The organism is Thalassospira sp. GB04J01 (genome assembly GCF_000751115.1).
Classification (GTDB): Bacteria; Pseudomonadota; Alphaproteobacteria; order Rhodospirillales; family Thalassospiraceae; genus Thalassospira; species Thalassospira lucentensis.
In genome coordinates this window covers 403,701-459,961 of sequence record NZ_CCDX020000005.1, presented here as the reverse complement: position 1 = coordinate 459,961, position 56,261 = coordinate 403,701, and the positions used below count along the sequence as shown (strand labels likewise).

Below are 56,261 nucleotides of genomic sequence, written 5' to 3'. Positions count from 1 at the left end.
CGTTTATATGGCACAGGCAACACAGCCCCAACAAACGGGCAAGACGGTGCTTTCAGTCCGCGGGGCGGGGAAATTCTTTCCCGGGGTCAAGGCCCTGCAGGACGTTGATTTTGATTTGCACGAAGGCGAAATTCACGCACTTTTGGGTGAAAACGGGGCCGGCAAATCGACCTTGATCAAGGTGATCACCGGGGTCCATCCGCGCGATGCCGGTTCCGTCACACTTAACGGCGAAGAAATCCATCCAAACCACCCGGGCGACGCACAGGCGCTGGGTATTTCCACAGTTTTTCAGGAAGTCAATCTGATCCCGACATTGTCGGTGGCCGAAAACCTGATGCTGGAACGTCAGACCCGTAAATTTGGTCTGATTGCGTGGAAAAAAACCGACGAAGACGCCAAGGCCGCGCTTGAAATCTTGGGTCTTGATATCGACATCCACCGGCCATTGGGCTCCTATTCGGTGGCCATTCAGCAACTTGTGGCGATTGCCCGTGCGGTGGCCCTTGATGCCCGTGTTCTGATCCTCGATGAGCCAACCGCAAGTCTGGATGCCGACGAAATCAAAAGCCTGTTTCGCATCATGCGCGACTTAAAGGCCAAGGGGCTTGGCATTGTTTTTGTTACCCATTTCCTTGATCAGGTCTATGCCGTCACCGACCGGATTACGGTCCTGCGCAATGGCGAGTTGGTCGGCACCTTCGTCACCAAAGAACTCGAACAGATTGATCTGATCAATCACATGCTCGGCCATGAACTGGCCGAAGTCAGCGCGCACCGTCATCAGGACGAAGGCAACTATACCGGACCCAAACGTGAAATTCAGGTCAAGAACCTTGGCAAGAAACGCGTGCTTGAACCGGTCAGTCTGGATCTTCAGGCCGGTGAAATTGTCGGTCTTGCCGGTTTGCTGGGGTCGGGGCGAACCGAGCTTTCCGAACTGATATTTGGCACACAACGGGCGGACAGCGGCCTTGTCTTTATGGACGGGGAACCGGTGATGCTGCGGTCCCCGCGCCATGCGATCCGGGCGGGCTTTGGCCTGTGTCCCGAAGACCGCAAACAGGATGGTATTGTGGCCGAACTCAGTGTGCGCGAAAACATCATGCTCGCCCTTCAGGGCCGCAAAGGATGGCTGTGTCCGATCCCGCGCGCCGAGCAACAACAGCTTGCCGATAAAATGATCAAGGCCTTGGGCATTGCCACCCCTGACAGTGAAAAACCCGTCGGGCAGCTCAGCGGTGGCAATCAGCAAAAGGTCATTCTAGCCCGCTGGCTGGTGTCCAAGCCGCTGCTGCTGATTTTGGATGAGCCGACACGCGGCATTGATGTCGGGGCGCATGCCGACATCATCAAATTGATCAAGGAACTCTGTGATGAGGGGCTGGCTTTGCTGGTGGCGTCATCCGAGCTTGATGAAATCGTTGCCTTTGCCGACCGCGTTGCGGTGATGCGTGACCGTGAAAAGGTATCTGAACTCACAGGGGCCGAGATCACGCAGGAAAACATCATCGAGGCGATCGCACGATGAGCAGTTTACACGATAAAAAGAAAGTACGGGAAAGCAGCATCATGTCTGCATCTTCGATAATAAGCCGTCCGTGGTTTGGCCCGGTTGCGGCCCTTGTCCTTATTATTCTGGGCATTGGCGTGATTTCGCCGGACTTCTTTAACGTTCGCATTGTTGACGGGCATCTTTATGGGTCGCTTGTTGATGTGGTTCATCGCGGGGCGTCAACCGCCCTTGTTGCGGTCGGGATGGCGGTTGTCATTGGCACGCGCGGCATTGATCTTTCGGTCGGCTCGGTGATTGCGATTTCCGGGGCCGTTATGGCGGTTTTGATCCGCGATACCGATCTGCATCCTGCCGTGATCATTCTGGCCGCGCTTGGGGCCGGGCTTTTGTGCGGGCTTTGGAACGGTGTTTTGGTCGCCTTCCTTGATATTCAGCCGATTATTGCCACCCTGATCCTGATGGTGGCCGGGCGTGGTATCGCGCAGATGATCACCGGCGGTCAGATCGTGACCTTCCACGGGGCGTTCTTTGAAGGCATTGGCAGCGGGTATCTTTTTGGTATTCCGTGGCGGGTGATCATTGCCGGTTTCGTTATTGGCGGGCTGTATCTGATCATGCGTAAAACCGCCCTTGGCCTGTTTGTTGAGTCCGTTGGCGGCAATGCGCGTGCGAGCCGGGTTGCCGGGATTGACGCACGCGGCATTAAGCTGATGGCTTATGCCACGGCGGGGCTGTGTTCGGCGGTGGCCGGGATCATTATTGCGGCTGACATTCGCGGGGCGGATGCCAACAATGCCGGCTTGTGGCTTGAACTTGATGCGATTTTGGCTGTGGTGATTGGCGGGGCGTCGCTTATGGGCGGTCGGTTCTTTATCGGTATGACGGTGATCGGGGTTTTGATCATTCAGTCCCTGACAACCGGCATTTTGTTGTCGGGTCTGCCGTCGCAATACACCCTGATTGTCAAGGCTGCTGTCGTGATGGCGGTATTGCTGGTGCAGGCACCAAAATCGCGTGAACTTGTCGGTTTGGCCTGGGGAAAAATCGGGGGAAAGATGACGCGGGGGAAATCCAATGAAAATTAATGAACGCTTTTACCCGCTGGTCGCGACCCTGGCTGTTTTGGCCTTGCTCTATGGCTATGGGATTTTTGAACATCGTGCGTTTTCAGACACCTACGTTCTGGGCGCACTTCTGACCGATAATGCCTTTTTGATCATTACCGCTGTTGGCATGACCTTTGTCATTCTGTCGGGCGGGATTGATTTGTCGGTCGGCTCGATGATTGCCTTTGTCGGGGTTCTGATGGCCGAACTTGTTACCGGGTTTGGCATGCATCCGGTGTTGGCCGCAGTGATTTCGATCATTGTTGGATCGGCATTTGGGGCTGTGATGGGGGTGCTGATTGCCAAGTTTGATATTCAGCCGTTTATCATCACACTGGCGGGGATGTTTTTCCTGCGCGGGATGTGCTTTTTGATCAATCTGGACTCTGTTCCGATTGACCATTCCTTTGTGTCTGAGTTCAGCGGTTTTAAAATTCCGCTGCCCGGACGGGGCTGGTTGACGGCATCGGCGGTGTTGATGATCCTGACCGTTATTGGCGGGATCATCATTGCCCATTACACCCGGTTCGGGCGCAATGTCTATGCCATTGGCGGGGACCGACAATCGGCGGAATTGCTGGGGACTCCGGTGCATGCCACCATCATTCGGGTCTATGCATTGTCGGGCTTTTTCAGTGCACTTTCCGGTGTTGTCTTTGCCTTTTACACCGCATCTGCCTATCCGTTGGCAGCGGTGGGCGTGGAGCTTGACGCGATTGCCGCAGTGGTGATTGGCGGGACACTTTTGACCGGTGGTATGGGCTTTGTGATCGGGACGTTTTTTGGCGGGATCATTATGGGTGTGATCCAGACGCTGATTGCGTTTGACGGGTCGCTTAATAGCTGGTGGACCAAGATCATGATTGGGGCCTTGCTGTTTGGTTTTATCGTTCTGCAGCGCCTGATTACCCGGTCGTTCTCGGGCATGCGGGCCGGGGCCAGTTGACGGTGTAGACCGCCGTTTGATCGACGTTTAAAAATGTAAAATCGGGCCGGAACGGGAGGCTGTTCCGGCCCGATTTTTATTCAGATATATTGTTTAATTCATCTGATTAGTCATTTTTGGTGAATAATGAGCGGCGGGCGGGGGCAATCCCGGCGACGGGGGCCGGTTTGTCGATTTTTGGCGAAATGATATTTGTATGAGGAATGGGCAGGGCGGCCGTTTGGATGGTTCGTCGGATCGGCCTTTGAACCGTTCGTCGGATCGGCCATCGGGCCGTCCACCGGATCGTTCATTGAACCGTTCATCCGGCCGCCCTGAGTTTTGGGATCTAATCAGCAGCCGGTGCAAGTTTTGCTGTCGTCGGTGCAAACCTCGGCGATGATGTCTTTCAGCGCATCGGCCGATTGCTCATCGGCTTTGGAGCAGGCACTGCCCGCCGTTCCGGTTTTGAGCGCGTCGCCGACGACAAAGTTATAGTGTTTGCCGGAACTGGCACTGTAGGTCAGGAAGGTCTTGCCGCAATGAAGGTGCGGGTACTTGCTGCCGTCATTGGCACCGGCATTGGTGTAGTATTCTTGATTGCTGCAATAATCCTTTTTGAGGTTTGCCTGCGCACTTTGGATGCCCAGTGCAAAAACAAACAGCGCGCCAAGCGCGATCATGAGGTGCTTCATCACATTCTCCGTTAAAATGAAGAAAACCGGCCAAAGGGCCGGTTGTGCGACGTTTCACGTCAGGGGATGTGATGGCTGCTGTCGGCATCCTGTCAAAAAGGAGAGGAACAGTTCAGAGCTTTCGACCATCTAGGTATGCGCTAGCTTTTGGCAATTCCGGACGCTGACGCAATAATATTGTTACTTCTTTTCTCAAAAGGTCTAGCTTCTCTTGTCCTAGGTTCTCATATCGGTTTGCAATCATCGTAATAACGACAATCACGTCGTCATCTGATAGCGCGCTGTTCATCACCAGTTCCAGCACGTTGTCGCTAATCAACCTCGACACTAACGATGTTGGTCGTTTAAACACGGCCCCAATGTCAATCGTAGCGTTTTGCAAGTGTCTGAAGCGACGCCGTTCATATACGTATTTATCGTAGGCTGATTTCTCTGCGCGAAGGCGCTTTTTTGCTAGTTTATGATGCAGCTCTATAAGTCGAGCGACGTCTTTCACAACGCAGTTCACCGTTGCGAGAATATCAATCCTCTCTGCCCGTTGAATGAACTCGCGAGCTGGTCCTTTCCACCAAGTCGAACCACGACGCAATAATTGAGAAGAGTCCAGTACTAGATTTGAGCTTCTTCCCTGTTCAAAATCGTAGTGGATGTTACATTCTGGTTCGACTATCTCATTGTGTAAAATGTAATTGCGTAAGTCCTTAACGAATTTGTGCTCACCTGAATTTTTGCCAATTATGCGAACAAGTGATCGATCATATGATGTCACTTCATTTAACTTCGTATACTTTCTAATTCTGCGGCAGACATCTATATAAGAAGCGTACAAGGCAGAAAAGTTAAGAAGGTTAGAGGTCGCGATTGTTTGTTCGTGCGCGTAAAACTCTGTCTTAAAGCCACCGAAATCTTTTGCAGAGGTCATTCCGGCGAGGGCTGCATTGAGTCTTGTTGCTGACTCCACCATCGCTTTGTAAACGGTGTCAAGATTGTTCAATGCCACGTGGACTTTGTGGTAGGACGAGTAGTCGAGGGCAAATTTCCACTCATCGTCGCTCAATTTAGAGACGACGAGTGCAAAGCCCTCAGCTTGATCTGTTGAATTGCTGGCCATGTGTTCTGCGAGCAAAAAGGCACATTTAAGCTTTATGTACGAACCAAATCTGGTGAACCACCAGAGTTTTTCTGTTTCTGAAAAGTATTTTACAATTGAAAAGTCTTCAGAAGTAAATTGCCCATTTCGAGAAGTTATTACGTCGCGCAGGCAAAACCTGTGCCGTAAAAGAAAAGTCTCAAAACAATCTTTGGGCATACGGCACACTGTTGTTGCCTCGCAATGTTTTAGCTCTTTCTTCTATCAAGAGCGTAGCCCAACAACCTTACAACCCGATGACGTCCCAGTCATGTTCGGCTTCCATGCCGAGTTCCTGACGGAGCTGACGCATGGTGCGGCGGAGCAGGCCGTGCATTTTGGCGCGTGCTTCTTCCGGGTCGCGCTGGCTGATGGCGGCATAGACCGCGTGATGATCAGGCAGCGATTTAACGTGCGCCTTGGGCCCGCCAGACGACAGGCGGAACGAGCCGATAAGTGCGGTTTCAATCAGCATGCCAAACGATTTCATGAAATCATTGCCCGACGCATCCAAAATCCCCTGATGGAACACAAGGTCGGTCATATAGACAGCCTCGGTCCCCGGTTCGGCCTTTTCCATTTCGAAATAGGCGGTTTCCAGATGCTTGATCTGTTCTGGCGTCGCCCGGATGGCGGCCATGGCGGCGGTGTTTGGCTCGATAATCAGGCGGGTTTCCAGAAGGCTATAGAGAAACGCCGGATCGGGATCGGGGAAGTGCCATGACAGCACATCGGGATCAAGCAGGTTCCAGCTGGTGCGCGGTTTAACCCGCGTGCCGGTTTTGGGGCGTGATTCAATCAGTCCCTTGGCCGAGAGGATTTTAATGGCTTCGCGAAGGGCCGTGCGCGAGACGTCGAGGGATTCACTTAAGGCCGCCTCGGTCGGCAGGACATCCCCCGGGACCAGTTTGCCAGAAACGATGCGCATTCCAAGATCATGCGCAACAATGCTGTGCAGGCTGCGTTTGGCATAGGTTCTCGACATAGTAGACGACATTAAATTCCCTCCGGCACGGCCTTGTTAAATACGAAAACGGCGAAAAGCCCGCGCTGATATTATTCATATAATATGAATTAATTTTTAGAGCAACTTATCTGGCAGGTGCAATCCCTTGTGCTGCAAAGCATATAATTATTTCAGGGGACTTGTGCGGTGCGATGTAAACCTGCGTGCAAAGGTGATGTGTTATAAACCACAGTTGCCAAGATCGAAAGGCATGACTTCACCTGTTTGACGCTTGACAGGGCCGGATATCCTGATCATTAATGTTATTGTATGAAGAATAAGGGTCAGGGTCTATTAATTTGATTGGAAGGGCAGCCGCACCCATTCGGGGCGTCCTTTGGGTCAAATTAATAGACCCTGACCCCAAAACAAGATTGTCAGGAGGAAGCATCATGTGGACACAAGGGATTGAAATCCCGGGCACCTGAAAAGGGCGGTGATCCCCCGGTGTGACAGGGCATATTCATGCTTGAGGAAAAATTTCCCCGCTGCGCTGCGCCATCGGCTTTTTGATGCAGATTCTGCCAATTTTGGTGTGAGAATACGGATGTCTGACATACGGAGTCCCTGTATGTTTGACCGACGCATAGAGAACAATAGACCAGAATATGGGAGACGGAACGATCATGGCTGATCGCAAACCGACACACTACACAAGCCTTGAAGACAAATCAGTATTCATCACCGGGGGTGCTTCGGGCATTGGCGAGGCGATTGTCACCGCCTTTGTCGAGCAGGGGGCCAAGGTCGCCTTTGTCGACATCATCGAAGATGCTGGCAATGAACTGGTCGAGAAACTTGGCAAGACGGCGCGCAACAAGCCGGTTTTCATCAAATGCGATTTGACCGACATTGCCGCGTTGCAGGCAGCCATCGCCAAGGCCGCAGAGCTTAATGGCCCGATCACAGCACTGCTCAATAATGCCGCCAATGATACCCGCCATAAATGGCAGGACGTCACCCCGCAATATTGGGATGAACGCCAGGCGATCAACATTCGCCCATCGTTCTTTGCCATTCAGGCGGTCGCCCCCATGATGCAAAAGGCCGGTGGCGGCGCGATTGTTAATTTTGGGTCGGTCAGCTGGATGATGGGGCAGGGCGGCATGCCCGGCTACACCACGGCCAAGGCGGCAACGCACGGGCTAACACGCGGCATGGCACGCGACCTTGGCAAGGATCACATCCGGGTCAATACGCTTGTGCCCGGCTGGGTCATGACGCAGCGCCAGCTTGACCTTTGGGTCGATGAAGCCGCCGAGCGCGAGATTGACGAGCGCCAGTGCCTTAAAAACAAGGTGATGCCGCAAGACATCGCGCGCATGGCGCTTTTCCTGACCTCCGATGAAAGCCGGATGGTCACCGCCCAGAACTTTATCGTCGATGGTGGCTGGGTCTGATCCCGCGCACTTACACAACGATAATTCCCGCATAAGACAGACTTATATCAGGATATCAGGACGCACTTCATGAGACTGGTTCAATTTAAAGAGACCTCCGGCGCGCAGCATGTTGCCGTTGTTGAAGATGCCGAGACCCTTTTGGTGCTCACCGGGGTTTCTTCCACCCGGAAGCTGGCCGAAATCGCGATCAAGGAAGGCACGACCATGATTGCGGCGGCCAAGTCGCGCATGGGCGAAGACCGCATCAGTTATGACGAGGTCGCCAAGGAAGGCCGTTTGTTGCCGCCGATCACCCATGCCGATCCGGCGCATTTTCTGGTCACCGGCACCGGCCTGACCCATTTGGGCTCGGCCTCGGCCCGGGCCAACATGCACACATCGGGCAATAAGGCGGCCGATGAAACCGATTCCATGAAGATGTTTCGCATGGGGGTTGAGGGCGGCAAACCGAAAGCCGGTGAAACCGGGGTGCAGCCCGAATGGTTTTATAAGGGCGATGGTTCGATCGTCGCCAGCCCCGGCGCGGATATGCCAAGCCCGTCGTTCGCGCTGGATGGCAGTGAAGAGCCGGAAATTGCCGCGATCTATGTGATTGATCCGGATGGCAATCCGGTGCGGATCGGCTTTGCCATTGGCAATGAGTTTTCCGACCATGTGACCGAACGCCAGAATTACCTGTATCTTGCACATTCCAAACTGCGTGCGTGCTCCATGGGCCCGGAATTGTTGCTCGGCGATTTGCCAAGCCATGTTGAGGGCACCTCACGGCTGTACCGCGATGGCAAGGTGATCTGGGAAAAACCGTTTTTGAGCGGCGAAGACAATATGTCCCATACGCTGGCCAACCTTGAATACCATCATTTCAAATATGATCTGTTCTGCCGCCCCGGCGATGTGCATGCGCATTTCTTTGGCACGGCAACACTCAGCTTTGCCGATGGTGTGACGACACAGGATGGCGATGAGTTTGAAATTGAATCATCGCTGTTTGGCAGGGCCCTTCGCAACCGGTTGACAACGCAGGCTGCGCGCAAGGTGGTTGTTAAAACCATCTAACCTGATGCGTGTTTTCGGGGTTTTTGAAATCCCAAGGGGTGTCAAAACCCCGCCTTCCTCCGAACGACACAAACTTCCCCGACTCAAGCGATTGGGCCGGGGTTTTCTTTTTTAACTTTAGGTTGTGGTTGTTCGTGGAGGCGGTACTATGGCTGGCCCACTCTGGTGCACATTGGCGTGTTCTGCCCAAGGGGTTTGGGAGAACCTTTTCAAGGCGTTAAGTGATGATGCCGACTTTTGAGTACATCCTCATCGACAGCACCATTGTGCACGCTCACCAGTAAAGCGCAGGTTCCCCATAAAAACGATTAATCCGAAGGTCGGTTTGAAGCTCACGCACTGGGACGGCCCAAAGGAGGACTGAGCACCAAAGTCCATGCAGCTACCGATGCCTTGGGCAATCCAGTACGCTTCATCCTGACGGGAGGCGAGCGCAACGACAACACCCAGACCGAAGGTCTTCTCTAGGGTTTCAAGGCAAACTATGTACTGGCCGACAAAGGCTATGATGATCAACGCGCCATGAACGCTATCGCTGCAACCGGTACCAGACCGGTCGTGCCCCGTCGAACTACAACCGCAAAATGGAGGCCTTTCGATCGGGAACTCTGCAAAGAGCGCAATATGATTGAACGCTTTTTCAGCAAGCTCAAAAACTTCAGGCGTATCGCAACTCGCTAAGACAAACTCGCCAGAAACTATCAGGGCTTCCTAAACCTTGTCGCTACACTCAAATGTTGCCAATGAATGTAAAAACCACCTAGTGCTCACATTGAGCAAGCTAAAGCATTGGCGGCGTTTTTCAACGCAATACGACTGGAAAGCATCTTATTTTAAATCCTTTGTCTATCTCGTGGCGGCTCCTCTATGGTTCTAGATATCGGTTCGTTCTAGGTTTTGTGTGAATAAAATGGGGACTAAGAAAACAGCACTAAACTTCTCTAAAATTTCGCGGTGGCAAGTATTGCAGACTTACTTCGAAGAACTGGTATATTCTCTAACACAGGGAATAATAACCCTGTATCTTCAGATGCAAGAAAACCTCCACTATCTTTTAATGTAAAGTTAGTTCCTGGTACACAGAAAACAGGTTTATTAAGAGCGATATTAGAGAAAGTTGAAGGTGGTTCAATGACGTAACAAGCAGTCGGATTAAGCGGATTGCCAGCATTAACTATTGGGTTTATCTCCGTCACTCTTCCCCCTAATTTAGTAACTTCCTCTTCAACGCCTTTTATGTAACCAAGACTATCCATTCTCTCTTTCCCTTCATTCGAGTTTAACTCATACGAAGGCTCAAAGAGAACCAACTTCCGTTTTGTGATACGAAACAACTCTTTAAGTAGGGTGGATAGATTTTTCCCGTTTGGCTCCAATGCATGACTCGATGTAACAATGTCTATACATTTTTCGTGTAGCGGAATTTCTTTAGCATCAGCAATAAATGTATCAACATTGATGTTTAATTTTTTGTTGTTATTAAGGTGAAAATTCATCCCCTTCTTCAATCGCGACCAACTAATATCAAACGCAAGTACGCTGGATAACTCAACATCAACCTGGTTTAGAGCCAGAGTAAGTGTTGTTAGCTCGCCAGTGCCAACATCCAGAAGTGTCTCTCCATTTCTAATATGTTTACTTAAGATTCCCCCTAACTCATTGGCGTATAGATGTGCTTGTTCTCGATTACTCTCCACTCCTCTGATATAACTTCCAGCCTGCAAATCATATGCAATTTCTATTATTTCAGATGTATTTTCAGGCTCATTGAACTTATTTCTGAGATACTGAGTGATGTTCTCACCTCTTTTGTAAGCTTCTTTAGCTTCAGCAATATCTAAGTAAATCATTTCTTTTTCGCTCATTATTAATGACTACCTTTCTGTGTGCCAAAATGGAAAATAATAATAAATTTTTCATTTTATTTCTAAACTATATATTGTCTATATTTAATAGATTTTACCTGAATTTATGCCGTTAAATACTTCAAGTCACCGTGATATTCCACCTTAAATATTCGCCAGTATTTGATATTGTAATGTCTATTATATAGGCTTGACGGTTACATTTTTTCTACGTTTCGTGGCCAATCTTAGAAGGGTGCCACCAGTATCTGCTCAGTTCCCCACTATGACAAATTCTGAGCCCGTCAATCACACATAAAAATTCTAAAAACTGTGAAGCTATTCGATATTTGATCTGATTGGGGGGATTCCCAAGCTTTGTAAATTTTGATTCACTGTTATGGCTTGATCAGTCCAGTGGAGATTTCATGAAGCGGTATGGGCACAGCGCCGATCAATAACGTAAGATAGAGCATGTTATTCTAGGCAAAGTAGGAGATAGCGGGCGAGGCGGCAAGGATAACCTTCTGTTCTCTCTATTCTGCTGCTTTGAAAGTATCTTGCACCAATCACCTTCGGATACGCATTCCCTTAAAGATGAAATAGGAAAGAATGATTCCGAAATTCCCCCAGAAAACACCATTCACATCTTCAGAAAAAATCCCCAGCACGAATAACGATGAGAAAGAAACCAAATTTACCCAAAGCATGATGTGTCTTTTTGTATAAAGACTGAACCGGGTAGAGGTATCGAGAAATCCAAGTCGATAAGCCAATGCAATATATAAATTAAACAGCGAAAAAGAAGTGAAAAAGCTCCACGATAATAAGCCGTTATGGCTGTATGATATGAAATACAGTGCCGGGAGTATTGGTAGAAGAAGGCACATGAGTATCGTGATAATGTGCCTCGTCATATTGTCTTTCTCCCTCAAAATTTCATCCCGATGGCTCAACGTCAGTTTGAGAGCCATATTCTAGCAAGTGATGATCATTTTTACGAATGTTTGCCGCGCTTTGACACATGGATTCCCGCCTGCGCGGGAATGACGGGATTTGTGGCGGGGTTTGTGGCCGGGGTGTGTGACGGGGTTTTTGGCGGGGTGTGTGGTTGGGGGCGCGTGCGGTGGCGCATCCGGTGGGATTTGAAACGGGAAACGGACGAAGGGATATCCCTCCGTCCGTTTTGGTTTTGTGTCAGGTTTGGTGGGGTTAGGCAGCGCGGCTGTGGTGGGTGCCTTCGCTGACTTCCTCGACGATTTTGCTGACGAAGGCGTCAAGGTCATTGGGGGTGCGCGATGTGACGATCCCTTGCTCGCAGACGACCGCTTCGTCCTGCCAGAGCGCGCCGGCATTGAGAAGGTCGGTTTTGATCGAGCTATAGGACGTGGCGCGGCGACCGCGTAGTGCGCCAGCCTCGACCAGAAGCCACGGGCCATGACAGATCGCGGCGACCGGTTTGCCCGAGGCGACGAATTCGCGCACCAGACTAACCGATGCCTCGTCATTGCGCAGAAGGTCCGGGTTGATCTGCCCGCCGGGGATGACCAGCGCGTCATAGTCGGCGATATCGACATTTTTGACTTCGACATCGACATCGACCGTGTCGCCCCAGTTTTTATCGTCCCAGCTTTTGATCGGGTCCGATTTGGGCGATGCGATTTTAACATCGGCCCCCTGGGTCGAGAGCTTTTCAAGCGGAACGCGCAGTTCCGAGCGTTCATAGCCATCGGTGGCGAGGATCAGAATCTTTGCGGTATCAATCGCAGGCATAATGTCGCTCCTTTCATTGATGTCGAGCATTACACCCCACCAACGGCTGCGGTTTGATAACGTTCCAAATTTTCCTGTGGTGATTTTGTGGCACGGGTAAAATAAACGATTAAAGGGGACAGTCCCCTTTTAGGGGGCCTGGCCTTGCGGTGCGATGACGGGTTTTGAGGTGATCCATGTCCTTTGGGGATGGATCACGGCCCGTCATGCGCACCGATGAATGTTGCCGTGGTTTGATGCTCAAGCCAAAGTGCGGCAAGGCTTTATTGTTTGATGCGGGTAATCTTTGTGCCTTCGATGCTGACACTGACCATCAGGCCTTCTTGGTCGAAGATGAAGGCATAGGCATCATCCTTGAGCGTGGATGAGGACAGGTTCTTGGCGGCACCTTCGTCCATCACGACCACGGTTGGCCCAACGCCGATTTCCCAACCTTTGGATTCGTTGAGATAGTTGATGGCCTTGTCGGTCATGAGAAACACAGCATAGCCAAAGGATTGTGCGCCAACCTGAAGGCCCCAGGAGGCGGAAACGGAGTTGTAATACTTATCGATCTTACCGTCCTCAAGAAGGACGCCTTCGCCATAAGCTCCGCCAAAGACAAGGCCTGCCTTGATAATGCTCGGGAACACCAGGATGGCTTTCGCATCCTCAGAAAGCTGCTTGGCGAGTGGGTTGGTGTCGTAAAGCTTTTGCAGTGACTGGTTTGACTCAGTGTTGAGTTCTTCGACCGATGCCGCCTGTGCAACAGGGGCCGTGGCGATCGAGAGTGGCAGGGCGGTCGTGCCTGTGAGGACGAGCGCAATCAGTATTTTTCGGATGTTTGTCATGGTGGCAGTCCTTCTGAATGATATGAAGTCTTATGGTGCACACCAGCGTTTCGCCGCTGTGAGAGACAATTCAGTTCAGGTCGCCCAAGTGCCAAGTGCCAAGTGCCAAGTGCCAAGTGCCGTTCGTAGGTCAGCGGGCTTTGCTGTTTGACTTGGTGACGGCTTTAATCGCGAAGGGGGATGGTCACAAGGCGCGGCCCCGGAAGGCGCGGACAGCCCAGAGCACGATGAGGATCAGCAGAACCAAACCGAGAACACCGCCCAGTCCGGCACCGCCATATGCGCCGTAGCCGAAATATCCACCGCCACCGCCGAGAAGCAGCAGCACCACAACGACAAGTAAGATTGTATTCATTGCCTGAAATTCCCTTTGCAATTGATCGCATCGCGCCATCAAGGCGTTCCGGACTGAGATGTCCGTTGTCTGAAATCATGGTGAGAGTGGGGCATGTTTTAAATCGCGATCACATTCTGCTGGCCCAGCCGGTTACCGTGCCAATGATCGGCGCTTGTTGAATAATGTTATGATTTCTAAATCAATTTAGTCGAAATGTAGCTGCTTCAAGTTAACCTCCGCGTGCATTTTTTGAGCAAGTGAAGGCAGCGTGATGGTACCTGACCAACCGCACGGTGGTGTTGGCGGGCTGGTGCAGTGCGATATGGGGGTGAGCGATGGATTTCCGCCTGGCGCGGGAATGACGGGGTTTTTAGGGGTGGTTGGACATTAGCAGAATCAGAAAGGGCAGCGGGTTGGTTCCGCTGCCCTTTGGTTTGTCGTGGTGTGTTTGCGTTGGTGGACGCGAGGGGGGCTAGGCTTGTTCGGTCGCCGGGGTGACGGCCGGGGAGCGGAGCACGACAGTGGCGAAGATCGCCGCACCGACAAGGATAATGCCGCCGATGCTAAACACGCCAAGCGATCCAACATAATCAAAGATCACCCCGCCAATCACGGCCCCGCTGGCGATTGCGGTCTGGAAACCGGCGACAAACAATCCGCCGCCGCTTTCGGCTTCGTCAGGGACGGTGCGCGTGATCCAGGTCGACCATGCGACCGGAACACCGCCAAACGCCATGCCCCAGATTGCGACCAGAACGATGGTCGGGTTCAGCGCGCCGTCAATGCCAACCATGCCAAGTGCGCACAGCCCCATGATCATCGGCATCAGCGCAATGGTCATGCGCAGCGACCGTGAAATCAGCGATCCGGCCAGATAGGTGCCAACAAAATTGGCAAGGCCAAAGCCGAGCAACACGCCCGAAACACCCGCCGTTGCAACGCCGGTGACGTTTTCAAGGAACGGGCGGACATAGGTAAACAGGGCAAAATGGCCGGTGATGATCAGGACCAGTGAAAACAGGCCAAGCTTCATGCCCGGACGCTGAACCAGATCGACCAGAACGCGAAGTGTTGCGCGACCGCGCGGGGGCAGGGACGGCAGGGTGGCGAACTGGGCAATAAAGGTCAGCGCGCCAATACCGGCGGTGAGCAAAAAGACGCTGCGCCAGCTCATGATATCGCCAAGGTAGCTTCCGACCGGGGCGGCAAACACGGTGGCGGCTGAAACGCCGCTGAACATGATGGCCAGCGCTCGCGGGATGTCTGTTGCCGGGACAAGACGCATGACGGTGGCCGCCGACATCGCCCAGAACCCGCCAAGGGCAACGCCCAGAAGGATGCGCCCGACCAGCAGGAAGGCAAAGTTTTCGGCCATGGAGACAATGATGCTTGAGAGGATCAGCAAGACCGAGAAGCTGAGCAAAACATGGCGGCGGTCAAAGCGCCGGGTGACGGTGGCGATCAGGAGGCTTGTGATCAGGGCGAAAATGGCGGTGGTTGAAATCGCCTGTCCGGCCAGTCCTTCGGAAACCTGAAGGTCACGGGCAATCGGGGTCAGCAGGCTGACGGGCAGGAATTCAGCCGTGACAAGGCCGAACACGCCAAGCGTCATGGAGAAAACGGCCCCCCAGGCCGCAGACGCGGGCTGGGGAAGGGGTTGTGGTTCACTCATGGGGGATCCTTTGAGCTTGAGGACCGGGAAGACCACGGCCCTTATGTTTGTGCATTGCACCCAAGATAGACTGGACGGGTCGGACGTTCTATGGCAGTTTGTCCGAAGTTATTGATCAATCGTCCGAGAGTGCCATGTCCCCCATTGCCAATGCCGCGTTTAACAGCCCGTCCACGCACATCGAAGGCCAGTATGATGGCGGCTTTGATGCGAACGGGCACGATATGGTCAGCGAGCTTTTGTCGGGCGTGCGCCTGCGCGGGCTTGATTACCGCCGGATCGAGATTTCAGCCCCCTATGGGCTGCGGTTTGGGGAGGATCAGGAAGATTGCCGGGCGTGGCTGCATTTCATCGGGCAGGGGACGGTGCATTTGCGGACCAAAAGCGGGGCGGTACATACGCTTGGCTGTGGGGATGCGGTGTTGCTGCCCTGTGCGGGCATTCATGATTTATACAGCAAGGACGGGGTTGCGCTGCGCAGTGTGGAGGCATTTGAAAAGGTGCATCTGTGTGATGTGGCGTCTGAAATCCGGGCCTGTGAAAAGGATGTGTGCCGGACAAAGGACAACCTGATTTTCAGCTGTGCGATGGAATTTGATCTGGGGTGGTTGCATCCGCTGGCACATCTTAAGCCCGAGGTCATGCATATTGAAACCGTGCCCGATCATGACCCGCAAATCCCGGCCATTCTTGATGTCATGACCGCCGAACTTAAATCCAAGCGGCCGGGATATGGGGTTATCCTGACCCGGCTGGCCGATGTGGTGGCCGCGGCCATCCTGCGCCGCTGGGTCGAGGCCGGATGTGATGTGTGTGGCTGGGTCGAGGCAGTGCGTGATCCGAAGCTCGCGCGTGTTTTGGCGGCCCTTCATAAGGAGCCGGGGCGCGATTGGTCGGTGGCCGATATGGCGTCCGAAATGGGCATGTCGCGGTCGGTTTTTGCCGAGCGGTTTGTCGCACTGACGCAATCAACGCCGCAGCAATATTTGACGAACTTGCGCATGCGGCTGGCCAGCCAGTGGATCGGGCGCGAAAAACTGCCGATGGATGAAGTGGCCGACCGGCTGGGCTATGCCTCAGTCGCAGCATTCAGCCGGGCGTTCAAGCGCACGACGGGCATGTCGCCCGGGGCGGTGCGCCGGGTGGATCATGCGGACTCAACATCGGTGGCTTAATCCGCGCCATCGGCACCGTAAAGGGACTTAGGCGCTGCGCACGACCGCGACGAGATAGCGGCAGTTTTCAGCGGTTTTATTTTCAAACATGCAATCTTGCGGGGGCCCGAGTTCCAGACAATCGCCGGTATCAAGGTGATGGACCCGGTCGCCTTCGTGAAACAGCAGTGATCCGTCAAGAACCCAGATGGTTTGACGGATAAAGGTGAAGGCCGAGGCGGGCATTGCGACCTGTTGTCTGGCGGGCAGGTCAACTTCGACAAGTTCCAGCGGCATGTTGTGACCCGAGAGGACCTGACGCCGGCCATAGCCGGTTGCCGGATCGGACCAGACGGGTTGGTCGGCATGACGGCGCACACCGTGATGGACGGGATCGCTGCGCGACAGCAATGCCGATACCGTCAGGGAAAGTGCCCCGGAAAGACGCCCCAGCACGGTGGCGGTTGGGCTGGCTTCGCCGCGTTCGATTTTGCTGATCATGGCTTTGGAGACACCGGATTTCTCGGCAAACTGGCCAAGCGACCAGCCTTTGGCCTCGCGTTCACGGCGGATGCGGGCCGAAAGCCATGTGGTAGATTCGTCTTCTATGATCGTCATGTATTGCCACATTCCATTTAAAATCAACATTGACTGTCTACTATAATGGACGTAATCCTGCAACATGTTCCTTATGACCTATGCAGGAGGCGAAAATGCATATTCGCACAGCGACCAAGGGGGATCTTCCGGCGATCCTTGAAATCTATAATCAGGTGCTTTTGACCAGCACGGCGATTTACGATGATCAGCCCTCCAGCCTTGAAGAGCGTCTTGACTGGTTTGAGGGGCGCGTGCAGCAGGGGTTTCCGGTTCTTGTGGCCGAAGAGGGCGGTGCTGTTGTGGGGTTTGCCTCCTATGGCCCGTGGCGGGGGCGGTGGGGATATCGCTTTACGGTGGAGCATTCGGTGCATGTGGATGCCAGTCATCGCGGTGCCGGGGTCGGCGGGGCGTTGCTTGCTGCGCTGATTGAGTTGGCAAAAGAGGCGGGGCTGCATGTCATGGTGGGCGGTATCGATGCGGAAAACCTGAATTCGATCCGGTTCCATGCGCGCTTTGGTTTTGAGCAGGTCGGGCACGCAAAAGAAGTCGCACGCAAGTTTGACCGGTGGCTTGATCTGGTGACCATGCAGCTGTTTTTAGACGATGGCGATCAAACCTGCGCGGCTTAGCCGTGCGGATTGTGCCGTGTGATACAGGTCAGCGATGGCAATTATGGCAAAGACAACAATGCCGTGCTGACCGATGCAATCAGCATCAGGGCAAAGATGATGTTGATTGCTCGCCCGGCGCGCGGATCAGACAGCAGGCGGGAAAACCCAGCGCCAAAGATCAGCCATGTTGTGTTGACCAGCACGATCACCAGCGTCAAAGCCGCGATTTTAAACGTGTTATTCAGCCAGACAGAGTTTTGCACGATGTGATGGCTGGCATAGACCGCGCCGATGGCGGCAAAGGCCTTGGGATTGGCGATGGCCAACAGCAGTCCGCCCCGAAAGTCGGGCGCGGCGGTTTCGCGGGGGTGTTGGGTTTTGTCCGCAGATCGTGCAGGGTTTACCGGGGCGGTGGCAATTTTCCATGCCAGATACAGAATATAGATCGTTGCCAGTGCGGTCAGGATATGACCGGCAATGGGATGAGCGATCAGGGCGGTGGCGACCCCGGTCGCGACAAGCAGCAAAACGCACGTCGTGCCAATGATGATGCCCGACAAATAGCCAAGGCCCGGCCGTATCCCAAAGGCAGAGCCGGTTGCGGCCAGGCTGATGGTGGCGGGGCCGGGGCTGCCCATCAGGGGCAAGGCCGCCAGCCAGAGAAGAAGAAGATTTTCCGTCATCGTCGATGCGCCCGATCTGTTACGCCCCGTTTTGAATAAGCGGTTTTGGTCAGCAGTTTGGATCAACTTTTGGGACCAAGAGTGCCATGGAGTGGGCGGGCGCGTCTTGAACGATATTGGCAATTTTTATGCGGCTTAATCTTTTCCGTGCAGCGCGCGCTGGGCGTTTTCGGTGGCCTGCGTCAATGCGTTTAACAACGTGTCGCGTTTTTGATCGAGCAAGGCGGGCGACGCGCCAAACACCGAAAAGGCCGAAACCATTGTGCCATGAAGCGTGGTGATGGGGACGGCGATGGCGTAAATATCGTGTTCGCGTTCGCCATTGTTGGTGGCAAAGCCCGCCTTGCGGATTTGGGCAAGTTCGGATTTGAGTGCGGTAAGGTCGGTGAGGGTGTGATCTGTCATGCGGGTAAGATCGGCCTTGGCGAAATAGCGATCCTGATCGGCGGGGATCATATGGGCCAGCCACAGTTTGCCATGGGCGGTGCAAAAGGCATCGAGTTTCGATCCGATGCGGATATCGACATAGAGCGGTCGGTCGGGCAGGGCCTTGGCAATGCAGACGGCCATATCGCGATCAAACTCGGTCGCCATGCAGGCCTCCCCCGTATCACGCGCTAGTTGATCAAGGATCGGTTGCAACAGACCCGCCAGATTGCCATCGCGCATCACCCGATGGCCCAAATCAGCAAACATGTATCCCAACCGAAACACCCCGCGTGACGTGACGCGCAAAGCCCCGGCATGGACCAGCGTGTGCAAAAACCGGTGGGCGGTGATCATGTTAATGCCAAGCGCATCGGCGGTTTCCTGCGCGGTCAGTTCGATTTTTCCCGCCGCAAACAGATCGAGGATTTTAAACGCCTTCAGCACAGAGCCGTTGAGTTGACTGGTCATGATGTTCCGTTCACGTAGCAGGGTCGATAACAGGGGGGCGATAACGGGGTGCCGGTCGCCGCACTTGACGCCAGCCGGATTTCAATAATAAACTATATTATAAATCATATTTCAAATATAGCAATATTGCAAGAAGGCGTCTGATGAAAAACGACATGGAAAAAACCGCGGGCATTACCCTGACCGCCGGTGGAGCGGTTTTGGCGCGGATGAAGGCGATTGGCATTGATTATATCTTTGCCAATTCGGGCACGGATTTCCCGCCGATCATCGAAGGGCTGGCCGAGGCGGCAGCCAAGGACATTGACCTTCCCCATGCGTTGGTGATGCCGCACGAAAATGCCGCGATGGGCATGGCGCATGGCTATTACCTGGCGACCGGCAAGGCGCAGGCGGTGATGGCGCATACCAATGTGGGTCTTGCCAACTGTGCGATTGGCGCGATCAATGCCGCGACCGAACATGTGCCGATTGTCCTGATGTCGGGCCGAACCCCGGTGATGGAAAAGGGCCGCCTTGGTGCGCGCACCGTGCCGATTGGCTGGGGGCAGGAAATGCGCGATCAGGGGGCGCTGGTCCGGGAATCAACCAAGTGGGAGTACGAGCTTAAATTCCCCGAACAGGTGCCCGATGTGGTCGATCGGGCCTATGCGATTGCGTCTTCGGTGCCCAAGGGGCCGGTTTATGTCAGCCTGCCGCGTGAAGTTTTGTGTGAACCCTGCCCAAGTGATCAGATTGACAGCCCGCTTCGCATGCAGCCGGTTAAGGTCGCCCCGCCGCAAGCCAGTGTTGAGGCGGCGGCTGATGTTTTAGCACAGGCCAAGAACCCGGTGATCATTGCCCAGCGCGGCACGGGCACCGCCGAGGCGTTTGGCCGGTTTGGCGCGCTGGTCGATCAGTGGGGCATTCCCGTCGTGCAATATTGGGCGATCCAGCTTGCAATCGGCACCGAACATCCGATGTTTGCGGGCATGGACCCAGCACCATGGTTAAAGGATGCCGATGCGGTGGTGGTGATTGATTGTCTGGCCCCGTGGTCGCCCGATATCCATGCGTTGCGGGATGATTGCAAGGTGGTGCAGGTCGGGCAAAATCCGCTGTATTCCCGGTTCCCGGGGCGGAATTTTGCCGCCGATATTTCATTGGCCGGGGAAACCGGCGATGTGATCATGATGCTGGCCGAGGCACTGGATCGTCGGCAGGGTGAGTGCCGTGATGCCTGTGCCACTCGTCGGACCAAGGTTGCGGCGATCAATGCCGACACCCGGAAGAAGGCTTTGGCCATGGCCGATGCCGGGGCGGTGGACCCGATGAGCAAGGGGTATGTGTCGCGTTGCTTGTCCGAAGCGATTGCCAGCCGTCCGGCAACGGTGTTTTCCGAGCTTGGCTGCCCGTTGGAGCCATTGTCGTTGTCCGCACACAGCAGTTGGTTTCAGGAACCGCATTCGGGCGGGCTTGGCTGGTCGTTCCCGGCATCGCTGGGCTATCAGTTGGCTGATAAGGACAAACTTGTGGTCGCGACCATGGGCGATGGATCATATATGTTTGCCAACCCGACGGCGTGCCATCAGATTGCCGAGGCGCTTGAGCTGCCGGTCCTGATTTTGGTGCTTAATAACAATGAATGGGGGGCGGTACGCCATTCGGTCACCGGGATTTATCCCGATGGTTATGCGTCCAAAACCAATGAAATGCCGTTGACAGCGCTTAAACCCAGCCCGGATTTCACCAAGGTCGCCGAGGCCAGCCGCGCATGGGTCGCCAAGGCCGAGCGTGCCGAAGATTTGCCGGGAATTTTGCGCGACGCGATCAAACACATCGATACCCACCACACCCATGCGCTGGTGGAAGTGACGATTGCGCCGTAAGGCCGGACGTCTGGAATGATGAAAGCGGGCAGCGGATCGTCGGTGCCCGCTTTTTTTATGTATTTGGATTGTCTTGGCTTTATGATCGCAGAAGGTATGACAGGTCGTCAAAAAAACACAGGATTCTGGGCGTTATGACAAAAGCAAAAGACAGCGGTTCAGGGCGAGCAGAAGCTGGTCATCTGACCCCGGCATCCAAGCCCGCGATTGATGTGCATGACGGGGTGCCGTTGCTCGATAGCGGGGTGAACTTTGTTGGTGAGCAGGTGAGCTATCCCAAGGGCAAGGCCCGGATCAAGTCGATGTTAGCCACCATGGCGCCGGGGCAGAAAACCGGCTGGCACAAACATGGTGTTCCGACATATGGATACATCCTTGAAGGGCAGATCACGGTTGATTACGGCGACGCCGGTAAGACGACGTATCATGCCGGAGAAGGGGTGCTGGAAGCCATGGATTACTGGCATGAAGGGATCAATGACGGCGATATACCGGCACGGGTTGTTGTGGTTTTCATGGGGGCCGAAGGGGCGGAAAACGTGATTTACAAGCCCGACAGCGTGCCATCAAATTGCGGAGGCGTTGGAGCTGCCGATCCTGATTTTGGTGCTCAATAACAATGAATGGTGGGGCGGTGCGCCAGTCGGTCAACGGGATTTGCCCCGATGGCTACGCCTCGAAAACCAATGAAATGCCGTTGACCGCCCTGAAACCCAACCCGGATTTCACCAAGGTCGCCGAGGCCAGCCGTGCTTGGGTCGCCAAGGCAAAACGGGCCGAAGATTTGCCGGGGATTTTGAGCGAGGCGATCAAACATATCGATACCCATCGCACCCATGCGCTGGTTGAAGTGACGATTGCGCCGTAGCAAGGGGAGCCGCAAAGTATTTCTTGCAAGGGTGTCGAGATAGTCGACGCCCTTGCACTTTGAGTGATATCAATGCTCTTCTATCGGTTGGGTATGCTATGCCGATTCTAGGGGGAATTGTGAAGTACTCGGCGCTAAGAAGGTATGTTGCCTTTTATAAGTTGAAGGTCGTCAAGTATTGTGGCGTCAGTTTAGTATTATGGCCGATAATCGCTGGTTATCTTGACTATAATGATCTGCTGCCGTCGACGGATTGGCTGAATTGTAGTGTCGCCACTATCTTTAGTGTGTTTTGTCTATTCGGCCCGCGTCGTAGGCTTGGAATGCGTTACATCACCTGCAAACCGACTAAAAGCGGGTGGCAGCGGCGTTCAGATCCAAAATGGCATTTGTTTTGGATGCATTGGTTGGGGCCATTCTTTCTAATGGCCTACTTCCATACTGAGGACCCGTCCCACAGTTTTATCCTTCCAACAATTACCTTCTTTGCCTTTATCGGTTTTTTAGTACCACTACTGGTTTGGCGGCCTTTTATTCTGCGACTTCTTTTTGGTTTCGATAGGCAGACGAGGGTTTTTGGATTTCTGAAGTAGAATCGTATGGGTGGGTTTAGGCGCCTCAATTGGTATTTTATTCTCCAACTCATGCTAGGTGATGGAAAATCAAATTTTTTAATGTGTTAGTTGATTGTGTGATTAAAGTCTGCGCAGTTTTCGATCACAATAAAATGCCTGCTTGCATCGCGGGCAATTTCATTATTTCATTGGGCTAACCATTTGAATTGCCTACCCGGAAGGAGCCACCATGGATCGTGTTGTCGGAACATCAGGACGGATTGCGTTTGCCAGTGCGATGCGCAACCTGCTTGCGGATGTCTATCCCGGCCATGATCAAGCCGAATTGGTGCGCCGTGTGTTTGAGGTTTTGGGTCTTCCGATTGAGGGCGACGGGCCGGAACCGTGCGAAGAATATTTGCGTAAATGGGATCAGCGCGATGCGTTTCTGATTACCTATGGCGACAGCATTTCACAGGCGGGCAAAAACGGCATCGAAAGCCTTGGTGAATTTCATCAAAAATGGCTGAAAGACTGGTTGACCGGGGTGCATATCCTGCCGTTTCATCCGTTTACGTCCGATGATGGGTTTTCCGTTAGTGACTTTACGGTTCTGCGACCGGAGCTTGGTACGTGGGATGACGTGCATGAATTGTCGAAAAACGCGACCGTGATGGCCGATCTTGTCGCCAACCATATTTCCGCATCCCATCCGTGGTATCAGCAGTTTCTGGTCGGGGAAAAGCCGGGGGTCGATTACATCAAGACCGCCAGCCCGGACGATGATTTATCCGATGTTGTCCGCCCGCGCAGCCATGCGTTGCTCAATGATGTTGTCACCAAGGATGGTGAAAAACACGTCTGGTGCACGTTTAGCTATGATCAGGTCGATCTGGATTACGGCAACCCGGATGTTTTCTTTGAAATCCTGAAAATCGTTCTGGAGTACCTTAAGCACGGGGTGCGCGTCGTGCGGCTTGATGCCATCGGGTTTATCTGGAAAGAAGCAGGCACGACGTCGATCAATCTGGAGCAAACCCATAAGATCATCAAGGCGTTGCGACTAGCGACGACGGCGGTGCATCCCGATGCGATTTTCATCACCGAGACCAATTTGCCGTTGCTCGAAAACCTGTCGTATTTTGGCAATCAGGACGAAGCGCATCTGATTTATAATTTCTCGCTGCCCCCGGTGATCATTCATGCGTTGCTGAGCGGGCGCAGCGATTATATCCGCAAATGCATCATGGCGATGCCACCGGCCCCGGCGGGCTGTACATTCTTTAACTTTACCGCCAGCCATGATGGCATTGGCTTGCGCCCGGCCGAAAACCTGATCCCGGATGCGGATATCGACGGGCTTAAAGACCATGCGGTCAAGATGGGCGGGCAGGTCAGTTACCGTGCACTTAAGGGCGGTGGGCAGAAGCCTTATGAGTTGAATGTCACGCTGTTTAGCATGCTGGCGGAAAATTTCGCCGGTGAGGCGCGCATGGGGCTGGAACGGTTTGTGATGAGCCAGGCGATTGCCATGTCGCTTGAAGGCATTCCCGCAATTTACGTTCAGACCATTCTGGCGACCGAAAATGATCAAGGGGCGTTTGAGGACACCGGCATTCCGCGCCGCCTTAATCGCAAGATCTGGCAGCTTGAAGATGCGGAAAAAACGTTGACGGATGAAGGTCCGGCAAAATCGGCGTTTGATCAATTGCGTGCATTGATGTCGATCCGCCAAGGACAGCCGGCATTCCATCCCAATGCGACGCAATATACGCTGAACCTTGGGTCGGAATTACTCGGCGTTTGGCGTCAGTCGCATTTGAATGAGCAGAGCATTTTCTGTGTGTTCAACCTGACCGAGCGGCCACAGAACCTTGATCTGTCAAAGATCAATCTGATCATGACCGAAGGCTGGCAGGATTTGATCACCCAGCAAGTGATCGAGGATTACGATGGCATCATGACGCTCGCACCCTATCAGATCGTCTGGATTTCCAATCTGGATGGGCGTAACCGCACCGAAAGCCGATTGTTGCAGCGGTACCGCGATGCGATGCCGGTCTAGGTGTTTGATCCGGGCGTTTGGCATTTCCAGTGATGGCATTTGTTCTTTGCAATCTGAAGTCGATATGGTTTGCTTGATGTGTCTTTTTACGTAAATCAATCATTCTGTCAGGGGGCTGGAGATGCGCATTTCGAGGGGAATTGTCGCTTCGTTACTGGTTTTGGCCGGGTGCCAGACAACAGGTGGTAGCGATTCTGCAAGAATGCGTGCCCAGAATGCGCAAAAAGACTTTTTGCTCAACGCGATGAGTGACGTATGCGTTGCCAATCTGGGTGATGAAACGGCAATTGATGCCGCCGCGCGTAAAATCAGCATTAAGGACCCCAGTACCGAAGATGCTTACATCGGCATCAAACAGGTAACTGCGACCATTTATCCAATAGGTTTGAATGGCCGGTTTGCGGGGGTTATCGCACAAAGAGCGGGCGAGACTTGCGGCGTTATAACCGTGCGTTCGATCAATTTCCCTGACACCTTGGCAGCTACATATGATCTTGAGATGGAAGATATGCAGCTGTCATCCGATTTCGTGAAAATGAAGGATCTTTATTACGGGTTTAGCAACGATCTGAACCTTCCTGTTAAGCAGTTCGTGCAAATTACGGATGATGGGAAATCGCTTGATGCGGTTGAGTTTATGACACCGACAGCATTTCGAGCAGAAAGTGAGTTATCTGCCAACGTTATTGGTATGCTTAAGAAGCAAAATGCCAATCCTGATGTCGAGGAAAAGGATATTTTCTTACAGGTGCTTGATGACGTGTGTCTGCCCAACATTGGTGATTTGGCAAAAATCACGAAGGCAGCAGAGCGGCTCTCAGGTGTATCGGGTATTAAGGTCAACGACCCAAGGACCAAGCCATTTGCCGATGAATTACTGCTTTATTTTCTGTCTTTGAAACCTGACGGTGAAGTAACTTTTATTGGTATATCTGATGATGCATCTTTGTGCGGTTACTGGGCTGTTAATCTGGCGGGTAAAAGTCAAGACGTCTTCAAGCATTATGATCTTGTGCGGATAGAGTCCGGCATGGTGGAAGCAGGCTTTGTTGAACTAGGTTTTAGTGCAGAGGAAAACCTTGCTGTTTTTCAGGTTGCGACCGAGAGCGAAGAACAAACCGTCTATGCGACTGCGCTGATGAAACGTAAAGCCTATTCGGAGTTGAAGTTTCCCAATCTGCCTCAGTTGCCTTGGGATCTGTGACGATAGAGGTGTTGCGTCATCGTTTGCTTTTGGTTGGGCTGTGCAGATTGAAATCATTACATCATGATTTACCGGTATAGGTACTAATCCCGATTGCGCGGTTAGGAGGGGTTCGTGTACCCCCTTTTACTTGGTTTGAGATACTAAAGGACAGAATGCGCGATGGCGTATGCGCAGGAAACCCGTCTGAACCGTTTGCCCGAAGATGTGCCTGATCGCGTGCACAAACTGTTCGACGTGTGGCGGGCCGCGACATGCGGGAATGCACTTCCCGACCGAAAAGATCTTAGCAGCGACACCCTTTCGCTGTGGATCAATGACATTGGTATCTATGAGTATCTTCCCGATCGGCGCGACTTTGTTGTGCGGATTGATGCGCCAAACATGATTGCGGCGAGTGGCGAGAATTATCAGGGGTGTTCACCGCACCAGATTGATCTTGATTTTGGCACGCGGGTGCATGCCACGCTTCTCGATGTCATCGACAGCAGACAGCCGGCATTCCATATCATCGGTGTGGAGCGAAAAGTTTGGGAAGAATGGGTTCGGCTGTTGTTGCCGGTGCAAACACGCGACCGTGCAGGGAAGGCAGTCCTTCAGATACTTGTTGCCTATTTTTTCTATCGTGGGCGTTAAGTCTTCTTTCTTGAAAAGAAACCTATTTTGCGTGCATGCACTTGTTCTTAAGTAGCGGCTTGCCCACTTAATTTTGTGGGAGAAGTTTTAGCTTGGCGGCACGGTATGCTGGAATCAACGGACGTTGAACTGTCGGGTCTTCCGGACGATATCGACAAGTCAATTATTTGCTTTGTCGATGCGTGGCGCGATGCCTGTGCGCAGATGGAAAATGGCGCACTTCCGACACGCACGGTTTTAAGCGCGGAACGGTTGCGTCAGTGGCGCGATGATATTTGCATTTATGAGTATCAGCCAATCAGAGAAGATTTTCTGGTGCGGATTGATGCGCCGACAATTATTGAGAACAACGGCGAAAGTTTTCAAAACAGCACGCCGCGCGAAATTGATCTTAAATACGGGACCTGCTTGATGGCGGCCTTGCTTAAGACCATGCGGCAAAAAAAACCGACATTCCATTACGTCCGCATCGTCAGTGCTTCTGGTGAACCGCGGCAGTGGCTTCGGGTTTTGTTGCCGGTGCAAACCTTTGACCGGTTCGGCGATCCGATTGATCAAATCCTTGGTGTGCGGTTCGCGTATGAACCAATGCATTGCATTTGAAAGTTGAACAATGGCGAGGATGCATACGATCATGGACAAGGAGTTCCCGCTGGAAGCCTTGCCTGCTGATGCGCCGGAATCTGCCTGCGGGTTGCTTGGATTTTGGTCGGATCATGCAAGGGCGGACGCATTGCCAACCCGCGATGACTTCAACGCACAACATCTCGCCCCTTGGATCGAAGATCTGAGCATTTATGATTATCACCCCGATATAGACGATTACCAATTGATGCTGGAGGGGGAGAACCTTGTTGCCTTGACCGGCGAGGTTTGGCGCGGGGCTTTTGCCCGTGAGCTTGATAGCCATTTTTCGACCAACCTGCATGCGGCCATGTCCGTGGCACGGACAACAGAACACCCCAAACTTGATATGTTGCGGATTTTAGATGCGGACTGGCATCGCTGGGTTCGGTTGGTGCTGCCTGTCTTGCGCAAAAATAAAGGCGAGAAAGACGTGTTTCAGGTCTTTCTCGCCGTTTTTCAAATGCCGTGATTCTTTTACCGCAGATGGACTTAAGATTTGCCGATGTCCATGTCATTGAGGTCATCTTCGACCGCCGCTGAAAGATGTTCGAAAATGTCGCCCATGGCACTTTCAACCCGCTGCCAGCTTGGGATGAAGGGGCTTTCGAGCGGGTTTTCAAGATAGTGCTGACCGGCACTGATGATGACTTCGGACAATACCTCGACACATTTTTCTTCTTCGTCGCGGTTGATTTTAAGCCCGTTGAACATGGCATCGGCCCGGTATTGCTCGATCAGATCAAGGGCCATGCGGTAATAGGTTGCCTTAAGCGTTCTGAAGGTTTCGTGCGAGAAAATGGTGCCCTGTGTGGCCAGTTTACGGAAAAGCGATTTGGCGATGTCGCTTGCCATGCGTGACAGGCCGTCATCTTTTTCGGCGGGGTCAAAATCGCGGTGCTTGTGATCATAAATATCGGCGATATCGACCTGGGCCAGACGGTGGACCGTATGGTTGCGATACATTTCCGAGAGCATCGAAACTTCAAGCCCCCAGTCCGATGCAACGCGCAGGCCATAGGCAACATCGGTGCGAATGGCGATCTCGCCCGACAGCGAATAGCGAAATGAGTCCATGTAATTAAGGAAATCGGTCTTGCCGACAACCTGTTTGAGCGCGCGGATCAGCGGGGTGACAAACAGTCGGCAGACCCGACCCTTGAGCGTGCCATTGGCAACGCGGGCGTAATATCCCTTGGCGAAGGCGAAGTTAAACGCCGGGTTGGCAATCGGGTACATCAGTTTGGCCGGAAGGTCCGGGGTGTAGGTTGCGATGTCGCAATCATGAATGCCAATGACGGAACTGCGGCCCGATGCCAGTGTATAGCCCATGCAGTACCAGACATTGCGGCCTTTGCCCGGTTCATAACGCGCCAGATCAAATTCGGCCAGCCGGTCATGCACGCCGCGCAGGCGCGGGCCATCATTCCACAGAATGCGCACATGTTGCGGCAGGTCTTTGAAAAATTCGCGCGCGTGCAAATATTGCTGTGCATTGGCGCGATCAAGACCGACGACAATCTGATCAATATAGGTGGCTTGTTTAAGCCCCTCGACAATGGTGGTCATGGCCGGGGTTTCGAGTTCGGAATAGAGGCACGGCAGGATCAGGGTTTGACGCCGTTGCCGGGCAAAGGCGCTCATTTCATAGGCGAGTTCTTCGGGATTGCGGTCAAGAATGCGGTGCAGGGTCGTGATCGGGCCGCCCTGATGGAAATCAGCCATGAAGTACCTCGCTTTTCTTATTGGTATTGATGATTTGATCAAGAATGGACTGCAGTGCGGCGTTCCAGCCTTCCGGGCCGGGATAGGGCGCAATCCGAAGGTCGGAATGTGTCAAAAGCGGTTCGGAGCGGATGCCGCGCTTGGGCGGGATTTGAACGGCAATGTCTGCCGCGGCCAGCATCGGGATATCATTGGCGGAATCGCCCAGCGCAATCGTGGTGATGGCGGTATTGGTGTCGCCATCGCCATTACCATCACCATCACCCAGTCTTCCCGAGACCACAAGGCGTTCAAGCATTCGCTTCATTGCGGCCCCCTTGTTTGATGGGCCACACAGGGTATGGAACCGACCGCCTTTGACCAGCTTTAGCGAAAACTGGCTGGCGATGTCCGTCGCGATTTCAATGTCCTGTTCGCTTGGTTGCCAGATCAACGGATCGGAGCAATGGCGTTGTCCGGCGCGGATGGCATCATCAAGCGTCAGTCCGGTTTCTGTCGCAATCATTTCTGGCGGGACGGTGCGAAAACTGCCCAATGGGACATTCACGGCGGCGATGATTGCGTCGCGGGCGGAATCAATGGTTTGCGATGATGGACCGGGTTGTTCAACCTCGCCATCGAGTGAGATGACCCCGCCATTTTCGCCAATCAAGCCGTCAAACAGGCCGTAATTCATCTGAATATGGTCAAGCTCGGCAAGGGTTTTTGACGACACGGCGATCAAGGGGATCGAGAGCGATCTTATGCGTTCTATGGCCGGGCGGGCCGCATCCCAGCGATAGTCGTCATGATCAAGCAGGGTGCCGTCAAGGTCGGTAAAAATGGCGATGGTACGTGTTTGTTGCATCGTCCCGTTCTGTTGCGGTTTTTTCAAACTGTCGGGTGACCGTTAACGCGCGGCCATAACAGCAGCTTAGCACAGCGATTGTGGCAGTGCGACAGTCGGAAGGTTAAATTTTATGCAAGATGTTGTTTTGATGAAAAATAATGCGTATTGCGGTAGAGTTGATTGTGTCGGCATGGTTGGTTCTGTTAGCTTTAAAATACCGACACGATGACCCATATATTTTATAGTTTCCATCCATATGACGGGGCGCGCGACAGCGCATGGAACACGCCGTCGGGCCGGTTATAGATGCCATAACAGTTGAGGGCCGTTGATGATATTGAGACGCTGGCTTCTGGCTGTCTTGCTGTGTGCCGGGAGCCTTTGCAGTGCGACACAGGATGTTCGGGCCGAAGGTGGCAAGCCTGCGCAACCCGTGGTGTCTGAGGTTGTTTTCGCTGTGGGGGAATGGGCCCCGATGATTGGCGAAAATATCGAAAATTTCGGCATTCATTCCAAGCGTGTCATGGATGTTTTCAAGGCCATGGGATATCGAGTTCGGCTTGAATTCCTGCCGTGGCAGCGCGCGTATGAGCAGACCCGGCAGGGGATTTATGTCGGGACATTTTCGTGGCTGTCGACGGTTGATCGGGCCGCTGTGTTTTATGTTCCCGATCACCCGATTGCGCGCGCCTATCAAAAGGTGTTTTACAAAAAATCACGGTTTCCGGGCGGGTTGGATATTTCATCCCTTCGCGATATCGCGACACTTGGCCTGCGTCCGGTTGGCGTGGGGTCTTATTGGTATGAGCAAGCCTATAAACGGCTGGGACTTGATGCAGATATCGTCACCAATCCGGAATCCGCGTGGCGGTTCCTCAATGCAGGGCGGGCTGATGTCTTTGTTGAAGAAGAAGAAGTCGGCCGTTCGGATATGGTGCATTTCCTTGGGGACGAGGCCGCCACGCTTTACGGTGCGTCAGAGCCGATAAAAACAGACGACATGTTTATCCTGTTTTCACGTCAACATCCTGACGGCAAACGGCTTTGGGAAGAATTCGACCGCTATATGGCGTCCGATGCGGGGCAGGAATTGTGCCATAAATGGCATGCATGTCTTGCGTCAGTTCACGCCCCGTCAACAGGGGACAGATGACTGTTTGCGGTTTTATTGTCGCAAATCGAGACGTTGGGCCGATGCGAAAACCATTTTGTTCCTGACCGATAACTGTCACGTCATAGATGTTCGAATTGTCCAATTATTATCCCGGTTTGTCCATTCTGCCCGCAGGCCAACAGGCGTAGTATTTCCTCAATAGAATTGTTCTTGTTCCATTCAAGCAGGAACAGAAAAACAATGATCTTGTGAGGAAGACGCCATGCATGCCCCCGTCGTTATCATCGGTTCAGGCCCGGCCGGGTTGCTGTTGTCGCATCTGTTGCATGTGCAGGGCATTTCGTCGGTGATCCTTGAACGCAAAAGCCGCGACTATGTCGAAGGCCGCATTCGTGCGGGCGTTCTGGAAATGGGGACGGTTGGCCTGATGGAACGGGTTGGCGTTGATGCGCGGATGAAAAAAGAAGGCATCATCCACGGCGGCATCTATATCAGCCTGAACGGCAAGCGCACCCATGTGAACATCGAAGAACAGACCGGTGGGTCGACGGTGATGGTGTATGGCCAAACCGAAGTCACCAAGGACCTTATTGCCGCACGTCTTGCCCATGGTGGCGAGATTGTTTTTGAGGCAGAAGACGTCAGCCTGCACGATATTGAGGGCGATAAGCCGCGTGTTCGATACCTTAAAGACGGCAATATGGTCGAGATGACCTGTGATTACGTTGCGGCGTGCGACGGGTTCCATGGTGTCGGGCGCAAAACGATGCCGGGTGTGAAAGAGCTTGAAAAAGTTTATCCGTTTGGCTGGCTGGGTATTCTGGCCCATGCCAAACCGGTGGCCGATGAGCTGATCTATGCCAAGCATGACCGTGGGTTTGCGCTCTGTTCGATGCGATCAGAAACGGTGGTGCGCCATTATGTGCAGGTGCCCAGTTCTGACAAGATCGAAGATTGGTCCGATGACCGTTTCTGGGATGAGCTGCGCATCCGGCTTGGCGAAGAAGACGCCGAGCTGGTCAATGAGGGCGAGGTGTTTGAAAAAAGCATCGCGCCACTGCGCAGCTTTGTCGCCGAGCCGATGCAGCATGGTCGTTTGTTTTTGGCCGGTGATGCCGCCCATATTGTGCCGCCAACCGGGGCCAAGGGGCTTAACCTTGCGGCCAGTGACGTGCATTACCTGTCAGAAGCGCTGATTGCGAAATACAAAAACAATCGATCTGACCTGCTTGAGACCTATTCCGATACGGCTTTAGCACGTGTCTGGAAGGCAGAGCGGTTTTCGTGGTGGATGACCTCGATGCTGCATACCTTTGATGATCATAACCAGTTTGAAGGCCGCATTCGTGAGGCCGAGTTGCAGTATATCCTGTCGTCAAAAGCAGGATTGACCACCCTGTCGGAAAATTACGTCGGTTTGCCTTACTAGGGTCTGAACCAATTGACGTAACGGGGATGCCCACCCCCGAGGAGCATTCGTATGCTCCATTCCGCCCAGAATTTCCGATAGGTAGAGCGTGTTGCATTTGATTTGCAGCACGCCCTGATGAACGGCCCGCAGCCCACGCGGGTCGTTTTGTCTTTGTAGGGCGCGGTTTTGTTGGGGATTGGTGAAATGTGCAGGCCGGTTTTCATCATTGCCCGCAAAAGATCACAATTGAATGGGGAACTGATTGCCGGGCTCGCACGTTAGGTGTGTGTTGCAGTTTTCAAGACAACAGGAGAAAACCATGGTGACCAAGACCGAGACGACTGCTGAAAATGCAAAACTTCAGGCCGATGTCGATGCACTTCGCAAAGATCTGGCTGAAGTTACCAAGACCCTGAAAACGATGGGTGGCGATGCGGCACATAGCCGAACGCAGGCCGCAGCAGAACGCATCCGCGAGGTGTCCGGTCAGGCGCGTGACCAGTTTGATCATGCGCGCGACGCAGCCGTGGATCATGTCCGCGACCGTCCGCTTGCCTCTGTCGCACTGACATTTGGTGTGGGCATGCTGATTGGTCGTCTGCTTCAGAAATGATCGATCAGTTAATTGAGAAACTGACCGATCTGATAACCGATCTGGCAAAGGCCGCGGCCGCAAGGCTTGCGGTTTTTGCCGTGATCGGGCTTACCTTTCTGATCGGGATCGGCTTTTTGCTGGCAGCGGCCTTTATGGCCGTGGCGGCAAAATTTGGTGCGATTGCCGCAGCCGTTGCCTTTGGCGGCGGGTTGATCGTCATCGCACTGGTCGGGCTTGCCATTATGGCGCAACGCGATCCGGGTGAAGGCATTGCCAAACAGACAGCCGACGCACCGCAAAAAGCGGGGCGTAGCGAAGATGACGTGTTGTTTGATCTTTTGCTCCATGCGGCGACGACCGGCTTTGCGACCGGACAGGGCAACAAGCCCCACATGCAAACCGGGTTCGATCAGATGATGACGGATCTGGAGGCGCTGGGCGTGTTTGACAGGCCAATGTCCAAGCCGGCGCCCAAGCCAGAGCAAGATACCGACCCAGATGAAGATACAAAAACGGCGGGATAGCATAAGCTTCCCGCCGTTTTTTTAGTCTTTGGAAGTTCTTCCGGCTTATTCGCCGTGGAAATGCACCGTGCCGATATAGGGCAGGTTGCGGTTGTTCTGGGCATAGTCAATGCCATAGCCAACCACGAATTCATCGGGAATATCAAAGCCACAGAAGCCAATCGGAATGTCGACTTCGCGGCGCGACGGCTTATTCAAAAGCGTGCAGATTTCCAGACGGTTGGGATCGCGGGTGTTGAGCAGGCGAACAACTTCGGAAAGCGTATAGCCGGTATCAATGATGTCTTCGACCAGAAGCACATCCTTGCCCCGGATTTGACCATCAAGGTCCTTTATGATGCGCACATTGCGCGAGCTTTCGGTGCTGTCGCCATAGCTTGACGCGACCATGAAATCAACTTCGACCGGGACGGTCAGTTTGCGGGCCAGATCGGCAATGAAAACAAAAGATCCGCGCAGTAAACCAACGACAATCAGCTTTTCAGTGTCTTTGAAACTTTCATTGATCTGGGCGGCAAGTGCATCAATCTTGGTGGCAATTTCGTCCGCCGTTATCAGCGGCTTGACATCGTAATCGGCCATAAATTCCGGTCCTGAAGCGTTATGATATGGTGTGCTGCTTGCTAGCATAGGGAACGGTGCTTGACCAGCCTCTGAATGGTAACAGAAGTATAATCATCAAAAAGCGTGGGTCAGGCCGCCTTTGGGTTGTGGTTTGAGGTGAAAATGCGCGTTCGTCTGAGTGTCAAAACAGTCCACTGAAGTGTGCCGTGGCTTTTTGCACAGTTATGATGTTGGAGATAAAACAGTGTTTTCAATGGTCGAGCTGGGGGCCCGGGCGCTTAGATTACGGCTTCGGACCAGATTGAGGAAAGCCTGTGCGGCTGGTGGCAGCGTCCGACCTGATCGCCAGATCAAGCCAATTTGACGCAGCAGAACCGGGCTTTCAAGGGGCCTGAATATCAGGGGCGAACGCCCAAGGACCGGCAAGGTCAAGGAGGGCAAGGCGGTGATACAAAGGCCCTGTGAGACAAGCGCACCGGCAGTGGCGAGATGGGCGACCTCAAACCGGGGGCGAAACAGCAGGCTGTTTTGGGCACAGGCCGCATCAATCAGAGCACGGACACTTGTTTCACGCGACATTGCGACCATTGGCTGTGACAGGATTTCTTCCCAGTGGTAGGTGCGGTTTTCTTTTAGAAAGCTGTCGGGCGCGCCGACGGCAATGAACTTGTCGCTGAGAAGGCGCTGGAATGAAAGATTGTCACTGTTTTCAACCACGCCGGCGGTAAAGCCAAGGTCGGCCCGGCCCATTTCAACTTCACGCAGGACACCTTCGGACAGCATGTCATTGAGTTGGACATCGACATTGGGGTGGGCATCCATAAAGTCGGAAATCAGCGGCGGAAGGAGCCCGGCTGTTACCGATGGCAGGCCAGCTATTGTCAACTTGCCGCGTCGGGTATTGAGATAGGTGTCGAACTCTGCCAAGGCAGATTCTGTGGTGTTTAGGACACGTTCGGCGAGTCTGAGGAAGGTTCGGCCCTGATCGGTAAGGGCAACATTGCGGGTGTCGCGGTCAAACAGACGTGCCTGCGTGCGGTCTTCAAGGCGGCTGATCTGTCGGCTTAGCGTTGAGCCAGAAACACCAAGACGTTGAGCCGCCTGACGAAAACTGCCGGTTTCTGCCAAAATGCAGAAAGAGCGGAGTTCGTCTGTATCAAGATTGATGCGTTTCATGCATCAATTATCTCACTATTTGATCTTCCTGCAATAAAAAATCTGATCCACACTTTCTGTCCGCCAAGAATAACGAATGTATAAAGTCGCTGGCGGGACGTAAAACATGCCTGAACAGGCATAGGGAGGAATACACTATGAAAATTGCCAAGTTTGCTTTGGCGAGTGCGCTCGCCTTTGGTCTTTCGCTGCCGGCTTTTGCGCAGGAAAAGTTGCTGATTGGTTCAACCTCGGCGTCTTCGTCGCATTACGGGTATTTTGTTTCTGTTGCCAAACTGGTCAACGATGCAGACAACGGCATTGAAGCATCGGTTGTTGAAACGGGTGCGACGATGGATAACCTGCGCCGGATCGAGCGCAATCAGATTGATCTTGGACTGGTTACCACCAACGTTGCGCAGCATGCCCATGCAGGTGCAAAGGGTTTCGATGGTAAACCGATGGCCGGTCTGGGCCTGCTTTGGGTCTATACCGGCGCACCGCAGAACGTCATTGTGCGCGAAGATTCCGGTATTAACAGTCTTGCCGATCTTTCCGGTCAGCGGTTTAATCCGGGGATCAAGGGATCAGCCACGGAAAGTACGACCGAAGCTGTTTTTGAAGCACTTGATCTGACGTCTGACTATGTCCGTGGGTCAACCACCGACGTCGTTGACATGATCAAGGATAACCGCGTGACCGGGTACGTTAAATCGGGTGCGGGTCTTAAACTTGACAGCTCAACCCTTGATATCGCGACCTTTACGCCGATCAAGGTTCTGAGCCTGACCGATGCACAGAAACAGACCCTGATCGAGAAGATGCCCGATGTTTCGGTGGTGGATATTCCCGAAGGTGCCTCAGACGGCATTCCGGCGTATTCGACCTGGAGCTTTGGCGTTGGTGTTGGCGCGGGGGCGAACCTGTCAGAAGATGCGGCCTATAAGATCGTTGAAGCTGTCATGGCCGATACCGAGGTTCAGGGGGCTGCCATGGCAAGTGTTAAGGGTGTCAATCTGGCCGAGTTGACTTTGCAGTATGCGACCATTCCGTTGCATCCGGGTGCGGCAAAATGGTTCCGGGAAAACGGGTATGACATCCCGGCAAATCTCGACCCGAGCAAATAATAAGAAACCAAAGCATCTAGAGGAAAACCGCCATGTCTGTGCGCATCCGCGACGGGTTTGCGTTGCTTGTGGGGATATTCGTTTTTTATACAGCTGCAACAGGCCCGTTTGAAAGTTTGATTCAGAGGGCGGTTTTTCTCGCGCTTGTCACGTGTCTGGGGCTTAGTCTTTATCCATTGGCGCAGGGAACCACCTGGCGCAAGGTTGGTCTGGTCGTTGACCTCATGCTGGCGGCGATAACGGTCAGCGCGTGCAGCTATATCGTGGTGAACTACGATGAAATCATGACGACCCTGCCATGGGCGACCAAGCTTGATATGGCGTTGACGGTTGGGCTTGTCGTGACGGTTCTGGAAGTCGGTCGCCGTGCGGTCGGGGCAATTTTCCCTGCACTTGTTATTGCCGGTTTGTTGTATGCCTTGCTTGGCAACTATCTTCCCGGAAGCCTTGGCCACCGTGGCTTTGACGTCGAGTTTGTTACCGAAACCATCTTTCTTGGCGACCTTGGTATTTGGGGCATGCTGACCGGGGTTGCGGCCACGGTGATTGCCGCGTTTGTTCTTTTTGGTGCCTTGTTGCTGCATACCGGTGGCGGGCAAAGCTTTATAGACCTTGCGATGCGGCTTGGTGGCCGTCAGCGCGGTGGGGCTGCCAAAATCGCGATTATTTCCAGCGGCCTGTTTGGCATGATTTCCGGTTCAGCCGTTGCCAATGTTGCAACCACGGGCAATTTCACCATCCCAATGATGCGCAGGCTTGGTTATCCCGCCCCGCTTGCCGCCGCAGTAGAAGCGGTGGCATCGACCGGTGGGCAGATTGCCCCGCCGATCATGGGGGCGGCGGCCTTTGTCATGGCCGAGATCCTTGGCATTGCCTATGTCGATGTGATGATTGCGGCAGTTATTCCGGCTGTTTTGTTTTACCTGTCGGTGTTTGTCACCGTCCATATCGTTGCCACCCGGCGGAACCTGGCCCTTGTTCCCGAAGACGAACTTCCGGCTTGGTCGGAAATTCTGGCACTGCGTAGGGTATTGCCGATTGTTGCCGCCCTTGGCTGTCTTGGGGTTGGTATTTTCATGGGCCGTTCGGTCGCGACATCGGCCTTTTACGGGATGTGCGGGCTTTTGGTGGCGTTTGTCGCAACATCCATCGGGCAATTACCGGTGCGCGACATGTTTGGCCGAATTCTTGACGGTGTCACGGATGCAGGCAAGGGCATGGTGATCATTGGTGTCCTGCTTGCCGGGGCGCAAATACTGGTTTCGATGATCAATATGACCGGGATTGGCGTGACGCTGAGTTCGATGATTGTTGCCATTGCCGGGGATTCAACCGTTCTGGTGGCGATCATTGTCGGTCTGGTGTGCATGATCATGGGCATGGGGTTGCCGACAACTGCGGCCTATGTGCTGGTTGCTGCCGTTCTGGCACCGGCCATGATTGCGGTCGGGATCGAGCCACTGACGGCACATCTTTTTGTCTTTTACTTTGCAACCATCTCGGTGATTACACCGCCTGTTTGTGTCGCGGTGTTTGTGGCGTCGGGCATTGCGCAAACCAACTGGTTGCCAGCCGCGGTTGAGGCTGTGCGCCTTGGGGCGATGACCTATGTGGTGCCGTTCATGTTGCTTCTGTATCCCGGCATGACCGGCGGTGGGGGCACGATGGCCGTGGGCAATGCGATTTTGTCCGGACTGGTTCTGGTGGTGGCTATTCCGGCGTTGCTTGGTGGTCAGCCGCTTTTCGGGCGCCTGTGGGTTGATCGGGCCTTGTTGGTTGTTGTGATTGCCATCGCGCTTTGGCCAGCATTCCTGACACCGCTCATCGCGGCAGGTTTGCTGGGCGGGTTTCTGTTTTTCGGGCGTGATGCGCGCCGTGCGATGCTGGAGGGCGGACAATGAAGACAATCCGCATTGGAACTGGTGCCGGGTTTTCCGGCGACCGGATCGAGCCAGCTGTTGAATTGGCAAAGCATGGTGAAATTGATTATCTGATTTTCGAATGCCTTGCCGAACGAACCATTGCCCTTGCCCAGCAGGCAAAAATGCGCGATCCGCATGCCGGTTTTGATCCGTTGCTTGAACGCCGGATGCGCGCAGTTCTGTCCGTTTGTCGTGACAAGGGAATTCGGATCATTTCCAATATGGGGGCGGCGAACCCGGTTGGTGCCGCCAAACGGACGGTCGAGATTGCGCGTGAGCTGGGCTTGACGGGATTGCGTGTTGCCGCAGTTCAGGGGGATGACGTCCTTGATATCCTGTCGCCTGATACGTTTCATATCGACGAAGAAAACTGTGCCCTGCGCGATTTTAAAAAACAGGTTGTTTCGGCAAATGCCTATCTTGGGGCCGGCGGGATTGTGGACGCCCTGATTGCCGGGGCAGATGTCATCCTGACCGGGCGCGCGGCAGATCCGTCGATGTTTCTTGCGCCGCAGATTTTTGAGTTTGGCTGGGAAATGGATGACTGGACGCGGCTTGGTCGCGGTACGCTTGTTGGTCATCTTCTTGAATGTGGCGGGCAAATCACCGGCGGGTATTTTGCCGATCCGGGCATCAAGGATGTCCCCGATCTTGCGCGGTTGGGTTTTCCGATTGCCGAGATCACCGAAGACGGAAATGCAGTTATTACCAAGCTTCGTGGCACGGGCGGGTGTGTTACTGCTGCGACCTGTAAGGAGCAGCTGCTTTATGAGGTCCATGACCCCAAAAGATATATCCAGCCCGATGTCATTGCGGATTTTTCCGGGGTGGAGATTACAGAAATCGGGCCAGACCGGGTTGCGATCGCAGGTGGAAATGGTTTCCAGAAAACCGGAAGTTTGAAAGTTTCCGTCGGTTATGTGGATTCCTGTGTTGGTGAAGGGCAAATTTCCTATGCCGGGCCGGGGGCCGTGGCGCGTGGACGCCTTGCCCTTGATATCTTGCATCAGCGGATGGAACTGGCCGGGATTTGTTGTCAGGAAATCCGTGGTGAGTTGATTGGTGTGAATTCCGTGTTCCCGCAAGCCGAACCCGCAGACGACGCGCCCGGCGAAGTCCGTCTGCGCTTTGTCGTGAGGACCGATGACCTTGCGACGGCGGCACGCATCGGTGAAGAAGTCGAAAGCCTGTATCTGAATGGCCCGGCTGGTGGCGGGGGTGTCACCAAATCAACACGCGAAGTCGTTGCCATCGTATCGGGGCTGTTGCCCGAGGGGCATTTGAAGACACATTTCGAGATGATGGAGGCCTGATGTTGCAGCTACGCGATATTGCCCATTCCCGTACCGGGGACAAAGGCAACATTTCCAATGTTTCGGTGATTGCCTATCGCGCGGAAGACTGGCCAATTCTGGTGCGTCAGGTCACAGCGGAACGGGTGCGAGACCATTTCGGAACAATGGTTTGCGGCGAAGTCCTGCGCTATGAGTTGCCGCAGATTGGTGCGCTTAACTTTGTGATGCATGATGCGTTGGGGGGCGGGGTTACACGGTCACTGGCACTTGATCCGCATGGCAAGTGCCTGAGTTCCCTTCTTTTGACCCTGACGATTGAGTCAACCCACACATAGGCGGTTAACCGACACTTGGGGCCGGAAATGCAATACGCTTTAGGCCGCCTTAAACACAATCGGTGCGTCGCCTTCGTGCCACTGGTCGTATTTGGTCATGGCGCGTTCGAAGAAGCTGGAGGCCAGAAAATCAGCCAGCCAGCGTTGCACATGGACAAACGGCATGGCATCAAACGCATCGCGGTCGGCATTGGCGAACTGGCGGACAAACGGGGCAATGGCAAAATCGGCCAGAGCCGGGCGCGATCCAAACAAATAGCGGCCAACGGCCAAGCGGCCATCCAGACGGTTGAGGATTTTTTCGGCATCGCGGCGGTGTTCGGCCGGATCGGCGTGCTCATAGCGGGTATGGTATTTATACCGGTCAAGATGGTGTTTGAACGGTCCGTCATTTTGCGCGATCAGGGCCAGCATATCGTCAAGCGTACCGCTTTCGGGTGTCATCCATTCATTGGGATCGTTTTCGACCAGGGCCCAGACCATGATTTCGAGGCTTTCGTCAATCACGGTGCCGTCGGACTGGATCAGGACCGGCACGGTTGCCTTGGGGGACGCGTCGATCATGGATTGGGGTTTGTCGCGCAACACAACTTCGCGCAGTTCGACGTCAATGCCAGCCGACAGCAATGCCATACGGGCGCGCATGGCATAGGGGCAGCGCCGGAAGCTGTAAAGAACGGTCGGGTTTGTCGCCGCGTTGCGGGCTTCGTTGCTGGCTTCGTCGTTGGCTTTGGCGTCGCTTTGGGCCGGGGTGGTTTGGGCAATCTTGGTCATATCTTCGGCTTAACGGCTGTGCTGGGCGATTGCAACTGGTTTGGGCGGATTTTGCCCCAAAGCACACCGGATGGGAAACGCAGATTGGAAATAGCGCGCAAAGTTCCCTATGTTTGAGAAACGGGTCCAGCGTCGAAGATCGGACATATCCTGAAACAGCAGGCGTGAAAATTTGATCAAATCGGTCTTTTTTGCCCTCTCGGGCTTGATTTGCAGGGGTGGTTTGTGGAAGACAATGGGCACAAGATTTATACATCGCAGGATCGCTGCTGACGCCGGATGGCGCTTGCGATATTCTGCGGATTAACAGATGTAAGCCGACTGGAAAGAACAAGGGGCAAGTTCTATGACACCGACTGAAATTGCGCGCGTTACCGATTATCTGCGCCGCACCTTTGACAATAAACTTATCGCCATCGACCCGCCGAAGAAAAAAGGCTACCCGATCGAAATGCGTGTTGGCGATGAATTCGTCGGTGTCGTGCATCGTGACGAAGACGAAGGCGAAGTCAGCTACTCGCTGAATTTGGTCATTCTTGAAGAAGACCTGCCGCCAGCGCCGTAATTTTCGGACTGCGCCTGCAAAAACAAAACGCCAATACAAAAACGTCCCGGTCAAAATGGCCGGGGCGTTTTTGTTTGTCATGACAGCATAAGACGGATTTCATCGGGTGTCGGGACTTTGCCCTCGACCAGGATTTTATCATCGGCCATCAGGGCCGGTGTGCGCATGATCCCGGCATCAATGATGCTGTTGGTGTCGGTGACTTTTTCAAGGTCATATTCAAGATCAAGCGACTGGGCGGCGGCTTCGGCATTTTTGGCAAGCGTCTGGCATTTGGCGCAGCCGCTGCCGTAAATCGTTAGTTTCATTTTATCTCTCCGTTGTGGGGGGCAAAGGACGGCGTGGTCTAGACATAATTGCCATAGACAAAGCCCGAAAATGTGGCCATCACCACCACAAGAGCGCAATAGACAAGGGTTTTCTCGGTGCCAATCACGGTGCGGATGACCAGCATGTTGGGCAGGGACAAAGCTGGTCCTGCGAGTAAAAGGGCCAAGGCCGGACCCTTGCCCATACCAGCCCCCATCAGGGCGTCGACAATCGGGACTTCGGTCAGGGTCGAGAAATACATGAATGCCCCCAGCACCGACGCCAGAATGGTCGATGTTAATGTGTTGTCGCCAACAGCAGCCGTGACCCAGCGGCTTGGGATCAGGCCTTCATGATCGGGGCGACCCAGCAGCAAGCCCGCGACAAAGACGCCAATCACCAAAAGCGGCAAGATCTGTTTAGTGAAATCCCAGCTTTGCACAACCCATTCGCGGTCTTCGGGGCGCGACAGGGCAATCATCATGATGCCGCCAATGCCAACAGAAAAAGCAAGCTGCGGGGCATTTGGGGCGACGACAGTTGCCAGAACAACCGCCAGTGCCACAATCGCCAAGGGCCGGATCGACCAATTCCATTGCCAGATCAGCAAACCGCCAAAACCGGCCGCCAGAACCGCGGTGATGATCCATTTAACATGGAATACCGCCATCCATGCCGGGCTGCCGTCAACTGCGGCCCAGTTGGCAAACACCAGAACCCCGATCATCAGGGCAAAAAACATCACGGTGATCGAGACAGGTTTTTCATCGTCACCCGCCTCAAAGCCGCGTGCGGATGTTTTGGCACGGTCGCCTTCTTCGCGGCGATAAATAAGATGCATCAGAAGGCCGATGACAACCGCAAACACAATCGCCCCGACACCGCGCGCAATGCCGATTTCAGCACCGAGCACCTTGGCGGTGACGACAATTGCCATGATGTTGATCGCAGGCCCGGAATATAAAAACGCCATGGCCGGACCCAGACCGGCCCCCCGGCGATAGATGCCGCCAAACAGTGGCAATACGGTGCAGGAACATACGGCAAGCAGCGTGCCCGAGACCGATGCGACACCCAGTGCAATAGGCCGTGATGCCGTCGGTCCGAGAAAGCGCATCACTGATCCCTGACTTATATAAACCGCCATGGCACCGGCAATCACAAAGGCTGGGAGCAAGCACAAAATAACGTGTTCGCGGGCATACCAATTGGTCAGGCGCACCGCCTCAAGTACGGCATTGTCAAACCGGCTGGTTCCTGCGGGGATGAAATAGATTGCAAGAAAACCAACCAGAATAAAGGCAAGCAACCGCCCTTCGCGTGGATTGTCGCGGTAAAGGGCTCTTAGCGAATTGAACATGTTGTGCCTCGTAAGACCGGACGGGGTCATTATCTGTTTTGATCCTATCAGGTTCTTGGCAGTTCAACTTTGATGTAAGGCAAGCTCGTCGGTGTCGTATGCCGAAACAAAGACCTGCGGCCGGCACCGACATTTCGGGCCTGTGCGTGAAAGGCAAAAGGCCAAGAATCACACGACCTCTACAACCCACCTTTGGCCAGACGGACGAGGCGTTTTTTGTTCGTTTTTTCCAAATGTCGCAAATGTTCTGAACTCAAGAGGATGTTTAGGGGGCGGCGTTCAGTTCGTTTGACAAGGTATGGGGTGAGCCATACCGTTTTGAGTGTGCATGGCGACAAAATAAAAACGCTATGAGTTTGGTTGGTGGCAGATACAAAAACAAAAAGTCCCAAGCAGCCCCAGACAGCCCAGGCGATACGCACAATCCTGAAAAACAAATGTCAGGCGAGAGGAAACGAAATATGAGTAATCCATCAAATCGTGGCGTGATCTATAAAGGTGCAGGGCAAGTGGCAGTCGAGACGATTGCCTTTCCTGAACTCGCACTGGGCAACCGTAAATGCGAACACGGCGTCATTCTTAAAGTGATCACGACCAATATCTGTGGCAGTGACCAGCATATGGTGCGCGGCCGGACGACAGCAGAAGAAGGCCTTGTGCTGGGACATGAGATCACCGGTGTGATCATTGAAACCGGCCGGGATGTTGAATTCCTGAAAGTCGGCGATGTGTGTTCGGTGCCGTTTAACATTGCGTGCGGACGGTGCCGCAACTGTAAATCGGGTCTGACGGGCATTTGCCTGAATGTGAACCCGTCGCGCCCCGGTGCGGCATATGGCTATGTCGACATGGGCGGCTGGGTCGGTGGACAGGCCGAATATGTCATGGTGCCCTATGCCGACTTCAATCTTTTGAAATTCCCCGATGCCGATCAGGCGATGGAGAAAATCCGCGATTTGACGTTGCTGTCCGATATTTTCCCGACCGGGTTCCATGGTTGTGTCACCGCCGGGGTTGGTCCGGGGACAACGGTTTATATCGCCGGTGCCGGTCCGGTGGGGCTGGCGGCCGCGGCATCAGCCCACCTTTTGGGGGCGGCCTGTGTTGTGGTTGGCGACATGATTGATGATCGTCTGGCACAGGCGCGCAGTTTCGGGTGTGAGACCATCGATCTGAAACAGGAAGGGCCGATGGAAGACAAGCTTGAAGCCATTCTGGGTGACCGGGAAGTGGACTGCTTTGTCGATTGCGTCGGGTTTGAGGCGCATGGCTGTGGCTGTAACCATGGTCATGAAGCCCCGGCGACGGTGCTTAACTCTGCCATGCAAATCACCCGTGCGGGCGGTCAGATCGGCATTCCGGGTCTGTATGTGACCGAAGATCCCGGTGCGGTCGATGATGCGGCCAAGCACGGGGCGCTGAGCATGCGGTTTGGCCTTGCGTGGGCGAAATCACATTCGCTGCATACCGGCCAGTGCCCGGTGATGAAATATCACCGCAACCTGATGCAGGCGATTTTGTTTGAAAAGATCGACATCGCCAAAGCGGTCAATGTGCAGATGATCAACCTTGATCAGGCACCAAAGGGCTATGCCGATTTTGACGGCGGGGCGGCGAAGAAATTCGTCATCGATCCGCATGGTAGCGTTGCGGCCTGATCTGTTATCAAGGTCTTGCGATCTATGATCTTAACACCCCGGTCTTTGGCCGGGGTGTTTTGCGTTGCGGGCCGGACCAAAGCCAATGCCACAGCCCGCGGGCGTTAAACCGGGGGTGTGGAACCAACACCCGTGTGGGGGCGTTGAGATATAGGTTGGCAGAGCATGCCGTTGGATGAAGTCGGTAAAGGACGCACATGGGTTCGTGGATTGAACAACACGCGACATTGCTTCAGGTCGGGGTCAGTGTGGCCACGCTGTTGGTCTGGGTTTTTTATGCGCAATTGCTGTTTCAAAGCTATCGCCGGGTCCGTCGCCCGAAAATCGTGATTAATCAGATGCTGGGCAATTCCGACAAAGCCCGTTTTCTGATCAGCAACATGAGTCAGGAGGCCATCCATATCGATAAGGTGCTGGTGTGTGTGGGAAGCGGCGAGGATCGGGTTTGTGAGCAGGTGACCGATGCCGACCCGGAGCGGGATTCACACGGGAACGAGCAGAAATCCATGCTGTCGGCCCGACTGGACGAAGTGACCGTGCAAGGGCCGCTTGGCTCGGGGAAATGCATTGAACTGGGCGCGTTTGCGCATTTGCTCAACCGTATCTGGCGTCGGGCAGAGATAAACAACAGTGAGGACGGGGTTTCGCGCAGCAATGCGTTTGAAACCGGCGATGCGTGCCGTGTCGAGATCATCGTGATCGCCGTCTATAGTTCCGAAAAGGGCGTGGTCGGCGCCAGCCGGGCCTTTTGGCGCAAAGAGGACGGCGCTTTGAGCCCCGAAAACGTTAAAACCGACCAGCATACCGGCTTTTTCGCCCGCCGCCGTATGGCGCGACTGCATGCGCAGTATGTTTGACAGGAACGGATGTTTACCTCGGTAGCATTATGGCAGACCCAAAATAATCGGGCCCCAACAAGGGGCCCGATTGGTTTTTGGAATGTGCGTGCCTGTGGTGGCGGGGGTTAGGCCGCTGTTTTGGCGTCTTCGGCCTTGATGGTTTTGTGGTTGTCTTCGTTCAGGCCCTGTTTCCAGTAGCTTGAAATATAAAGATCATCCTTGCCCAGACCACGATCATCGCGGAAATAGCTGCGCAGTTCCTTCATGGCGGTAAATTCACAGGCCGCCCATGCCGAAATCTGCCCATCATGCCACGGCAGTTTTTTGACCACATCGACAAGAGCGGTGCTGTTGGTGCCCGGATGCGGGTTGATCACCCATTCGATGGTGATGTTGTCAGGTTTCACCAATTCCTGCATGTCGGCTTCGGACTGGATTTCAATCACCGCGTAGCCGCGTGCGTCAGTGGGCAGCACTTCCAGATTGACCGAAACGGCGGGAAGAGCAGTCATATCACCCACAATCAGGAACCAGTCAGCGGTGGTGTCGACCAGCTTTTTCGGGCCGGGGCCGCCGATGGTGATGGTATCACCGGGCGCACAGTTCACCGCCCAGTTCGATGCCGGGCCGCCATGGTCAGCACCATCGTCACTGTCGCCGTGCATGACAAAATCAATGTCAATTTCGCGGCCCTGATCGGTCATGCGGTCATGACGGATGGTATAGGTCCGGCGCAATACGCGGTCCTTTTCATCGCCTTCGATCGGGAAGATCAGTTTGACATAGGCACTTGCCTGATCGTCGGGGAAGCCTTCCATGCCGTCGCCGCCAAGGGTGACGCGCAGCATGTTGGGGGTGACATATTTTTTGCCGATCACGGTCAGGTCGCGTGGGGCAGGTTTACTCATTTTTGGTGCTCCTTGGTCCATTGGGATTAGTCCGGCTGGACCGTTTTCTTGCAATTGTGATGTTCCAGATTGTCGGCCATCAGATTGGCGATTTCGACAAAGGACTGGATCTGCTGTGGCGTAAGCCCGCGCGTCATTCGGGTTCTGACGTCTTGTTCGACACTGCGAAATTCGGTCATCAGTGTGTCACCGGCGGGCGTCAAATGCAGGGTCTGGCTGCGTCGATCTTCGGGGTGGGGCCGTCTTTCGATCAGGCCCTCATTTTCAATTTCCTTTAGCAGCCGGGTGATGCGGCCTTTGTCCTGACCGGATTTTTCGGCCATTTGCTGGGCGGTGATGCCCGGCAGCTTGATGATCCATTTCAGCACGCGCTTGTGCGACATCGGCATCGGCATATCGGCGGCCTGCATCGCATTCATCGTTGTGCGCTTATAGGCATGGATCAACCGATGCAGGGTTTCGCCGGGCACGTGAAGGCTGTTTTCGGTCGTTTGGGAACTGGTTTCACAGGTCGACATGATTTTGGTTTTTCCTTACACGCCAGCCGGACTGGCGATCAGCCCGGTGCGAAGCGCATGGCGGCGGCCTTCGCAGATCAGGGCAGACAGGGCGGCGGCAATTGATGCGGCAATCATGATGGTGGTCAGATCAAACTGGCCACTGGTGCCAATCAGGATGGCAGCCGTGGCCGCCCCGATGGATTGTCCGGTGAGCCGCGCGGTGGACAGCATCCCGCTGGCGCCGCCAGAACGGTCCCGCGGCGCACTGGTCAGCATCAGCCGGTTATTGGGCGCCTGAAACAGGCCAAACCCGGCACCACAGAGTGCAAGGGCGGCAATCATGCCGACATAGCTGCCATCTGCGGGGACGAATGTTGTTGAAAACAACCCGATGGCAAACAATGCCATGCCCATACCCGTCAGGTGAATGGGCGAATATTTATCGGCCAGTCGCCCGGCAAGCGGGGCAACCACAGCGGTGGTCAATGGCCACGGCGTCATCAAAAGGCCGGTTACGGTAATGCTATATCCCAACACATCATGGAAATAGAACGGCAGGGCGACGAACGCAATCATCTGGGCGCAAAAACCACAAATCGACGACCCGATGGAGCAGGCAAAGACCGGCAGTCGCAGCAAATCAATCGGCAACATTGGCCGATCCTTGGACAATTGGCGGCGTACCAGCGCAATCCCGGCCAGAATGGCAATGACAAACTGGGCGGTGATCAGGGCCGGGTGGCTTTCGGTGCCGACATTGCCAAGGGCGGAAATCAATCCGCCAAAGGCGAACACATTCAAAAGGGCGCTGATGAAATCAAACCGGGTGCGGGTCGGATCGGTAAAGGGCAGCGTGAAATAGCCAATGACAATCGCCAGAATGGAAATCGGCAGATTGATCAAAAACAGCCAGTGCCAGCTTGCAACCGCGAGAATGGCCGAGGAAATCGTCGGTCCGGCCGCCGCCGAGACCGAAACCGTCATCGCGATCCAGCCAATCGCCCGGCCCAATTTGGCCTGCGGGAAGATATGGCGCATGACGGCACCATTGATGCTCATCAGTGCCGCCCCGCCAAGACCCTGTAACACGCGGGCCGCGGTCAGAAACTCGATATTCGGGGCCATGGCACAGAGGCCCGATGCAATGCCAAAAACCGCAATTCCGCTTAGGTAAACCTTCCGAAAACCAATCGCCTCGCCAAGCGCGGCAAGGGGGAGCAGGGAGACAACAATCGCCAATTGATAGGCGGTAACGACCCAAATCGCATGTGCCGGGGATACCCCCTGATCCTGTGCGATGGTGGGCAACGCGACATTCATGATCGTGCCGTCCAGCACGGCCATGGTGATGGTCAACAACACGGCGGCGGCGGCAAGGACGTTGCGCGGGGCAGGTAGGCCATCCGGGTAGACCGTGGGGGAAACGCGGAGCAAAGCGGGTTTTGAAAAGGTCATTGGGGCAAGATCGCTTTCGTGGTGGCACCGGGCGTTGGTGGCGCGAGGGGTGCAAATGGTGCAAATGGTACAAATAGATGCATGGTCTGTGATGTGGGGCGGTTTTGGGGCAGGGCCGCAAACGTGGGGCGCTTGGACACTGGGGGATAAAACATACCGCCACAACTGGTTGACAACATCAACTACCTAAAAATGGTTGATATTGTCAACCATAAAAGTGCGAATGGATCGCATTTATGGTGTGGGGTGTTTCAGGTTGTGGGTGGGAAATGTCGGGCAGTGGATTGAAATCGCAGGGTTATTTGACGCGGTAGACATCATAGAAAACATGCGTCTTATCCCCGAAATCCTTATGGTTCGGCAGATAGGGCATCGGGTCAGAATGCGATATTTGTTCCCAGAGTCCCGCGCGCGTGGTGGCGGTCAGCACCTTAACAAAGGCATCGTCATACAGATCTGCGCGGTGGGTGAAACTGACGATGCCGCCGCGTTTGACCACGCGGCAAAACTCGGCCATCAGTTTGCGTTTTTCACGCACATAGGTCAGCGTTCCGATGCATTGCACGGCGGCAAAACCATTGTCGCCAAAGGCCAGCGGCTTGTTCATATCGCGCTTTTTAAGGTGGCGATAGACGCCCTTGGCCTCGGCGGCTTGCAGTGATTCTAGTGATAAATCAATCCCGGTGAGGTCGGTATATCCGGCACGTGCGAGTTCCTGCCCGGTCAGGCCGGTGCCACATCCGGCATCCAAAATCGGCGCATCAAACGCGATATCCTGTGCGACCATGATGGCAGCCGCGCGCATTGGTGCGTCATAGCCCATCTTGGGCAAATCAGCGTCATAGCTTTCGGCCCATTTATCGTAATAGGCCGCCAGACGTTGCGGATCGGCATCCGTCATGCGGGTCAGTTCAGATGCGCTATCGGAAATATCATGACGATTGGCAGTGCCATCACGGGCGTCGACCATGGTTTTGCCTCCATCAGTCAGAAGTAATTCAAAACTTTAGTCTAACAGAATTCACCGTATCCAGAGTGTGGATGTCAGCTTCCCCAATTACGCTTCCGTCAGTGAAAATGCTTCCGTTAATCAAATCGTCATTTTCAATGTCTCTGAATTGATCGAGTGTTTCAAGAGACGTAATGTTGTTTAAGTTGCCTCTGGTGGACAAATGAGACAGCTCCTTTAGTACTGAGAGTCGCATGCCAACGAAAATGAACCTGTCAAGTTTGGGGAATATTTTGTATCGGATATCAACTGGTGTAGCTTCTTGGCGACGAACGTCGAATGTGTTTTCGCTTTGAACAGGGATCAGCGGTATTATCGCGTATCGTTCACCGGCTATGCTAATTGCAAAAAAGGTGTGCTCCGCTCTGCTATGCTCACCGTCAGATAAAATGATGGTTGCGAGCTCGTTGTAACCCATGAGCTGTAACCAATTAGAGTAGTTTACTCGTCGAACATAGGAAGGTGGCACGTTGGCGGCGTTTGGGGCCTCTGTTTCTTCGGGGTCAACGACAGCTAACAGCGATTCCTCATTGAAGGGGTCTTCAAGTTCCCGCAATAGAACGGCGAAGGCATAAGACTTTTTAAGCGGCGGTGAAAATTTTACTCCCCATGATTTTAACTGGGAAAGCGCTTTAGCTAGTGGTGCCTTCAAATTCGATGCGGTCTCCGGCGCAACGAACGAGCCTTTAGCTTCTACCAAAATGCGATCTTTCGGCGTCTTCTCGAAAACAAAGTCAGGAGATTCACCATTCTTGGCTACTTTGTGGTCTCTCCTGAAATCATCAAAATGACTGCAAAATGGATATCCTTTACTTTCAAAGTATAGAATTGATAAACCCTGTGAAATTTCACCTGCTGATGTTGAAGATGAAAAATCTTTGTATAATTTTGAGCCGCCACGTATTAGACGTATTTTTGAGCTTTTGGAGGAAATTATTGTGTTAAACTTAAACACGTTTCCTAGTAGTATTTGTAAGAATATGGTTGTTGTAAGTCCTCGTGATAACTGAGCTTTTGTCACTCCATGAAATAATCCCCATTTCGAAAAAATGAATGGTGTTATCTTGTGTTTTTTGATTGGTTTTAAGTGTTTTTTCTTTGTTTGGATGTCAATTTTTCGACTTGTGAGGTCATACGTTTGAATCTCGTATTTCATGTTCGTAGGTGCGACCTTGTTTACGAACCCACCGAAATGCCAGTAATCAAAAAACACTATCAATGCCCCCTTTGAGAGAAAACTATCTACGTTTTGTTTCCTATTAGGAGCATACCTGTATTTTCTTGTCGTCCAAAGTGGTTTTGGTTGTAATGAAGTAGGCTGAAAACTCGATAATGATACTTCTCTCAATAGGAGTTTCTATAGCCAAGACACCCACTCAACAAATACCCCCCCGTCGGCGCTTCCCAATCTACCATTTCGCCCAAGCAATAGGTGCCGGGGCGGTTTTTGAGTTGGAAAGTCTCGTCGAGTTCTTCCCATGCCACACCGCCTGCGGTGCTGATCGCTTCATCAATCGGGCGGGGTTTGGTGATTTTTATGGGCAGCGCCTTGATCGCGGTGGCGAATTTGGTTAGGTCGTTCAGGGTTTCGCGCGGGGTAACTTCGAAAATCAGGGCGGTTTTGGTGGCATCTAAGCCCAGTGTTTTGCGCAGGTGGTTGCCGAGTGAATTTTTGCTGCGGGGTTTGGTGAGGCGGGTGGTGACGTCTTCAAGCGTGCGATCGGGGCAGAGGTCCAGCGTTACGGTGGCGGTGCCGGTTTCAAGCCATTGATCGCGGAGTGTGGCCGAGATGGCATAGACCGCGCTGCCTTCGACGCCGGTTTTGGCAATGACGAATTCGCCGCGCACGGTGTGGCTGCCGCAGGTGAGTGACACCGGTTTGACCGGTTGTCCGGCGCATTTTTCGATCAAATGATCGGTCCAGTTGACGTCAAAGCCGCAATTGGCCGGTTTGAACGGGGTGCATTTGATCCCGGTATTTTGCAGGATATCCATCCATTTGCCGTCTGATCCCAGTCGTTTCCAGCTTCCGCCGCCCAAGGCCAGAATGGTGATGTCGGCCTGTGCCGTGATCTCGCCATCTGGGGTTTTAAAAACCGCCTGATCGGCGTCATTCCAGCCGGTCCAATAGTGGCGATAGTGGATTTTGCAGCCCAAGCCGTCCAGACGTTTGAGCCACGCACGCAAAAGCGGGCTTGCCTTCATCGCGGTCGGGAACACCCGGCCCGAAGACCCGACAAAGGTTTCAATCCCAAGCCCCGTACACCAGTCGCGGATTTGAGCGGGGCCGAATTTTCTAAGGTGTGGTTCGAGGCGTTCGCGGGATGCGCCATAGCGGGTCAGGAAGGTTTCGAGGTCTTCGCTGTGGGTGATGTTCAGGCCCGATTTCCCGGCCATCAGGAATTTGCGCCCGGCACTTGGCATGCCTTCATACAGAGTTACCCCATATCCTTCGCCCGCCAACCGTTCGGCGGCCATCAGCCCGGCGGGACCGGCACCGATGATCATGGCGGTTTTGCCGTTGGGGGCGGGGGCGGGGGCGGATGTCGGGGATTGTTCTGGCATGATTGGCCTTGTGTGCGGGTGAAGGTGGTGTGCTGGTTTTAGCCTGTTTCGGGTGGGGTGGCAATTTGTGTGGGGATGTTTGGTTGGGTTGGAGCTTGTGGGGCGAGATTCCCGCCTTCGCGGGAATGACGTTTGTATTGATCTCGTGCCGGGCGTTCCACTGTCGGGTGAAATATCGTTTCATGCTGATTGCCTGTTTGGGGCAAAACCCGCCAATTTTCGTACAATAGACGCTAAACATTGGCAATTTGGCGCTTAATCGGCTACCAAAATTGCGAACACATAAATGAACAAAAAATGGTTTTGAGGAGGAAACATGCGTTCACATGATTTATGGCGGGGTGCCGCAACAGCCGCCCGTCGTTCGGTGCTGGCGGTTGCTCTTGGTGCGACTGTGTTGGGGGCCGGGGCGGCAAGTGCGGCTGAGAAAATCAATATTGCCGCGCTGACATTCGTTTCAAGCTCGCCTTTGTTTATCGCCAAGGAAAAGGGCTATTTCGCCGACGAGGGGCTTGATGCGGAAATCACGTTTTTCCGGTCGGCACAGCCGGTCGCGGTGGCGATTGCATCGGGGGATGCTGATTTTGGCGTGACCGCATTCACGGGCGGGTTCTTTAACCTTGCGGGCAAGGGCGCGCTTAAGGTGATTGGTGCGCAGCTTCATGAAGATGCCGGCTATGACGGATCGGCGATTTTGGCGTCGAACAAGGCGTTTGAGGCCGGTTTGACGTCGGTTGATAAGCTGGGCGGGCATAGCTTTGCGCTGTCACAAGTTGGGTCGTCATTCCATTACATGATTGGCAATGTGGCTGAGAAGGCCGGTGTGGACCTTGAGAGCATGGAGCTTAAGCCGCTTCAGTCCGTGCCCAACATGATTGGTGCGCTTAAAAGCGGGCAGGTCGATAGCATGATCATTGTGCCGCACATTGCAAAGCCGCTGGCCAATGCCGGGGCGGCGCACATCATTGGCTGGGTCAAGGATTATGTGCCTTATCAGGTTGGTGGTCTGTTTACATCGGCCAGCAATGTTGAAGAGCGTCGCGATGTGGTCGAGAAATTCGTGCGCGCCTATCAAAAAGGCGTGGCCGATTACCGGGCGGGGCTTTTGGCAACGGACGGCGATGGCAAGCTTGTGAAAAGTGACACGACCGACGAGATTCTTGAGATCGTGCACAAGTATGTCTATAGCGACGATCCGGCCGAGAAGGCCTATCCGAAAATCCGCAATGGCGCGATGTTCATTACCGAGGAAGGCAAACTTGATGTCGAGGACGTCAAGGCACAGGTCAAATGGTATCAGGAGCGTGGCTACGTTTCCGAAGATGCCAACCCGGATGAATTCATCGATACGAGCTTTATTGCCCCGCTTGGTCAGTAAGGCGACGTGACATGATGCCGGGCCGAAGCACCATGCCTTCGGCCCGGTTTGCATTTGTTTATTCCCTTAAAAGAGAGCGCCATGCGCCTTCATATCAAAAATGTCAGTCATAGCTATGATCAGGTCGAAGCATTGCGCGACATTGATTTTGGCATTGAACCGGGCGAGGTCGTGGCCCTGATCGGGCCGTCTGGCTGTGGTAAATCCACACTTTTGTCGATCATTGGCGGGTTGTTGAAACCGACCGGCGGGGAGGTCCTGATGTGTGATCAGGCAAAACCCGAGGGGTGCTTAAACCCGCTGACCTATGTTTTTCAGGACTTTGCGCTTTTGCCGTGGCGCACGGTTGCGGGCAATATTAGTCTGGTGCTGGAAGACCATGCATTGTCCAAATCCGAACGTGATGAGCGCATTGCGGAAGTTTTGGCGCAAACCAATCTTTCGGACTTTGCCGATGCCTACCCCAAACAGCTTTCGGGTGGCATGAAGCAGCGGGTGGGGATTGCGCGGGCCCTTTCGGTGCGCCCGGCGGTCCTGTTGATGGATGAGCCGTTATCGGCCCTTGATGCGCAGACGCGGATTTTGTTGCTCGATGAGTTTTCCGACATGTTTGCGCGCACCGGCATGACGGCGGTTTATGTGACCCATAACCTGAATGAAGCGGTGCGGCTGGCCCATAAGGTGGTGGCCCTGCGCCGACGTCCGGGCACGATCAAGGAAATCCATAGCATTGATGTTCCGATCAAGGATCGGGTTGAGGGCATGCCCGAATTAATCGCGCATGAGCAGGCGCTTTGGGCGTTGATCCGCGATGAAGCGATTGCGGCCGATAAGGAGCTTGAACATGTCGCGTGATGTTGAGCAGGGCGCACCGGCATCACTGGTGCGGTTCCGGGCGACGGGGTTTAACCCGAAATCCAATCCGGTGGCGGCATGGGCCAGCTTTGTGGTGGTGATTGCGCTTTGGCAATTGGGATCAAGCACCGGGTTTATTTCCGAACTTGCGATGCCAAGCCCGGTGGCGGTGGCCAAGGCACTTTGGCAGTTGATTGTGTCGGGGGACCTTTGGCTGCACCTTGGCGCATCGTTGCAGCGCCTTGTTGGTGGCTGGATCATGGGGACGGTGGCCGGATTGGTCGTCGGTTTTCTGGTTGGCATGTTTACATGGGCCAGATCGCCCGGTGTGGCGTTGGTGTCGGCCCTGTTTCCGATCCCGAAAATTGCATTGTTGCCGTTGTTCATCATCTGGTTTGGCATTGGCGAGCCATCGAAATTTGCCACCATTGCCTTTGGCGTGTTTTTCCCGACCGTGATCAATACGTTTGGCGGGGTGGATAACGTGCAGCGCAACCTGATCCGCATGGGGCAAAGCTTTGATTTGCCGATGACCTCGGTGGTGCGCAAGATCATATTGCCCGGTGCATTGCCCACCATTTTGTCAGGTTTTCGCATTTCATCGTCGATTGCGATTATCCTGCTGATTGCGGCCGAGATGATTGGCGCGCAATACGGGATCGGGGCGCTTATTCTGGCGGCCGGGAACCTGTATCAGACCGATCAATTGATTGCCGGTGTGGTGGTGTTGTCCTTGATGGGCTTGTGCGTTTCGTGGTTGCTGGGGCGGCTTGATCGCTGGTTGCTGGGCTGGCGGTAACGGCAATAGCAGAAGTGAGATAAAAAGGGCTGGTCGTTTGACCGGCCCTTTTTGCATCTTGGGCCACGCGATATGGAACATCATCGGGCTTGCGCGCGTTGGCGGGGTATCTGCAACAACAAATGGCAGGTTTGAAATGCCCCATAAGAACCAGTGGATCCTTGTCGCCGATGGTGGCCGCGCACATGTGATTTCCGTGCATAACGATGCCGAAGGCCGTCATTTGGAAACCGTTCATGAAATGATTGCGGATAATCGTTCAAGTTCGGACATTGCCAGTGACAAGCCCGGTCGCGGCTTTGCCAGCCCCGGCGGGAATCAGCAACGCCACGCTATGCCGCCAAGTACCGATCCCCATGAACATGCCCAGGTCGAGTTTGTTGATGACGTGATGTCGTATTTGACGGCAAAGCGTAATGACGGAAAGTTTGACAATCTGATCGTGGTGGCACCACCCAAAATCATGGGCACAGTCCGTCAGAAAATGTCAAAACCGGTTGAACAGGCGCTTGATGGTGAAATCACCAAGGATTTGACCAAACTGCCGTTAAGCGATCTTCCCGAACATCTGAGCGGCACGGGTGGCTGGTTATAGCGCCATCTTGCGATAGCCCGGAATGCGGGAATGCGTCATTCCGGGCGCAGCACAGCGCAGACCTTAGCGGTGATCACGCCGGAACTCTGCCGGTGGCATGTCGGCGTGTTTGGCGAAAAAGCGTGAAAAATATCCGGCATCGCGAAAGCCCAGTTCACCGGCGATCTGCTGAATGGCGATGTCGGTATAAATAAGGGTGCGCTTGGCTTCCAGCATCAGGCGGTTTTGCACAACCTCGCTTGCGGTCATACCATATATGTCCTTGGCAATGCGGTTGAGCTGGGTGGTGGTGATGCCGATTTCACGCGCATAGAATTCAAGTGGTTTGTGCTGTTTGTAAAAACTTTCGACCAGCGACTGGAATTTGCGGAATTTGCCGGTTTTCTGTTCCTGACGCGATAGGCGGGCGGCATCGCTGCTTGGGATGTTGCGCCCGATATCAAGCAGCAACAGACCCAGAATATGACGCAGCGCAAACAGCCGTCCGGTTTTGTGGCTGTAATATTCCAAGACCAGCTGTTTGATCAGAAAATCCATCGGGGCCTGTTGATCGGACGGGGTTCTGGTATCGACACAGACCGCCTGATCAAGCCGGGCCAGCAGTTTTGGCGCGGGAGCGAGGATTTGACCGAGATGGTAATCGGTCAGTGAAATCACCCAGCCATCAATATCATCACTGAATTTAAAGCCATGGACAGTGCCCGGCGGGACAGTGATCAATTGCCCGACATGCATGGGAAATTGCTGGTCGTCAAAACTGATATTTGCCTGCCCGTGGGTGATGTAGAGCAACTGAAACAGGTTGGTATGGCGGTGCGGTTTGATGTGCCAGTCATGCAGGCGCGATCGTTCGGGAATGCTTTCAAGGTGAAAGAATTCCGGTTCGGTGATCGGTTGTGGTTCGGCGGTGCTGTTGCCTGGATCGCGCGTGGCATCCAACCCGCCAGCCGTTCGGGCATTGGCATCACGTTCGCCATAGAGTTTATAGATCGGGATGCTGTTGCGCATGGGTTTTCTTATGATGGGGCACGGAAACGGAT

The 56,261-nt window shown here is 53.9% G+C and carries 56 protein-coding genes; 30 read left to right on the top strand and 26 right to left on the bottom strand.

Features of this window, described 5'->3' with window-relative positions:
- Positions 1-7: 7 nt before the first annotated feature.
- From AMM48_RS03700 to yjfF, 3 genes are read left to right on the top strand one after another with little or no spacing between them, the layout of a single operon-like run.
- Positions 8-1,531: a sugar ABC transporter ATP-binding protein gene (locus AMM48_RS03700; RefSeq protein WP_102782941.1), complete on the top strand. Its 1,524-nt coding sequence runs from the start codon at positions 8-10 to the stop codon at positions 1,529-1,531.
- Positions 1,528-2,601 (top strand): ABC transporter permease, encoded by a 1,074-nt coding sequence (locus AMM48_RS03695; protein WP_198413494.1) that lies wholly within the window; start codon positions 1,528-1,530, stop codon positions 2,599-2,601. The genes AMM48_RS03700 and AMM48_RS03695 overlap by 4 nt, the downstream gene beginning before the upstream one ends.
- On the top strand, positions 2,591-3,568 hold the full coding sequence (gene yjfF, locus AMM48_RS03690) for a galactofuranose ABC transporter, permease protein YjfF (protein ID WP_022732554.1): 978 nt from the start codon (positions 2,591-2,593) through the stop codon (positions 3,566-3,568). Before AMM48_RS03695 ends, yjfF begins: the two co-directional genes overlap by 11 nt.
- Before the next feature lie 110 nt (positions 3,569-3,678).
- Here yjfF and AMM48_RS03685 read toward each other — a convergent pair whose 3' ends face one another.
- From AMM48_RS03685 to AMM48_RS03670, 4 genes are all read right to left on the bottom strand, one after another.
- The gene (locus tag AMM48_RS03685; protein ID WP_158246417.1) at positions 3,679-3,873 is read right to left on the bottom strand and encodes a hypothetical protein; all 195 of its coding nucleotides are present in this window, start codon (positions 3,871-3,873) and stop codon (positions 3,679-3,681) included.
- 27 nt (positions 3,874-3,900) lie between these two features.
- Positions 3,901-4,242: a hypothetical protein gene (locus AMM48_RS03680; RefSeq protein WP_181951542.1), complete on the bottom strand. Its 342-nt coding sequence runs from the start codon at positions 4,240-4,242 to the stop codon at positions 3,901-3,903.
- A 112-nt stretch (positions 4,243-4,354) separates the two neighbouring features.
- Positions 4,355-5,353: a hypothetical protein gene (locus AMM48_RS03675; RefSeq protein WP_146030367.1), complete on the bottom strand. Its 999-nt coding sequence runs from the start codon at positions 5,351-5,353 to the stop codon at positions 4,355-4,357.
- A 265-nt stretch (positions 5,354-5,618) separates the two neighbouring features.
- Positions 5,619-6,368: a FadR/GntR family transcriptional regulator gene (locus AMM48_RS03670; protein WP_051145988.1), complete on the bottom strand. Its 750-nt coding sequence runs from the start codon at positions 6,366-6,368 to the stop codon at positions 5,619-5,621.
- A 635-nt stretch (positions 6,369-7,003) separates the two neighbouring features.
- Here AMM48_RS03670 and AMM48_RS03665 point away from each other — a divergent pair.
- Positions 7,004-7,777: an SDR family oxidoreductase gene (locus tag AMM48_RS03665; RefSeq protein WP_102782938.1), complete on the top strand. Its 774-nt coding sequence runs from the start codon at positions 7,004-7,006 to the stop codon at positions 7,775-7,777.
- A gap of 69 nt (positions 7,778-7,846) precedes the next feature.
- A complete protein-coding gene (gene araD1, locus AMM48_RS03660; RefSeq protein ID WP_102782937.1) occupies positions 7,847-8,836 on the top strand; it encodes an AraD1 family protein in 990 nt (329 codons plus the stop codon).
- A gap of 941 nt (positions 8,837-9,777) precedes the next feature.
- Here araD1 and AMM48_RS03650 read toward each other — a convergent pair.
- The 5 genes from AMM48_RS03650 to AMM48_RS03625 all read right to left on the bottom strand — a co-directional run bounded on the left by AMM48_RS03650 (position 9,778) and on the right by AMM48_RS03625 (position 15,292).
- Complete coding sequence (locus AMM48_RS03650) at positions 9,778-10,701, bottom strand: class I SAM-dependent methyltransferase (protein ID WP_102782935.1); 924 nt, start codon at positions 10,699-10,701, stop codon at positions 9,778-9,780.
- A 1,191-nt stretch (positions 10,702-11,892) separates the two neighbouring features.
- Positions 11,893-12,453 (bottom strand): type 1 glutamine amidotransferase domain-containing protein, encoded by a 561-nt coding sequence (locus AMM48_RS03640; protein ID WP_022732544.1) that lies wholly within the window; start codon positions 12,451-12,453, stop codon positions 11,893-11,895.
- A gap of 263 nt (positions 12,454-12,716) precedes the next feature.
- Positions 12,717-13,283, bottom strand: a complete 567-nt coding sequence (locus AMM48_RS03635; RefSeq protein ID WP_102782933.1) for a YSC84-related protein — start codon at positions 13,281-13,283, stop codon at positions 12,717-12,719.
- A gap of 184 nt (positions 13,284-13,467) precedes the next feature.
- On the bottom strand, positions 13,468-13,638 hold the full coding sequence (locus tag AMM48_RS03630; RefSeq protein WP_102782988.1) for a DUF3309 family protein: 171 nt from the start codon (positions 13,636-13,638) through the stop codon (positions 13,468-13,470).
- A 454-nt stretch (positions 13,639-14,092) separates the two neighbouring features.
- A complete protein-coding gene (locus tag AMM48_RS03625) occupies positions 14,093-15,292 on the bottom strand; it encodes an MFS transporter (RefSeq protein WP_102782932.1) in 1,200 nt (399 codons plus the stop codon).
- 134 nt (positions 15,293-15,426) lie between these two features.
- Here AMM48_RS03625 and AMM48_RS03620 point away from each other — a divergent pair, with 134 nt between their 5' ends.
- Positions 15,427-16,467 carry an AraC family transcriptional regulator gene (locus AMM48_RS03620; RefSeq protein WP_102782931.1) on the top strand — a complete coding sequence of 347 codons (1,041 nt, stop codon included), beginning with the start codon at positions 15,427-15,429 and terminating at the stop codon, positions 16,465-16,467.
- A gap of 27 nt (positions 16,468-16,494) precedes the next feature.
- On the opposite strand, the gene AMM48_RS03615 is transcribed toward AMM48_RS03620, so the two are convergent.
- Positions 16,495-17,064 (bottom strand): XRE family transcriptional regulator, encoded by a 570-nt coding sequence (locus AMM48_RS03615; RefSeq protein ID WP_102782930.1) that lies wholly within the window; start codon positions 17,062-17,064, stop codon positions 16,495-16,497.
- Between the two features lie 95 nt (positions 17,065-17,159).
- Here AMM48_RS03615 and AMM48_RS03610 point away from each other — a divergent pair, with 95 nt between their 5' ends.
- Positions 17,160-17,675: a GNAT family N-acetyltransferase gene (locus AMM48_RS03610; RefSeq protein ID WP_102782929.1), complete on the top strand. Its 516-nt coding sequence runs from the start codon at positions 17,160-17,162 to the stop codon at positions 17,673-17,675.
- A gap of 41 nt (positions 17,676-17,716) precedes the next feature.
- Here AMM48_RS03610 and AMM48_RS03605 read toward each other — a convergent pair whose 3' ends face one another.
- Both AMM48_RS03605 and AMM48_RS03600 read right to left on the bottom strand, forming a co-directional pair.
- On the bottom strand, positions 17,717-18,340 hold the full coding sequence (locus AMM48_RS03605) for a LysE family translocator (RefSeq protein WP_102782928.1): 624 nt from the start codon (positions 18,338-18,340) through the stop codon (positions 17,717-17,719).
- Between the two features lie 135 nt (positions 18,341-18,475).
- Complete coding sequence (locus AMM48_RS03600; RefSeq protein ID WP_102782927.1) at positions 18,476-19,237, bottom strand: IclR family transcriptional regulator; 762 nt, start codon at positions 19,235-19,237, stop codon at positions 18,476-18,478.
- 143 nt (positions 19,238-19,380) lie between these two features.
- Here AMM48_RS03600 and AMM48_RS03595 point away from each other — a divergent pair, with 143 nt between their 5' ends.
- The 8 genes from AMM48_RS03595 to AMM48_RS03555 all read left to right on the top strand — a co-directional run bounded on the left by AMM48_RS03595 (position 19,381) and on the right by AMM48_RS03555 (position 27,528).
- Positions 19,381-21,105 carry a thiamine pyrophosphate-requiring protein gene (locus AMM48_RS03595; RefSeq protein ID WP_102782926.1) on the top strand — a complete coding sequence of 575 codons (1,725 nt, stop codon included), beginning with the start codon at positions 19,381-19,383 and terminating at the stop codon, positions 21,103-21,105.
- Between the two features lie 134 nt (positions 21,106-21,239).
- On the top strand, positions 21,240-21,722 hold the full coding sequence (locus AMM48_RS03590) for a cupin domain-containing protein (protein WP_158246416.1): 483 nt from the start codon (positions 21,240-21,242) through the stop codon (positions 21,720-21,722).
- Positions 21,723-21,724: 2 nt separating this feature from the next.
- Complete coding sequence (locus AMM48_RS03585) at positions 21,725-21,973, top strand: hypothetical protein (protein ID WP_244271105.1); 249 nt, start codon at positions 21,725-21,727, stop codon at positions 21,971-21,973.
- Between the two features lie 804 nt (positions 21,974-22,777).
- A complete protein-coding gene (locus tag AMM48_RS03575; protein ID WP_102782923.1) occupies positions 22,778-24,592 on the top strand; it encodes an alpha-amylase family glycosyl hydrolase in 1,815 nt (604 codons plus the stop codon).
- Between the two features lie 121 nt (positions 24,593-24,713).
- Positions 24,714-25,796, top strand: coding sequence for a hypothetical protein (locus AMM48_RS03570; protein ID WP_146030365.1), 1,083 nt, complete (start codon positions 24,714-24,716; stop codon positions 25,794-25,796).
- Positions 25,797-25,958: 162 nt separating this feature from the next.
- Positions 25,959-26,432 carry a hypothetical protein gene (locus AMM48_RS03565; protein ID WP_102782921.1) on the top strand — a complete coding sequence of 158 codons (474 nt, stop codon included), beginning with the start codon at positions 25,959-25,961 and terminating at the stop codon, positions 26,430-26,432.
- Positions 26,433-26,537: 105 nt separating this feature from the next.
- Complete coding sequence (locus AMM48_RS03560) at positions 26,538-27,035, top strand: hypothetical protein (RefSeq protein WP_102782920.1); 498 nt, start codon at positions 26,538-26,540, stop codon at positions 27,033-27,035.
- A 31-nt stretch (positions 27,036-27,066) separates the two neighbouring features.
- Positions 27,067-27,528 carry a hypothetical protein gene (locus AMM48_RS03555; RefSeq protein ID WP_102782919.1) on the top strand — a complete coding sequence of 154 codons (462 nt, stop codon included), beginning with the start codon at positions 27,067-27,069 and terminating at the stop codon, positions 27,526-27,528.
- 20 nt (positions 27,529-27,548) lie between these two features.
- Here the strand turns inward: AMM48_RS03555 and AMM48_RS03550 are convergent, their stop codons facing one another.
- The gene (locus AMM48_RS03550) at positions 27,549-28,781 is read right to left on the bottom strand and encodes a glycosyl transferase (RefSeq protein ID WP_022732530.1); all 1,233 of its coding nucleotides are present in this window, start codon (positions 28,779-28,781) and stop codon (positions 27,549-27,551) included.
- Positions 28,774-29,628, bottom strand: a complete 855-nt coding sequence (locus AMM48_RS03545) for an HAD hydrolase family protein (RefSeq protein ID WP_102782918.1) — start codon at positions 29,626-29,628, stop codon at positions 28,774-28,776. The genes AMM48_RS03550 and AMM48_RS03545 overlap by 8 nt, the downstream gene beginning before the upstream one ends.
- Positions 29,629-29,941: 313 nt before the next feature.
- On the opposite strand from AMM48_RS03545, the gene AMM48_RS03540 reads away from it, so the two are divergent.
- From AMM48_RS03540 to AMM48_RS03525, 4 genes are all read left to right on the top strand, one after another.
- Positions 29,942-30,763 (top strand): hypothetical protein, encoded by an 822-nt coding sequence (locus AMM48_RS03540; RefSeq protein ID WP_102782917.1) that lies wholly within the window; start codon positions 29,942-29,944, stop codon positions 30,761-30,763.
- Positions 30,764-30,986: 223 nt separating this feature from the next.
- On the top strand, positions 30,987-32,153 hold the full coding sequence (gene pobA, locus AMM48_RS03535; protein WP_102782916.1) for a 4-hydroxybenzoate 3-monooxygenase: 1,167 nt from the start codon (positions 30,987-30,989) through the stop codon (positions 32,151-32,153).
- 301 nt (positions 32,154-32,454) lie between these two features.
- The gene (locus AMM48_RS03530; protein ID WP_102782915.1) at positions 32,455-32,748 is read left to right on the top strand and encodes a DUF883 family protein; all 294 of its coding nucleotides are present in this window, start codon (positions 32,455-32,457) and stop codon (positions 32,746-32,748) included.
- Positions 32,745-33,254, top strand: a complete 510-nt coding sequence (locus tag AMM48_RS03525) for a hypothetical protein (protein WP_102782914.1) — start codon at positions 32,745-32,747, stop codon at positions 33,252-33,254. The genes AMM48_RS03530 and AMM48_RS03525 overlap by 4 nt, the downstream gene beginning before the upstream one ends.
- Before the next feature lie 45 nt (positions 33,255-33,299).
- On the opposite strand, the gene hpt is transcribed toward AMM48_RS03525, so the two are convergent.
- Together hpt and AMM48_RS03515 are read right to left on the bottom strand one after the other, a co-directional pair.
- Positions 33,300-33,836 (bottom strand): hypoxanthine phosphoribosyltransferase, encoded by a 537-nt coding sequence (hpt, locus tag AMM48_RS03520; protein ID WP_102782913.1) that lies wholly within the window; start codon positions 33,834-33,836, stop codon positions 33,300-33,302.
- Between the two features lie 204 nt (positions 33,837-34,040).
- Positions 34,041-34,994, bottom strand: coding sequence for a LysR family transcriptional regulator (locus AMM48_RS03515; RefSeq protein ID WP_102782912.1), 954 nt, complete (start codon positions 34,992-34,994; stop codon positions 34,041-34,043).
- Positions 34,995-35,131: 137 nt separating this feature from the next.
- Between AMM48_RS03515 and AMM48_RS03510 the strand changes: the two genes are divergently transcribed.
- From AMM48_RS03510 to AMM48_RS03495, 4 genes are read left to right on the top strand one after another with little or no spacing between them, the layout of a single operon-like run.
- Positions 35,132-36,100 carry a TAXI family TRAP transporter solute-binding subunit gene (locus tag AMM48_RS03510; RefSeq protein ID WP_102782911.1) on the top strand — a complete coding sequence of 323 codons (969 nt, stop codon included), beginning with the start codon at positions 35,132-35,134 and terminating at the stop codon, positions 36,098-36,100.
- Positions 36,101-36,132: 32 nt separating this feature from the next.
- Positions 36,133-38,001 carry a TRAP transporter fused permease subunit gene (locus AMM48_RS03505; RefSeq protein WP_102782910.1) on the top strand — a complete coding sequence of 623 codons (1,869 nt, stop codon included), beginning with the start codon at positions 36,133-36,135 and terminating at the stop codon, positions 37,999-38,001.
- Positions 37,998-39,335, top strand: a complete 1,338-nt coding sequence (locus tag AMM48_RS03500) for an acyclic terpene utilization AtuA family protein (protein WP_102782909.1) — start codon at positions 37,998-38,000, stop codon at positions 39,333-39,335. Before AMM48_RS03505 ends, AMM48_RS03500 begins: the two co-directional genes overlap by 4 nt.
- Before the next feature lie 2 nt (positions 39,336-39,337).
- Entirely contained in the window at positions 39,338-39,652 is a 315-nt protein-coding gene (locus tag AMM48_RS03495) for a hypothetical protein (protein WP_102782987.1), read from the top strand.
- A 39-nt stretch (positions 39,653-39,691) separates the two neighbouring features.
- Here the strand turns inward: AMM48_RS03495 and AMM48_RS03490 are convergent, their stop codons facing one another.
- Positions 39,692-40,426 carry a glutathione S-transferase gene (locus AMM48_RS03490; protein ID WP_102782908.1) on the bottom strand — a complete coding sequence of 245 codons (735 nt, stop codon included), beginning with the start codon at positions 40,424-40,426 and terminating at the stop codon, positions 39,692-39,694.
- Positions 40,427-40,772: 346 nt separating this feature from the next.
- Between AMM48_RS03490 and AMM48_RS03485 the strand changes: the two genes are divergently transcribed.
- Positions 40,773-40,991 carry a DUF3126 family protein gene (locus tag AMM48_RS03485; protein WP_022732516.1) on the top strand — a complete coding sequence of 73 codons (219 nt, stop codon included), beginning with the start codon at positions 40,773-40,775 and terminating at the stop codon, positions 40,989-40,991.
- Between the two features lie 77 nt (positions 40,992-41,068).
- Here AMM48_RS03485 and AMM48_RS03480 read toward each other — a convergent pair whose 3' ends face one another.
- On the bottom strand, positions 41,069-41,299 hold the full coding sequence (locus tag AMM48_RS03480) for a thioredoxin family protein (RefSeq protein ID WP_102782907.1): 231 nt from the start codon (positions 41,297-41,299) through the stop codon (positions 41,069-41,071).
- 38 nt (positions 41,300-41,337) lie between these two features.
- Positions 41,338-42,660 carry a permease gene (locus AMM48_RS03475; protein ID WP_102782906.1) on the bottom strand — a complete coding sequence of 441 codons (1,323 nt, stop codon included), beginning with the start codon at positions 42,658-42,660 and terminating at the stop codon, positions 41,338-41,340.
- Positions 42,661-43,121: 461 nt separating this feature from the next.
- Between AMM48_RS03475 and fdhA the strand changes: the two genes are divergently transcribed.
- Complete coding sequence (fdhA, locus tag AMM48_RS03470; protein WP_102782905.1) at positions 43,122-44,318, top strand: formaldehyde dehydrogenase, glutathione-independent; 1,197 nt, start codon at positions 43,122-43,124, stop codon at positions 44,316-44,318.
- 197 nt (positions 44,319-44,515) lie between these two features.
- Positions 44,516-45,175: a hypothetical protein gene (locus tag AMM48_RS03465; protein ID WP_102782904.1), complete on the top strand. Its 660-nt coding sequence runs from the start codon at positions 44,516-44,518 to the stop codon at positions 45,173-45,175.
- Between the two features lie 107 nt (positions 45,176-45,282).
- Here the strand turns inward: AMM48_RS03465 and AMM48_RS03460 are convergent, their stop codons facing one another.
- The 6 genes from AMM48_RS03460 to AMM48_RS03435 form a co-directional block, all read right to left on the bottom strand.
- Positions 45,283-46,065: a siderophore-interacting protein gene (locus AMM48_RS03460; RefSeq protein ID WP_102782903.1), complete on the bottom strand. Its 783-nt coding sequence runs from the start codon at positions 46,063-46,065 to the stop codon at positions 45,283-45,285.
- A gap of 26 nt (positions 46,066-46,091) precedes the next feature.
- Positions 46,092-46,583: a MarR family winged helix-turn-helix transcriptional regulator gene (locus AMM48_RS03455; protein WP_102782902.1), complete on the bottom strand. Its 492-nt coding sequence runs from the start codon at positions 46,581-46,583 to the stop codon at positions 46,092-46,094.
- Between the two features lie 15 nt (positions 46,584-46,598).
- Positions 46,599-48,020, bottom strand: a complete 1,422-nt coding sequence (locus AMM48_RS03450) for an MFS transporter (RefSeq protein WP_102782901.1) — start codon at positions 48,018-48,020, stop codon at positions 46,599-46,601.
- 298 nt (positions 48,021-48,318) lie between these two features.
- Positions 48,319-48,990 (bottom strand): class I SAM-dependent methyltransferase, encoded by a 672-nt coding sequence (locus tag AMM48_RS03445; protein WP_102782900.1) that lies wholly within the window; start codon positions 48,988-48,990, stop codon positions 48,319-48,321.
- A 28-nt stretch (positions 48,991-49,018) separates the two neighbouring features.
- A complete protein-coding gene (locus tag AMM48_RS03440) occupies positions 49,019-50,242 on the bottom strand; it encodes a hypothetical protein (RefSeq protein WP_102782899.1) in 1,224 nt (407 codons plus the stop codon).
- Positions 50,243-50,373: 131 nt separating this feature from the next.
- Positions 50,374-51,594: a TIGR03862 family flavoprotein gene (locus AMM48_RS03435; protein WP_102782898.1), complete on the bottom strand. Its 1,221-nt coding sequence runs from the start codon at positions 51,592-51,594 to the stop codon at positions 50,374-50,376.
- Between the two features lie 316 nt (positions 51,595-51,910).
- Here AMM48_RS03435 and AMM48_RS03430 point away from each other — a divergent pair, with 316 nt between their 5' ends.
- From AMM48_RS03430 to AMM48_RS03415, 4 genes are all read left to right on the top strand, one after another.
- Positions 51,911-52,972, top strand: a complete 1,062-nt coding sequence (locus tag AMM48_RS03430; RefSeq protein WP_102782897.1) for an ABC transporter substrate-binding protein — start codon at positions 51,911-51,913, stop codon at positions 52,970-52,972.
- Between the two features lie 81 nt (positions 52,973-53,053).
- Complete coding sequence (locus tag AMM48_RS03425; RefSeq protein ID WP_102782896.1) at positions 53,054-53,827, top strand: ABC transporter ATP-binding protein; 774 nt, start codon at positions 53,054-53,056, stop codon at positions 53,825-53,827.
- Positions 53,817-54,626 carry an ABC transporter permease gene (locus AMM48_RS03420; RefSeq protein ID WP_101300808.1) on the top strand — a complete coding sequence of 270 codons (810 nt, stop codon included), beginning with the start codon at positions 53,817-53,819 and terminating at the stop codon, positions 54,624-54,626. The genes AMM48_RS03425 and AMM48_RS03420 overlap by 11 nt, the downstream gene beginning before the upstream one ends.
- Before the next feature lie 136 nt (positions 54,627-54,762).
- The gene (locus AMM48_RS03415; protein ID WP_146030364.1) at positions 54,763-55,221 is read left to right on the top strand and encodes a host attachment protein; all 459 of its coding nucleotides are present in this window, start codon (positions 54,763-54,765) and stop codon (positions 55,219-55,221) included.
- A 63-nt stretch (positions 55,222-55,284) separates the two neighbouring features.
- Here the strand turns inward: AMM48_RS03415 and AMM48_RS03410 are convergent, their stop codons facing one another.
- Entirely contained in the window at positions 55,285-56,229 is a 945-nt protein-coding gene (locus tag AMM48_RS03410; protein ID WP_102782894.1) for a helix-turn-helix domain-containing protein, read from the bottom strand.
- Positions 56,230-56,261 lie beyond the last annotated feature (32 nt).

Excerpts from the sequence above, each read along its gene's own strand:
- AMM48_RS03700 (WP_102782941.1), top strand. The coding sequence starts at position 8 with ATGGCACAGGCAACACAGCCCCAACAAACGGGCAAGACGGTGCTTTCA.
- AMM48_RS03695 (WP_198413494.1), top strand. The coding sequence starts at position 1,528 with ATGAGCAGTTTACACGATAAAAAGAAAGTACGGGAAAGCAGCATCATG.
- yjfF (WP_022732554.1), top strand. The coding sequence starts at position 2,591 with ATGAAAATTAATGAACGCTTTTACCCGCTGGTCGCGACCCTGGCTGTT.
- AMM48_RS03685 (WP_158246417.1), bottom strand. The coding sequence starts at position 3,873 with ATGAACGGTTCAATGAACGATCCGGTGGACGGCCCGATGGCCGATCCG.
- AMM48_RS03680 (WP_181951542.1), bottom strand. The coding sequence starts at position 4,242 with ATGAAGCACCTCATGATCGCGCTTGGCGCGCTGTTTGTTTTTGCACTG.
- AMM48_RS03675 (WP_146030367.1), bottom strand. The coding sequence starts at position 5,353 with ATGGCCAGCAATTCAACAGATCAAGCTGAGGGCTTTGCACTCGTCGTC.
- AMM48_RS03670 (WP_051145988.1), bottom strand. The coding sequence starts at position 6,368 with ATGTCGTCTACTATGTCGAGAACCTATGCCAAACGCAGCCTGCACAGC.
- AMM48_RS03665 (WP_102782938.1), top strand. The coding sequence starts at position 7,004 with ATGGCTGATCGCAAACCGACACACTACACAAGCCTTGAAGACAAATCA.
- araD1 (WP_102782937.1), top strand. The coding sequence starts at position 7,847 with ATGAGACTGGTTCAATTTAAAGAGACCTCCGGCGCGCAGCATGTTGCC.
- AMM48_RS03650 (WP_102782935.1), bottom strand. The coding sequence starts at position 10,701 with ATGAGCGAAAAAGAAATGATTTACTTAGATATTGCTGAAGCTAAAGAA.
- AMM48_RS03640 (WP_022732544.1), bottom strand. The coding sequence starts at position 12,453 with ATGCCTGCGATTGATACCGCAAAGATTCTGATCCTCGCCACCGATGGC.
- AMM48_RS03635 (WP_102782933.1), bottom strand. The coding sequence starts at position 13,283 with ATGACAAACATCCGAAAAATACTGATTGCGCTCGTCCTCACAGGCACG.
- AMM48_RS03630 (WP_102782988.1), bottom strand. The coding sequence starts at position 13,638 with ATGAATACAATCTTACTTGTCGTTGTGGTGCTGCTGCTTCTCGGCGGT.
- AMM48_RS03625 (WP_102782932.1), bottom strand. The coding sequence starts at position 15,292 with ATGAGTGAACCACAACCCCTTCCCCAGCCCGCGTCTGCGGCCTGGGGG.
- AMM48_RS03620 (WP_102782931.1), top strand. The coding sequence starts at position 15,427 with ATGTCCCCCATTGCCAATGCCGCGTTTAACAGCCCGTCCACGCACATC.
- AMM48_RS03615 (WP_102782930.1), bottom strand. The coding sequence starts at position 17,064 with ATGACGATCATAGAAGACGAATCTACCACATGGCTTTCGGCCCGCATC.
- AMM48_RS03610 (WP_102782929.1), top strand. The coding sequence starts at position 17,160 with ATGCATATTCGCACAGCGACCAAGGGGGATCTTCCGGCGATCCTTGAA.
- AMM48_RS03605 (WP_102782928.1), bottom strand. The coding sequence starts at position 18,340 with ATGACGGAAAATCTTCTTCTTCTCTGGCTGGCGGCCTTGCCCCTGATG.
- AMM48_RS03600 (WP_102782927.1), bottom strand. The coding sequence starts at position 19,237 with ATGACCAGTCAACTCAACGGCTCTGTGCTGAAGGCGTTTAAAATCCTC.
- AMM48_RS03595 (WP_102782926.1), top strand. The coding sequence starts at position 19,381 with ATGAAAAACGACATGGAAAAAACCGCGGGCATTACCCTGACCGCCGGT.
- AMM48_RS03590 (WP_158246416.1), top strand. The coding sequence starts at position 21,240 with ATGACAAAAGCAAAAGACAGCGGTTCAGGGCGAGCAGAAGCTGGTCAT.
- AMM48_RS03585 (WP_244271105.1), top strand. The coding sequence starts at position 21,725 with ATGAATGGTGGGGCGGTGCGCCAGTCGGTCAACGGGATTTGCCCCGAT.
- AMM48_RS03575 (WP_102782923.1), top strand. The coding sequence starts at position 22,778 with ATGGATCGTGTTGTCGGAACATCAGGACGGATTGCGTTTGCCAGTGCG.
- AMM48_RS03570 (WP_146030365.1), top strand. The coding sequence starts at position 24,714 with ATGCGCATTTCGAGGGGAATTGTCGCTTCGTTACTGGTTTTGGCCGGG.
- AMM48_RS03565 (WP_102782921.1), top strand. The coding sequence starts at position 25,959 with ATGGCGTATGCGCAGGAAACCCGTCTGAACCGTTTGCCCGAAGATGTG.
- AMM48_RS03560 (WP_102782920.1), top strand. The coding sequence starts at position 26,538 with ATGCTGGAATCAACGGACGTTGAACTGTCGGGTCTTCCGGACGATATC.
- AMM48_RS03555 (WP_102782919.1), top strand. The coding sequence starts at position 27,067 with ATGGACAAGGAGTTCCCGCTGGAAGCCTTGCCTGCTGATGCGCCGGAA.
- AMM48_RS03550 (WP_022732530.1), bottom strand. The coding sequence starts at position 28,781 with ATGGCTGATTTCCATCAGGGCGGCCCGATCACGACCCTGCACCGCATT.
- AMM48_RS03545 (WP_102782918.1), bottom strand. The coding sequence starts at position 29,628 with ATGCAACAAACACGTACCATCGCCATTTTTACCGACCTTGACGGCACC.
- AMM48_RS03540 (WP_102782917.1), top strand. The coding sequence starts at position 29,942 with ATGATATTGAGACGCTGGCTTCTGGCTGTCTTGCTGTGTGCCGGGAGC.
- pobA (WP_102782916.1), top strand. The coding sequence starts at position 30,987 with ATGCATGCCCCCGTCGTTATCATCGGTTCAGGCCCGGCCGGGTTGCTG.
- AMM48_RS03530 (WP_102782915.1), top strand. The coding sequence starts at position 32,455 with ATGGTGACCAAGACCGAGACGACTGCTGAAAATGCAAAACTTCAGGCC.
- AMM48_RS03525 (WP_102782914.1), top strand. The coding sequence starts at position 32,745 with ATGATCGATCAGTTAATTGAGAAACTGACCGATCTGATAACCGATCTG.
- hpt (WP_102782913.1), bottom strand. The coding sequence starts at position 33,836 with ATGGCCGATTACGATGTCAAGCCGCTGATAACGGCGGACGAAATTGCC.
- AMM48_RS03515 (WP_102782912.1), bottom strand. The coding sequence starts at position 34,994 with ATGAAACGCATCAATCTTGATACAGACGAACTCCGCTCTTTCTGCATT.
- AMM48_RS03510 (WP_102782911.1), top strand. The coding sequence starts at position 35,132 with ATGAAAATTGCCAAGTTTGCTTTGGCGAGTGCGCTCGCCTTTGGTCTT.
- AMM48_RS03505 (WP_102782910.1), top strand. The coding sequence starts at position 36,133 with ATGTCTGTGCGCATCCGCGACGGGTTTGCGTTGCTTGTGGGGATATTC.
- AMM48_RS03500 (WP_102782909.1), top strand. The coding sequence starts at position 37,998 with ATGAAGACAATCCGCATTGGAACTGGTGCCGGGTTTTCCGGCGACCGG.
- AMM48_RS03490 (WP_102782908.1), bottom strand. The coding sequence starts at position 40,426 with ATGACCAAGATTGCCCAAACCACCCCGGCCCAAAGCGACGCCAAAGCC.
- AMM48_RS03485 (WP_022732516.1), top strand. The coding sequence starts at position 40,773 with ATGACACCGACTGAAATTGCGCGCGTTACCGATTATCTGCGCCGCACC.
- AMM48_RS03480 (WP_102782907.1), bottom strand. The coding sequence starts at position 41,299 with ATGAAACTAACGATTTACGGCAGCGGCTGCGCCAAATGCCAGACGCTT.
- AMM48_RS03475 (WP_102782906.1), bottom strand. The coding sequence starts at position 42,660 with ATGTTCAATTCGCTAAGAGCCCTTTACCGCGACAATCCACGCGAAGGG.
- fdhA (WP_102782905.1), top strand. The coding sequence starts at position 43,122 with ATGAGTAATCCATCAAATCGTGGCGTGATCTATAAAGGTGCAGGGCAA.
- AMM48_RS03465 (WP_102782904.1), top strand. The coding sequence starts at position 44,516 with ATGGGTTCGTGGATTGAACAACACGCGACATTGCTTCAGGTCGGGGTC.
- AMM48_RS03460 (WP_102782903.1), bottom strand. The coding sequence starts at position 46,065 with ATGAGTAAACCTGCCCCACGCGACCTGACCGTGATCGGCAAAAAATAT.
- AMM48_RS03455 (WP_102782902.1), bottom strand. The coding sequence starts at position 46,583 with ATGTCGACCTGTGAAACCAGTTCCCAAACGACCGAAAACAGCCTTCAC.
- AMM48_RS03450 (WP_102782901.1), bottom strand. The coding sequence starts at position 48,020 with ATGACCTTTTCAAAACCCGCTTTGCTCCGCGTTTCCCCCACGGTCTAC.
- AMM48_RS03445 (WP_102782900.1), bottom strand. The coding sequence starts at position 48,990 with ATGGTCGACGCCCGTGATGGCACTGCCAATCGTCATGATATTTCCGAT.
- AMM48_RS03435 (WP_102782898.1), bottom strand. The coding sequence starts at position 51,594 with ATGCCAGAACAATCCCCGACATCCGCCCCCGCCCCCGCCCCCAACGGC.
- AMM48_RS03430 (WP_102782897.1), top strand. The coding sequence starts at position 51,911 with ATGCGTTCACATGATTTATGGCGGGGTGCCGCAACAGCCGCCCGTCGT.
- AMM48_RS03425 (WP_102782896.1), top strand. The coding sequence starts at position 53,054 with ATGCGCCTTCATATCAAAAATGTCAGTCATAGCTATGATCAGGTCGAA.
- AMM48_RS03420 (WP_101300808.1), top strand. The coding sequence starts at position 53,817 with ATGTCGCGTGATGTTGAGCAGGGCGCACCGGCATCACTGGTGCGGTTC.
- AMM48_RS03415 (WP_146030364.1), top strand. The coding sequence starts at position 54,763 with ATGCCCCATAAGAACCAGTGGATCCTTGTCGCCGATGGTGGCCGCGCA.
- AMM48_RS03410 (WP_102782894.1), bottom strand. The coding sequence starts at position 56,229 with ATGCGCAACAGCATCCCGATCTATAAACTCTATGGCGAACGTGATGCC.